Consider the following 53406-nt stretch of genomic DNA (forward strand, 5'->3'; position numbering starts at 1 on the left):
ACCCGCCCGCAGGGCCGGATTCCGGATGCTGGCTTGGGAATCCGACCCCCACGCGGAGCAGTTCTACCTGCACATGGGAGCGGAGCGGGTCGGTGGCAACGAGGTCGCGCCCGGCCGGGTGCTCCCGGTCATGATGATCGAACTCGACTGAACAGCGGCTCGTTCCGGGACAACTCCTCAGGTCCCGTTGAGCCGGGACTTCCGCCTGCCGTAGCCGAAGTACACGCCCAGCCCGACGACGGTCCAGATCCCGAAGGTCACCCAGGTGACCCAGTCCAGCCCGAGGATCAGGTACGCGCACAGCAGCAGCCCGAGCACCGGCGTGAACGGCATGAGCGGGGTCCGGAAGCTGCGGTCGAGGTCCGGCTTGGTGCGGCGCAGGATCAGCACCCCGATGTTGACCAGGCCGAACGCGACGAGGGTTCCGATGCTGGTCGCCTCGGCGAGCTGGTTGAGCGGCACCACGGCGGCCAGCACCGCGACGGCGATCCCGACCAGCAGCGTGTTGCGGGCGGGCACCGCGCGGCGGTTGACCTTCGCCAGCACCGGCGGCATCAGGCCGTCCCGCGACATCGACACCAGGATCCGGGTCTGCCCGTACAGCACGGTCAGCACCACCGACGCGATCGCGATCACCGCGCCCAGCGCCAGCACCACCGACGGCCAGCCCTGTCCCGTGACCACCTGCAGCGCGGTCGCCAGCGAGGCGTCCGAGCCGCCCAGCACCTCCGTGCCCACCGCCCCGACCGCGGCGAAGGCGACCAGCACGTAGACCAGGGTCACGATCGCCAGCGACAGCATGATCGCCCGCGGCAGGTCGCGCTTGGGGTTGCGGGCCTCCTCGCCCGCGGTGGAAGCCGCGTCGAAGCCGATGAACGAGAAGAACACCGCCGACGCGCCCGCCGAGATCCCGGCGATGCCCGCCGGGGCGAACGGGGTCATGTTCTCGGAGTTGAACGCGGTGATCGCGACCGCCACGAAGAACACCAGCACGGCGAGCTTCAGCACGGTCGTGACCGTGGTGACCCGGCCGCTCTCCTTGACGTTCATCAGCAGCACGCTCATCGCCAGCAGCACCACCAGCGCCGCCGGGATGTTGACCACCCCGCCCTCGCCCGGCGGCGCGGCCAGCGCGTCCGGGATGGTGACGCCGACGGTGCCCCGCAGGAACTCGTTGAGGTAACCGCCCCAGCCGACCGCGACCGCGGCCACCGACACCCCGTACTCCAGCAGCAGGCACCACCCGCAGATCCAGGCGACCAGCTCGCCGAGCGTGGCGTAGGCGTAGGAGTAGGCCGAGCCCGACACCGGCACGCTGCCCGCGAGCTCGGCGTAGGACAGCGCCGAGCACAGCGCGGCCAGCCCGGCCAGCACGAACGAGACGATCACCGCCGGTCCGGCCGCCGGGGCGGCCTCGGCGAGGACGACGAAGATGCCGGTGCCGAGGGTCGCACCGACCGACAGCGCCACCAGCGGTACCAGGCCGAGCGTCCGGCGCAGCTGGGTGTGCGCACCGTCGTCGGTGAGTTGCTCAGCGGGTTTGACGCGGAGCAGGCTGCGGGCGAAAGACACGAGCCGGAACGCTATCTCAGCGCTGCCCACGATCGTGTCGCAACCCGGTAACGGCGGTCGCGCACGACCTCGTGATCGACGCCCGTACCCTGTGCCGGGTGCGTCTTGTCATTGCCCGCTGCCAGGTCGATTACGTCGGGCGCCTCACCGCCCACCTGCCGATGGCGCAGCGCCTCCTGCTGGTCAAGTCCGACGGTTCGGTGTCGGTGCACTCCGATGACCGCGCCTACAAGCCGCTGAACTGGATGAGCCCGCCGTGCTGGCTCATCGAGGACCCCGGTGTGTGGACCGTGCAGAACAAGGCCGGCGAGAAGCTGGTGATCTCCATCGACGAGGTCCTGCACGACTCCAAGCACGAGCTCGGGGCCGAGCCCGGTCTGGTCAAGGACGGCGTCGAAGCGCACCTGCAGGAACTGCTGGCCGAGCACGTCACCACCCTCGGCGACGGCTGGTCGCTGGTGCGGCGCGAGTTCCCCACCGCGATCGGGCCGGTGGACCTGATGTGCCGGGACGCCGAAGGCGCCAGCGTGGCCGTGGAGATCAAGCGCCGCGGCGAGATCGACGGGGTCGAGCAGCTGACCCGGTACCTGGAGCTGCTCAACCGCGACCCGCTGCTCGCGCCGGTGACCGGCGTGTTCGCCGCGCAGCAGATCAAGCCGCAGGCCCGCACGCTCGCCGAGGACCGCGGCATCCGCTGCGTCACCCTCGACTACGACAAGCTGCGCGGCATCGAGCCCGACGAGTTCCGCCTGTTCTGACTCAGCCCTGCTGCGACAGGAACTCCCGGACGTGCCGCAGCCAGGTCGCGCGGTCGGACTCGCCCAGGACGTGCGCCGCGCCGGGGAGTTCGACGAGCCGGGCGCCGGGGATGCCCGCGGCGAGGCGGCGCTGGGATTCGGGCAGGACCAGCCGGTCGCCGGTGGCCACCACGACCAGCGCGGGGACGGCGACGCGCGCCAGGTCTTCGCGGACGTCCACCCGGGCGCAGAGGTCGAAGTGGTCCGGAGTTCCCGGCGGCATGGTCGCGAGGGTCTGCTCCACCAGCTCGTCGAGGTCGGCGGCCGAGATCCGGCTCAGCTGCTCGTCGGTCATGCAGGACATGCAGGCGAACCGCGCCGCGGTCCGCCGGTCGCCCGCCGCCGTCAGGCCCGGGATGAGCCGGGATGCCAGCCGCAGCACCGGATCCGCCACCGCGAACCCGGCGGTGAGCACCAGCGCCGTGACCCGTTCCGGATGCCGGGTGGCCGCGCGGACGGCGAGCGTGGTGCCCAGCGACTCGCCGAAGACGGCGAACTTCTCGTGCCCCGCTTCAACGGCGGCGTCCACCAGCCGGTCGGTCAGGTCGTCGAGCTGGAGCGGCCCATCGGCGACCGGAGTCCGGCCGGCGCCGGGGTAGTGCGGGCCGATCGCGGTGTGGTCGCGCGCGAGGTCGTCGAGAACCAGCCCGTAGTTGCCCTCGATCCCGCCACCCGCGCCGTGGGCGAGCAGCAGGCCGGGACCGCTTCCGCGCACCAGGACGTCGAGTCCGGTCCGGGACAGCGCCTTGTCGTCGATCGTGGCGTCCTTGATCATGCGGCCGACCCTAAACTCTGACATGGATGTCAGAGTCAAGTCGCGGGTGGCATGCGGAGTTCACCGCGCACCGGGCTCCGCAGTCGTCCCGTCCATTGTGGACATATCGGCGGCGACGCGGGTGGTCACGGCGCGGAGTAGGTGCCCGGCTTCTTCGCTGAACGTGCTGGCGGCCTGCTTCCCGCAGCCCAGTCTGATCCCCAGTGCGCCGCCTGATCCCCAGCGCGGTCAGTGCCGCTGGAACCCGCGGCACCGCGTGCGCTGCGCCGGGACCTCCGCCGCCGCGCTCGTGTTCCTCAGCGCGTCGGCCGTGCGCGCGGACTGCCTGCCGCGGTCGTCCGCCGCGGCCTCGGCCGGGTCGTGCTGCTCCTCCATGAGTCCGGCGATGATCGCCAGATCGATCCGGGCGTTCACAGTTCCTCCCCCTTGGTAACCGTGAGTGGGCCGGTGGGCCCGGAAAGTGACGGTACCTCCCGATTTGCCTTGCGGGGAGCGGGTTTTCACCTGCTCACCCGCATGGCCGCGTGCTCTCACCCGCACGGCGGGGGTGTTGGCCGCTGTCGGCTTGTGTTGGGTCGGGAGCGCTGCCGGAACAGCTCGGACTGCACCGATCTGCGCTGCGCTTTCGGCTACCCGGCGGAGTGGGCGGGATCGATTTAGTGTCAGGATCCAACGAATTGGTATCGGGCACGTGTGATCCGACCCACCGTGGGGTAGCGTCCGGCTGCCGCATTCGTGGTGATTGTCGTTTGAATTTGTTGGGGCTGGAGGTGGGGTAGCGTGCAGGTGCTGGCCCAGGCGGAGCTGCGGCTCGACGCGAGCGCCGTCGATTACGTGCTGCTCGCGGTCTATTTCGTGTTCGTGCTTGGTATCGGTTACCTGGCGCGGCGCTCGGTGTCGACGAGCCTGGACTTCTTCCTGTCCGGGCGGGCGCTGCCCGCGTGGGTGACGGGTCTGGCGTTCATCGCGGCCAACCTGGGCGCGATCGAGATCATCGGCATGTCGGCCAACGGCGCCGAGTACGGCATGCCGACCATGCACTACTTCTGGATCGGCGCGGTGCCGGCGATGCTGTTTTTGGGCATCGTGATGATGCCGTTCTACTACGGCTCCAAGGTGCGCAGCGTTCCCGAATTCATGCTGCGGCGCTTTGGAAAACCGGCGCACCTGGTCAACGGCATCAGCTTCGCGGTCGCACAGGTGCTGATCGCCGGGGTGAACCTGTACCTGCTGGCCAGCATCGTCAACGTGCTGCTGGGCTGGCCGCTGTGGGTGTCGGTGCTGATCGCGGCGGCGATCGTGCTCTCCTACACCGCGCTCGGCGGGCTGTCGGCGGCCATCTACAACGAGGTGCTGCAGTTCTTCGTCATCGTCGCGGCGCTGCTGCCGTTGACCGTCGTCGGCCTGACCAAGGTCGGCGGCTGGCAGGGCCTGGTCGCCAAGGTCTCGGCCAGCCCCGGCGGCGCCGAGCAGATGACGGCCTGGCCCGGCAACGAGCTGACCGGCTTCGGCAACAGCGTCCTCAGCGTCGTGGGCCTGGTGTTCGGCCTCGGCTTCGTGCTGTCCTTCGGCTACTGGACGACCAACTTCGTCGAGGTGCAGCGCGCGATGGCGTCGAAGTCGATGTCGGCCGCCCAGCGCACCCCGATCATCGGCGCGTTTCCGAAGATGTTCATCCCGTTCCTGGTGATCATCCCCGGCATGATCGCCGCGGTGCTGGTCCCGGACCTGTCCGGGTACAAGGCGACCGGCCAGGGCAACGTGGACTACAACGACGCGATCCTGCTGCTGATGCGGGACCTGCTGCCCAACGGTCTGCTCGGCATCGCGCTGGCGGGTCTGCTGGCGTCGTTCATGGCGGGCATGGCGGCGAACCTCAGCTCGTTCAACACCGTGTTCACCTACGACATCTGGCAGTCCTACATCGTCAAGGACAAGCCGGACCACTACTACCTGAGCATGGGCCGCTGGGTGACCGTCGGCGCGACGCTGGTCGCCGTGGGCACCGCGTTCATCGCCTCCGGCTATGCGAACCTGATGGACTACCTCCAGCAGCTGTTCTCGTTCTTCAACGCCCCGCTGTTCGCCACGTTCATCCTGGGCATGTTCTGGAAGAAGATGACGCCGACCGCGGGCTGGCTCGGCCTGGTGCTGGGCACGCTGGCGGCGGTGACGGTGTTCGGGCTGTCCGAGTCCGGTGTGGTCGACCTGCCCGGCCAGGGCGCGAGCTTCATCGGCGCCGGTGCGGCGTTCGTGGTCGACATCGTGGTCAGCGTCGCGGTCAGCACCGTGACCAGGCCCAAGCCGGAGGCGGAGCTGGCCGGGCTGGTGTACTCGCTGACGCCGAAGGCGGCCCGCACCGCCTCGACCAGCGGTGAGGACGCGGGCTGGTACCGCAAGCCCGGCTTGCTCGCGGGCATCGTGCTGGTGCTGACGGTTCTGCTCAACATCATCTTCGGCTGACAGGAGGTATCCCCATGGCGACCCAGACCCCTCGCCCCGGGCACACCGCGGGTGCCTTCGACATCCGCACGATCATCGGCGCGCTGTTCCTGATCTACGGCCTGGTGCTGGTGGTCACCGGTGCGGTGGCCACCGCACCGGAGGACATCGACAAGGCCGCCGGGCTCAACATCAACCTGTGGAGCGGCGTCGGCATGATCGCATTCGCGGTCCTTTTCGGCCTGTGGGCCAGGATCCGGCCGATCCGGGTCCCCGAGGAATCAGCGGAGAGCTGACCGGCTGAGAGTTGACCTGGGCGGGGCGGGAACCCGACGAAAAGTCAGGTTCCCGCCTGCCCGGCGAGGTTCGCTAGATAGTGTTGCGGCCGTGAACCGGTTCGCCTCGTTGATCGCAGCTTCGCTCGTCGTCCTGTCGGTTGCCGGCTGTGCGGCGGGAACGGAGAAATCCAACTCGCAGCGCCAGACCGTCCCTGTGGCGCAGTACGACCTGAAGAGCACCGCGTTCTTCGACGGCTTCACCCCCGCCAAGCTGCGCGCGGCCGACCCGTGCGCCCTGCTGCACGCGACCGATCTCGCCAAGTACGGCGCGCCCGCGTCCGACACGCCGGGCGAACTCGGCTCGTGCTCGAACTTCATGAAGGACCACGGCGGCAAGCCGTTCAACATCACGCTGTACCTGCAGTCCGAGGCGTTCGACGTCAGCCAGCACCGGATCGGCGGCCTGCCCGCCTCGATCAGCGCCGACGGCAACCCCTGCTTCGTCCAGGTCGCCTACCAGGGCAGCCAGGGGCTGCTCAGCGAGCCGCAGGCGATGCAGCTCCAGCTCGACACGAAGGCGGGCGACCCCTGCTCCCCGGCGGTGCAGATCATGACCGACGTGGTGGAGAAGCTGCGGGCCAACCCGCCGATCGCCAACCGCTCGCCCGCCGAGCTCGCGGGCATCGACCCGTGCACGATGCTCGACCCGGTCGCCGTGCGGGACGCACTCGGCGGCGCCACCGCCGACCCGACGCCGCGCGGTCTGCACGACTGCGGCTGGACCGCGGCCAACGACGTCAACGTCGACGTCAAGTTCTCCAGCATGGAGCCGCGCGCCGAGGGGCTGCCGCCCGCCGACCTCGGCGGCGTGATGGCCTCGGTGATCCCGTCGTCGGGCTTCTGCACCGTGGAGTGGGAGCACCGCCGCAGGCCCGGCTCGATCAACGGCATCGAGACGGTCCAGCTGACCGTGAACAACCCGAACAACGTCCCGATGGATCCGTGCGCGAACGCGGTCAACGCCGCCCGCGGGGTGAAGGCCAAGCTGCCGCGGGGCTGACAACCGAGCTGCCGCGGGGCTGACAACCGAGAAAACCCTCGACAAATTCCCGGACCGGCATCTTCCCGCGGTGGCGCCCCTCCGGCGGTCGCCCTCGCGCCCCGGCATTCCGTAGGGTGCAGGATTACAACGACCAATGAAATGGTGGGAGGACAGCGATGACCCGGACCGCCCGTGGCAGCGTCGAGACGTCGACCGAGGCGGACGTCGATCCGCAGCCCACGTTCGAATCGCTCGATCCCCGCACCGGTGAGGTCGTCGGGCGGCACCCGATCCACGACGCGCACGCGGTCGGCGAGGCCGTCACCGGCGCCCGCAAGGCCCAGCAGTGGTGGGCCGACCTCGGCTACGCGGGCCGCAAGCAGCGGCTGGACGCCTGGCGCAAGCTGCTGCTGCGCAGGCTGGACGAGCTCGCCCAGGTGATGTGCGCCGAGACCGGCAAACCGCTCGACGACGCCAGGCTGGAGCTGGTGCTGGTCATCGACCACCTGCACTGGGCGGCCGGCAACTCGGAGAAGGTGCTGCGCCGCCGCAAGGTCTCCCCGGGCCTGCTGATGATGAACCAGGCCGCCACCGTGGAGTACCTGCCGCTCGGCGTGATCGGCGTGATCGGACCGTGGAACTACCCGGCGTTCACGCCGATGGGATCGATCGCCTACGCGCTGGCCGCGGGCAACGCCGTGGTGTTCAAGCCGAGCGAGCTGACGCCGGGCGTGGGGGAGTGGCTGGCCAGGACCTTCGCCGAGGTGGTGCCGGAGCAGCCGGTGTTCACCGTGGTCACCGGGTTCGGCGAGACCGGTGCCGCGCTGTGCGCGTCGGGCGTGGACAAGGTCGCGTTCACCGGGTCCACCGCGACCGGCAAGCGGGTGATGGCCGCCTGCGCCGAGAACCTGACCCCGGTGCTGGTCGAGTGCGGTGGCAAGGACGCGCTGATCGTCGACTCCGACGCCGACCTGCCCGCCGCGGCCGAGGCCGCGGTGTGGGGAGCGATGTCCAACGCGGGGCAGACCTGCATCGGTGTCGAGCGGGTCTACGTCGTCGACGCGGTCGCGGACCGGTTCCTGGAGCTGGTCACCGAGCGCGCGTCGAAGCTGCGGCCGGGCGGTGAGCCGAAGGCCCACTTCGGGCCGATCACGATGAGCTCGCAGGTCGACGTCATCCGCTCGCACGTGGACGAGGCGCTGGACCGCGGTGCCCGCGCGCTGGTCGGCGGCAGCCACTCGGTGCGGCCCCCGTTCGTCGAGCCGGTGGTGCTCACCGACGTCCCGCCGGACGCCGCCGCGGCCACCGAGGAGACCTTCGGCCCGACGCTGGTCGTGGAGCGCGTGCGCAGCGCGGAGGAGGGCATCGAGCGCGCCAACGACAGCCGCTACGGCCTGGGCGCGACGGTGTTCTCGCGGTCGCGCGGCACCGAGCTCGCGCGGCGGCTGCGGGTCGGGATGGTCGCGGTGAACTCGGTGATCGCCTTCGCCGCGGTACCCGCGCTGCCGTTCGGCGGGGTCGGCGACTCCGGGTTCGGCCGCATCCACGGCGAGGACGGCCTGCGGGAGTTCGCCCGCCCGCAGTCGGTGACCCGCCTGAAGTACCGGATTCCGATCAATCCGATGACCTTCGGCCGGTCCAACCGCACCGTTCGCAGGCTCATCCGCCTGGTGAAGACCTTCCGCGGTCGCTGATCTGCTGCTGAAGCCGTGGGGGACCCCTCCGTTCGTCGGTGGGGTTCCCTTCTTTGTGTTGCTCGGGTCCCGACCATGTGAGGATGCGGAGTGGGGAGGCTTCCGTGCACATTTGATCGGGGACGGCGTCGTTCCCGGCGTCGGCGGTCAAGGAGGACACCGGTGAAGAAGATCATCAACGAGCCCGCGGACGTGGTCGCGGAATCCCTGCGGGGCATGGCCGCGGCCCACCCCGACCTGCTGCGGGTGCGCACCGATCCATCCGTGATCGTCCGGGCGGACGCCCCGGTCCAGGGCCGGGTCGCCGTGATCTCCGGCGGCGGGTCCGGGCACGAGCCGCTGCACGGCGGTTTCGTCGGCCCGGGCATGCTCGCCGCCGCCGTCCCGGGGGCGGTGTTCACCTCGCCCACGCCGGACGCGGTGCAGGCCGCCATCACCGAGACCGCGGGCGGTTCCGGGGCGCTGCTGGTCGTGAAGAACTACACCGGCGACGTGCTGAACTTCGAGACGGCCGCCGAGCTGGCAGGCATCGAGGGGACCGAGGTGCGCACGGTCCTGGTCGACGACGACGTCGCGGTCAAGGACTCCACGCACACCGCGGGCCGGCGCGGCGTCGGCGGCACGGTGCTGGTGGAGAAGATCGTCGGAGCCGCCGCCGAACGCGGCTCGGACCTGGCCACCTGCGAGGAGCTGGGCAAGCGGGTGGTGTCCCGGGTGCGCTCGATGGGGATGGCGCTGACCGCGCCGACCGTGCCGCACGCGGGCGAACCGAGCTTCGACCTCGCCGCCGACGAGATGGAGATCGGCATCGGCATCCACGGCGAACCGGGCCGCGAGCGCCTGCCGCTGGAGTCGGCCGAAGGCATCGTCCGTAGGCTGCTCGACGCCGTCGTGGAGGACCTGCCCTTCACCGAGGGCGACGAGGTGCTGCTGTTCACCAACTCCATGGGTGCCACCCCGCTCATCGAGCTCTACCTCGCGCACGGCATCGCCGAGCGCCTGCTCGCCGAGCGCGGTATCCAGGTCCGGCGGCGGCTGGTCGGCCCCTACACGACGAGCCTGGAGATGCAGGGCATGAGCCTGACCCTGCTCAAACTGGACGACGAGCTGACCGAGCTCTGGGACGCACCGGTGCGCACGGCCGCGCTGCACTGGTGACCGAGGGATGGGTGGACCGATGGGTTGCACTGCACATGACGTGGTCGCGGCGCTCCGCGCGGGTGCCGACGTCGTCGCCGCGCACCGCGACGAGCTGATCCGGCTCGACCGCGAGATCGGCGACGCCGACCACGGCGAGAACATGGACCGCGGGTTCCGCGCCGTGGTCTCCAAGGTGGACACGGCGGCGCCGGAGACACCGGGCGCGGTGCTCAAGCTGGTGGCCACGGTGCTGATCTCGACGGTCGGCGGTGCGTCCGGCCCGCTGTACGGAACGGCGTTCCTGCGCGCGGCCACCGCCGTCGGTGACGCCGACGAGCTCGACGGCCCGGCCGTCGCGGCGGCGCTGAAGGCGGGCATGGAGGGCGTCGCGGCGCGCGGCAAGGCCGTCACGGGTGACAAGACCATGATCGACGCGCTGGCCCCGGCGGTGGAAGCGGCGAAGTCCGCGGCCGACGCCGGCGAAGGCCCCGGCAAGGTGCTGGCCGCCGCGGCGGAGGCCGCGCACGTGGGCGTGCGGGCGACCGAGCCGCTGGTCGCCCGCAAGGGCCGCGCCTCCTACCTCGGGGAGCGCAGCGCGGGGCACATCGATCCCGGCGCGCGGTCGACGGCGCTGCTGCTGTCGGCGTTCGCGGAGGCGGCGAGGGCGAGATGAACGTCGGACTGGTGATCGTGTCGCACAGCGCCAAGCTCGCCGAAGGCGTCGTCGAGCTCGCCGCGCAGATGGCGCCGGAGGTCCGGGTGCTGCCTGCGGGCGGCCTGGCCGAGGGGACCGTCGGCACCGACTTCGAGAAGGTGTCGGCGGCGCTGGCCGAAGCCAACACCGGCGCGGGTGCGGTCCTGCTCTACGACCTGGGCAGCGCCCAGATGGTCGCGGAGCTGGCGGTGGAGTCCCTCGGCGATCCGCGCAGCGCGATCGTCGCGGAGGCGCCGCTGGTCGAGGGCGCCGTCGCCGCGGCGGTAGCCGCGCAGGGCGGCAAGGACCTCAAGGAGGTCGCCGAAGCGGCCGAGGAGGCCGCGCGCGGAGCCGCGCCGGAGGAGGCGGAGCCGACCGAGGCGGAGGAGGTCCGCGAGGAGCTCGTGCTGGCCAACGAAGTTGGGCTGCACGCGCGACCGGCGGCGCTGCTGGCGCGCAGCCTGACGGGGCTGCAGGCCGGCGTCAGCGTCTCGCTGGGCGACCAGCAGGCCGACGCGGCGAGCGTGCTGGGCGTGATGGGCCTGGGAGCCCGCAAGGGCGACCGGATCGTCCTGCGCGCCAGCGGCCCGGACGCCCGGCAGGCCGTCCAGCGCATCCTCGACCTGGCCGACCGCAACTTCGACGAGTGATCCGGCCCGGGCCGCGCCCGTGGCCCCTCGCTCGCGCCCGTGGCCCCACGCTCGCGCAGGCGGTCGCCGTCGGCCGCCTGCGCGAGCTTCCGTCGTTCAACGATCGGTCTGGTTCCAGAGGGGACCCAGCCCGGCCCGCAAGCGATCAACCGGACGCTGCCAACTCCCAGCCCGGCCGGGCTGGGGATGGACTGGCTTCTGTGGTTGGTCGCCCGGCCGTGCAGGGGATCGACCGGCTCCCGCAGTTGATCGACCAGCCGCGCAGGGATCTACCGGCTCCCGCAGTTGATCAACCGGAACCACAGGGGATCGACCGGCTTCCGAGCTGATCGACCCGGTCCCGCAGCGGCCATCCGCCCCGCCCGAGCCCGGAACAGCCCTCACGATGACCTTCGCCCCGCACGATGACCTTCGCCCCGCGCGCTGCGACCCCTTAGGCTGAACCGGTGCCGCATCGCTCCCGCATCCCAGGCATGTTGTTGATCTTGCTAGTGCTCGCCGCGGGATGTGTCGGCCAACCTCCGGCGCCCGGTCCGCAGGGGCCCGCTCCCGGCTCGGTCGCGGCGATGCTCGGCGATCCGCGCACGGTCGACCCCTGCACGCTGACCGACCCCGCGGCGCTGAAGGCAACCCCCGCGGCCACCGTCTCGCTCGACTACTGCCTGCTCCACGTGCAACTGGACGACGGATCGCTGGCGCAGCTGGCGGTCGGCGAACTCGTTCCCGCAGCGCCGGGGCCCGCGGACGCCGCGACCGAAGACGAAGATCCCGTGGTGCCGCGAGGGTCGTTGCGGCTCGTCCAGGAAGCGCCGCTGCCCGGGCACTGCACCCGCCGCATCCGGTTCGACGACGGCACCGCGATGCAGGTCAGCGCCGACCTCCTGACCGGCGACCCGGCCGCCGGGCTGTGCGCGGTGGCCGAGGCGGGCGCGGACACCGCGATCGCCGCGATGGAGCAGCACCGGGTCGGCCACCGCCAGTACCCGCCCAACTCCCTTGCCCTGACCGACCCCTGCGCGGTGCTGGACTCGGCGGTCGTGCACCAGATCCCGGGACTCGAACAGGCGCAGCCGCAGTCGGCTCCCGCCGGACACCAGTGCCAATGGGGAGAGCAGGACGCGCAGGCGCCGAGGGTCTCCTTCACGCACACCGCGGGGAAACCACCCGCCGTGCTGCACGGCGCCGCCGTGGAGGAGGAGATCGCCGGGCGGCGGACCGTGGTCAGCGTCGTCGGCGGCGACCCGAGCGTTCCGCTCTGCTCGGCCGAAACCGGGCACATCCCGTTCGGCGGTCCAGGCGAGGTCGAGGTCGCGATGCTCGTCGTCGCTTTCCCGGGCGCGACCGGCATCGAGGCGTGTGAGTTCGCCCGCGGCCTGGCACGGGAAGCGTGGCCGCGTCTCCCCGCGCACTGATCGAGCCGTTACCGTGTTGGCCATGCCGCGCCGAAACCGCCCGCCCCGCCCCAAGGGGCTGACCAGCGACTTCAGCGCCCGCGCGATGGGCGCTGGCGTCGGCTGGTCGCGGGTGGAGGAAGGCCCGGACGGCGACTGGATGGTCCGAACGGTGCCCGCCGCGCAAGCGACCAAGACCTACCGCTGCCCGGGCTGCGACCACGAGATCCGCCCCGGCATCGGCCACGTCGTGGCCTGGCCCGCCGCCGACCACGGCAGCGTCGAGGACCGCCGCCACTGGCACAACGGCTGCTGGACCGCCCGCACCCGCCGCAGCCCAACCCGCCGCTGGTCCTGACCCACCACCCGCCGCGGCCCGGTTCGAGGCGGCCCGCCCCGGCGCAACGGTCCTGACCCGGCGCGGCCTGATCGGGCGCGGCCCGACTTGGCGCGGCCTGACTGGGTGCGGCCCGGCCCGGCGCGGCCGAACCTGGCGCGGCCCGACCTGGCACGGCCCAATCCGATGTGGCCCGGCCCGGCGCGGCCTGATCCGGCGCGGCCCGACTTGGCGCGGCCCGACTTGGCGCGGCCTGACCTGGCGAGGCCTGACTGGGTGCGGCCCAATCCGGCGCGGCTTGACCGGGCGCGGCCCAATCCGGCGCGGCCGAACCGGGCGCGGCCTGACTGGGCGCGGCCCAACCTCCTGCGCCCGACCTGGCGCGGCCTGACCGGGCGCCGGTCCCGACCAGCGATGGCACCACGGCCGCACCGGTCGTGGCCGACCCGATGCCGGTCCCGATCAACACCGGAGCTCCCGCTCGGCCCGCCCCCAGCACGACCCGGCGCGGCGCAGCCCGTGCTCAGCCCGACCGCCGATGACCAGGACCGGCCACGGCGCAGCGGCGGCCGGAATGCCCGCGTCTGCCGCCAGTTCCGCCCCGCCACCGCCCGCCAGGCCGAGCCCCGCCCCGCCCGCCACAGCCGGAGCCCCGTCCCGCCGCCGTTCGCCCAGTCCCGCTCCGCCGCCGCCCCACCAGTCCGTCCCCGCCACCACTCCACCACCCGCCACCCCACCCCCGTCCCCGCCGCCGGTCCACCCCCCACCCCCCAAAGCCGGAAGGCGACATCACACCGGCCCCGCCACCCGTCCGTGCGAGGATCGGACCGATGAGCACTGCGATCCGCGCGAACACCGTGCTGCCCGCCCGCCGGGAGCCGATCACCCTGCACACCGCCGACGACCTGCGGCTGATCGGCGAGCTCGCGTTGCCCGAGCAGCGGGCGCCGAAGGCGACCCTGGTCTGCCTGCACCCGCTGCCCACGCACGGCGGGATGATGGACTCGCACATCTTCCGCAAGGCCGCGTTCCGGCTGCCCGCGCTGGCCGATCTGGCCGTGTTGCGGTTCAACACCCGCGGCACCGCCAGCGAGGCCGGCCGCAGCGAGGGCAGCTTCGACGGCGGCGACTCCGAGCGCTACGACGTCGCCGCCGCGCTGGAGTACGCCGAGTTCAACGACCTGCCCGACGTCTGGCTGGTCGGCTGGTCCTTCGGAACCGACCTGACCCTCGTGCACGGCCTGGATCCGCTGGTCCGCGGCGCGATCCTGATCTCGCCGCCGCTGCGCTGGAGCACCGAGGACCACCTGCGCGCGTGGGCGGAGTCGGGCAAACCGGTGCACGCGCTGATCCCGGAGTTCGACGACTACCTGCGTCCCGACGAGGCCAGGCGCCGGTTCGCCACCATCCCGCAGGCCGAGGTGACCGGTTTCCCCGACACCAAGCACCTGTGGGTCGGCAAGGCCGAGGAGGCGCTCGACGCGATCGTGCGGGTCGTCGCCCCGGACGTCGCGACGCCGCTGCCGGACACCTGGGACGGGCCGTCCGAGACCCGCCAGGTAACGATCGTCGGGTCCTGACCGACGCGGAGTCCCCGCCTCCGGCACGATGGGCCCGTGCACTTCATCGAATCCGGAGTCGGCCCGCCGCTGGTGCTGCTGCACGCCTTCCCCGTGGACGCCCGGATGTGGAACCGGGCGCGGGCGCTGCTGGAGGAGCACGCGCGGGTGATCACCCCCGACCAGCGCGGCCTGGGCGAGAGCTCGTTGAACGGGAGTTCGGCGCGGAACCTGGCCGAACCGACGCGGCGCCCGGTGGACGCGCCGAGCATGGCCGCAGCCGCCGCCGACGTCATCGCGCTCCTCGACACGCTCGACCTGCCGCGGGTCCTGCTCGGCGGCTGCTCGATGGGCGGCTACGTGGCGATGGCCGTGCTGCGTGCGGCCCCGGAGCGCGTGGCCGGGCTGCTGCTGGCCGACACCAAGGCGATCGCCGATGACAGGAGCAGCGGCGGAACCGGTTGCAGGCGGCCGAACGCGCGGTCCGTGAGGGCACCGACGGCTGGCTCGCCGAGGGCATGCTGCCCAACGTGCTGGGCACGACGACCCGCGCCGACCGTCCCGAGCTGGTCGCCGAGGTCCGGGACATGATCGCCACCCAGCCCCCGGACGGCGTCGCCTGGGCGCAGCGCGCGATGGCCGACCGGCCGGACAGCACCAGTCTGCTGCGCGAGTTCCGAGGTCCGGCGCTGGTGGTCGTGGGCGAGGAGGACACCGTGACCCCGCCGGAAGGCGCCGCGGACCTGCTGCCAGGGACGGACCCGGTGCGGCTGCCCGCGGCCGGTCACCTCGCGCCGATGGAGAACCCGGAAGCCTTCGCCGAGGTCGTCGTGCCCTGGATCAACCGCGTGGGCTGACGCGAAGGGCCCCGCCGGAGCGGGGCCCTCGTCTCAACGGCGCGGGTGCCTGTCCACTTTGGTCCCGCCGCCGTCCGGCACCGGGAGCTGGATCCGGCGGGTCGGCGGATCGTGCGGGTTGTTGCCCTGGATCGCGCCCCGCTTGATCTTCTCCGTCGGCCCGTCGTCGGTGGTCGCCGGCTTCGCCGCTCCCTCCGCCGGCTTCGCCGCCACCGCCGCGGGCTCGCGCTTCGGCTCCTCGGCGGCCGGGGCCGCCTCGGCCTCGCCCTGCTCCGGCCGGTCGGCCGCGACGTTGGCCTCGGCGAGCTCGCGGGCCCGCTCGCGCGCCTCGGCCGCCGCCTCGCGCAGCTTCGCCTCCTCGGTGTCCTCCTCGGCCAGCCGCTCCAGCAGCGGAGTGGTCTGACCGAGCAGGCTCGCGGCGTCGCGCAGCTTCGCCGCGACGGTGTCGCGCAGCTCGGTGAGCGAGTGCACCTGCTGGTCGGCCTTGGTGAGCATGCGCTGCACCTCTTCGGTGGTGTTGCCGAGCCTGCGCTCGGCGTCCGCGCGGGCCTCGGCGACCAGCCGCTTGCTCTCCCGGGTCGCGTCGTCGACGAGCCGGGTCGCCTCGTCCGTGCACTCCTTGACCATGAGCTCGGACTTGTCGGAGGCCTCCCGGACCATCCGCTCGGCGATCTGCTGGGACTTCTGCTCCCGGCGCTCGGCGGCCTCGATGGACTCGCGCTCGCGCTTCTCGGCAGCTTCGATGGACTCGCGCTCGCGCTTCTCCGCCGCCTCGGTGGACTCCCGGGTGAGCTTCTCGGCCGCCGCGGTCGACTCGCGTTCGAGCTTCTCCGCCTTCGCGGTGGCCTCGCTCACCAGCCGCTTGGCCTCGTCGGTGGCCTCGCGGACGCGGCGGTGCGCCTCGTTGGTGCCCTCCCGGAGCCGCCGGTTGGACTCCTCGGTGGCCTCCCGGACCCGCCGCTCGGCGTCGGCCTTGCTGGTGGCCTCCTGCTCGGCGAGGGTGCGCATGGACTCGGTCCGCCGGGCCGCCATGGCGATCTCGAAGTCCTCTTCGACCTGGGTCCGCCGGGCCTCGGACTCCTGGTCGGCGCGCCGCGCGTTCTCCTGCGCCTCGCGGGTGATCCGCTCCGCCTCGGACTTGGCCCTGTCCATCAGCGCGCGGTGTTCGGTCTCCATCTCGCCGCGGCGCTGGTCGACCTCGGCGATCAGCTTCTCGTAGCGGGTGCGCAGCTGGGTGGCTTCGGCCTCGGACCGCGAGCGGGTCTCGGCGGCGTCGTTCTCGGCGCGGGAGCGGATGTCGTTGGCCTCGTCCTGGGCCAGCCGCAGCATCCGCTGCAACCGCTCGCTGAGCCCCTCCAGCGTGGTCGGCGGCTTGGACAGCCGCTCGACCTGGCCGCGCAGGTTCTCGATCTCGGAGCGGGCCGACTCCAGCTGCTTGGACAGATCGTTCGCCTGCGAGACCGCAGCGTCGCGGTCGGCGGTGAGGATCCGGAGATCGGCGTCGATGCGCTCCAGGTGCTCGTCCACCTGCGCGCGGTCGTAGCCGTTCTTGCGAGCGAGGTCGAAGCCTGATCCCAGGGGTAGCAGGTCACGGTCGTCGGCAAGGCCCATGGCACCCAACGCTACCTGGAACTCGGCGGCGTTGTGGGAGGTGTGGGCTTGATGACCGGAATTCGTGGCGCGCCCCGCCTGCCACATCCGAAACAGGCTCGGGACACTCTTGACCGGCTGGCCAACCAAGAAGATGATAAGAAAAGGCCGTCGGGGTCAGTGGAGGTGATCGACGTGGCCAGTAGGTCGGAAGGCGCGACTGCGAAGCCGTGGATGCGCTGGCAGGACTGGGTCGCTGTGGTGCTGGGTGCCTACCTCGTGCTCGCGACGTTGTGGACTGCCACCAACGGCAACGCGATGTCGGCGATGATCGTTCTCGGAGCGCTGCTGGTGATCGCCAGCGTGTGGTCGCTGGCCATGCCGGGTTCGATGACCAGCGAGTACTCCCACATGCTGCTGGGCGTGCTGCTGTTCGTCTCGCCATGGGCCCTCGGCTACACCGAGTTCATGGGTGCCGCGTGGACCTCCTGGGTGGTCGGCGTGCTCGCCGTGATCGCCGGGGCCGCGGCGCTGCCGGAGGCCAACGCGGCGCACCAGCGGGGAGTCGCCGGACAGCACTGACCGTTCGGTGGTGACACCCAGCGCGGCTCGGAACCGGAGCGGATCCGGGCCGCGCTGTATTTTCTGGACCGGTCACCGGTGATCGAAGCCGGGAAGCGGTTCGGAGGCTGGAGGTCGCCCCGATGGAACAGGCGGACGTGGGTGCTCGGCCCGGGGCCGAGGCCGAGGACGGCGTGACCGCGCGGGAGCGGATCCTGGTCGCGGCCGGTGAGCTGTTCGCCGAGCACGGTTTCGACGCCACGCCGACATCGCGGATCGCGGAGCGGGCCGAGGTGCCCAAGGGGCTGATCCACTACTACTTCCGCCGCAAGCAGGACCTGCTGACGGCGCTGGTGGACCGGCTGCCGGACGAGGCGGTCGAGTCCGAGCGGGTCGTGGTGCGCGGGGACGTGGCGGGCAGCCTGCGCAGGCTGGTGCGCGAGCTGGACGCCCGGCTGGAGTCGTCGCTGCTGCTCAGCCACCTGCTGTGGCGGGAGGCCGACACGCACGTGGCGGTGCGCGAGGCGTTGCAGGCGCGGTTCCAGGCCGTGGTGGAGCTGATCCGCCGGGTCATCGAGTCCTCGCTGCCCGCGGGCCGGGGCGGTGACGTCGACGCCGCGGCGATGCTGCTGGCCCGGGTGGTCAACCACCGGCACTCGGTGGCCCGGCACGGCGAGCACGACGACGAGCTGGAGCGCGAGATCGGGTTCATCGCTCGCGCTCTCGAACTGGGGGCCGGGCGGGGGAAGCGGGCCCGGCCCGCCTGATCCCGCGCGCTCAGGACTCGCGCTGCCGGGCGCGGTGCCGGGCGACGTTGACCCGGTTGCCGCACAGCTCCGGCATGCAGTAGCGGCGCCTGCCCGCCTTGCTGGTGTCGACGAACATTCCCTCGCAGACCGGGGAAGCGCAGTGCCGGAACCGGTCGTGGCTCAGCGCGCGGAGCACGCCGAGCAGGCCCACGCCGATCAGCACGCCGAGCTGGTCGGCAAGCGAGGCGCCCGGCGAGGTCGTGACGTACCACTGCCAGTCCCCCTCGCCGTCGCGGTGCAGCACCGGGGTGGCGTTCGCGATCAGCGCGTTGGCTCCGGCGGCGGCCCGGTCCTCGTCGGCTTCCAGCAGATCGCGGACTTTCCCGCGCAGCGCAAGAACTTCGTCGAGGTCGGCCGGCACCGCCTCGGACTCGATGCCGTGTTCGGCGAGGAACCGCGTCAGCGCCGCCGGATCGGTCAGGACCTCGCCCGCGCTGCGCACGACGGGGGAGGTGTTGACGAGGTCGGTCGCCATCCCCGCCCCGCTGACGTAATCGTTGAAAAGTAGTTTCAAGTCTTACCTCCTGCTAAGGTAACCGGAGAAAACGGATTATAAGCCTTAGTGGAGGTCGTTCGAATGCAGTGGGAGCTCCCGCACCGCGTCCGCGTGTCCGGCGGCGAAGTCGCCACCGACGTCCTGGGGTCCGGGCCGCCGGTGGTCCTGGTGCACGGCACACCGGCGTCCTCGTTCCTGTGGCGCGAGGTCGCGCGGGTGCTGGCGCGCACGCACACCGTCCACCTGTGGGACATGCTCGGTTACGGCAGCTCCCGCCCGGATCCCGGCGTCGCGCCGTCGATCGCGCGGCAGGCGCGCACGCTGGCCGAGCTCGTCGAGCACTGGGGACTGGACGCGCCGAGCCTGGTCGGGCACGACATCGGCGGCGGGGTCGTGCTGCGCGCGCACCTCGTCGAGGGGGTTGCGGTCCGCAGCCTGGCGCTGCTCGACGCCGCCGTCCTCGGGCCGTGGAACACGCCGTTCACCGAACACATGCAGCGCCACGAAGACGCCTACCGCACGATGCCGCCGCATGTCTTCGCCGACATCATCGCGGCGCGGATGCGCACGGCCACGCACCGCGGGATGTCCGAAGAGGTCGCCGACGCCTACCTCGCGCCGTGGGCGGGTGCGGACGGGCAGCAGCGGTGGATCGACCAGGTCTCCGCGGTGACCTTCGAGGACACCCGCGAGGTGGTGGCGCGGCTGGACCGGATCACCGCGCCCGCGCTGGTGCTGTGGGGCGAGCACGACGAGTGGCTGGACGGGACCGTCGGTGACCGGCTCGCCGCCGCGATTCCCGGCGCCCGGCGGGAAACCGTTGCCGGGGCGGGGCATTTCATCGCGGAGGACAGCGCGGCGGACGTGGCCGCCGCGCTGTTGCGGATCGTCTGATCAGGACGCCGGTTCGACCAGTTCGACGAGGACGCCGCCGGCGTCCTTGGGGTGGACGAAGTTGATGCGGCTGTTCGCGGTGCCGCGCCGCGGCTCGTCGTAGAGCAGCCGCAAACCCTTGGCGCGCAACGCCTCCGACGCCGCCTCGACGTCGGTGACGCGGTAGGCGAGCTGCTGCAGGCCCGGCCCGCTGCGGTCCAGGAACTTCGCGAGCGACGAGTCCTCTCGCAGCGGTGCGAGCAGCTGGACCTGCGTCGCGCCCGTGGTGTCGCCAGGTGCGCGCAGCATCGCTTCCTGGACGCCTTCCTGCTCGTTGACCTCGCGGTGACCGACCTCCAGGCCGAAGGTCTCCCGCTGGAACTCGATCGCGGCGTCCAGATCGGCCACCGCGATTCCGACGTGGTCGATCGCGACGACCAGCTCGTTCAGCTCCTTCATGAGCGTGAGCCTAACTCGCGTTCGACCCCGGGGAAATCGGGGAAATGCGGCAAATGAATCTCGCCGCACCTTGATCGCATTGCCCCGAACGGTGGAGTTCGATGAGCGTGCCGCACACGAGCATGTCGATAATTCACCGGGAAGGGGTGGTTATGGTCAGCAAGCAACCTGTGCGGTTGGCCCTGGCGGCGATGTTCGGCGCGGTCGCGGTGTTCGGCGCACCGCCGGCGCTGGCCGCGGGCGACGACGGGGTCATCTCCGGGGGCGGTGGGGAGAACCCCGAGGAGATCCGGCTCAAGCGGGAACGGGCCTGGGTCGTCGAGAACGCACCGCTCACCTTCGGCGCCGAGCCCTACCGGGCGGTCAAGGACGCCGCGGCCAAGGCGGTCGGGGAGGCGGGCTGCGAGGTCAGCGCGGACGCCGCCGCGAACCTGGCGCTGTCCACGACCTGGCCCGAGGTGGCCGGTTCCGGTGAGGCGCCGTCGCCGATGACGCTGTCCCGCTACGACGACCAGGCTTCGCTGGCCGACCCCGAGCAGCGGGCCGAGGGGCTGTTCTTCAACCCCGGTGTGGGGATCTGGCAGCTGGACTCGGCGGGGCTGGGCGCGAAGGAGACCGCCGCGACCGCCATCGACTCGGTCACCGCGGCCGGGAAGATGGTGCCGTACATGCTCGGCAAGTACTGCGACGCGGTGAACGGCGGCTCCTCGGCGAGCTCGGCCAGGGCGAGCGCGTGGAAGGACTGGCACGCCTGCGACGACGGCGCGTGCGAGAAGATCTTCGACCGCCTGGAATCTGAAGGCGTCACCGAGGACAGCGGCGTCAACCGCTACGGCGGGGCCGAGATGCGCAAGTGCACCTTCGAAGGTGCCGAGTACGACTGCCTGTTCGTCGACCCGAGCAAGGCGCAGGGCGAGGACGCGTGGACCTCGCCGGACTTCGGCCCCGCGCCGGTGCCCGCGCCGTTCTACGTCTTCACCTACACCAAGAGCGGCACCGACTACGAGGTCCGCTACTGGCTGAAGGACGACTCCGGAGCGAAGGGCGACGTCTCGGCTTCACGGGAACTGGGGGTCAACGCCCGCACGAAGTTGTCGTGGGCGGACGAGAACGGGCTCTGCGACACCACCAAGGGTCGCGGCAACTGCTGAACGGTGCGCGGGCGGCTTCTCGCGAGGTCGCCCGCGCGTCCGCGATCAGTGCCGGGTGAGACCTCGGTAGGGGAGGAACCGCTGGAAGCCGAGGCCGGTCAGTCCGGGTGTCCGCTCGATCATCCGCGGAACCGTGTCGTCCCCGCCGAGCATGCTCTCCACCACGGCTTGGTGCGCGGCTTCGTCCTCGAACTCCGCGTAGTTGACCAGGCTGGTGCCGTCGGTGCTGACGTGGAAGTGGTTCGAGGCCATCCCGCCGACGGCACTGCCTCCGTCCAGTTCGGATTCCTGCCAGGACAGCAGTTCGTCCACGAAGGACCGACCGGTTTCGGCTGTGTCGGTGCGGAAGGAAACCAGCACGATGCAACCCGGCTGGAGCGAGCCGCCCGGGACCACGCTGCGGTAGAGCTGGTAGCTGGTGACGCCGTTGCGCTGGATGCCGGGAACCTCGGCGTCGATGTGCGCGACACGCTCCGGCGGATCGGAATCGCGGGACGCGGCGACCGCGTCCTCGTCCGTCCACTGTGAGTAGTGGAGGACGGTTTTCCCGTCCGTGCCGAGGAACACGCTGTGCCGCAGCAACCCTTGTGGCCACGGGCTGTCCGACCACGCCGCCAGCACCGCATCGGCCGCCGCGCGCTGCCGCCGCGGACCGTCCAGCGTCCAGGTGCTCATCAGCACCACGCCCGAGCCGGGATTCCGGATGTCGGGCAGCGGGTCGGTGAACTCGACCGCCCGCCAGCGCAGCCACTCCCGGTAGGTGCGCGCGGGTCGCCCGGTCACCTGCTGCACCGCGTTGGTGATCGGTTGCGGAGTGTCCACCGCCTCCCGGACGGACTCGCGGAACGCCTTTGCGCTCTCGGCGTCGAAGCCCCTGTCGAGCAGGCGCTCGTGCCACTCGTCGTCGGAGAGCTCGGCCCACCGCAACGGCTTGCCGATCAGCTCACCGATCGACCAGACCTGTTCGACCGGGCTCAGCCGCTCGGGCCCGGTCAGCTCGTAGGCCGTCCCGGCGTGCCCGTCCTCGGTCAGCGCCCGGACGGCGACGGCGGCGATGTCCCGCTCGTCGATCAGCGTGACCTTGTTCCCGCCGAGCGCACCGCGCACGACGCCGCCCGTGCGGACGGCATCGGCCCACTCCAGGGTGTTCGCCGCGAACGACCACGGCCGCAGGAACGTCCACCGCGCGCCGGAGCGCTCGATCGCCACCTCGATGTCGCGATGCGGCCGGGCGATCGGCTCCGACTGCTCGGCAACGCCGTCGCGCACCGCCCCGGACGACAGGAACACGATCCGGTCGACCTGCTTGGCGAGCAGTTCGACCACCTCGTGGGCCGCAGCGGTGTCGTCGAGCCGCGGCCAGACCAGGAAGGCCGCCCGTACGCCGTCCAGATGAGGGCGCAGGGAGTCCGGGTCCGTGTGATCCCCGGAGACGACCTCGACGCCGCCCGGCATCCGCGCTGTCCCCGGATCGCGGGTCACGGCGCGGACCGGCACCCCGGCCCGCACCAGCTCCCGCACGACCTGCCGCCCCACATTGCCCGTCGCGCCGGTGACCAGCACCGGGTTCTGCTCGTTCATGCCGTCACGCTAGGCAGCGGGCCCGGTGCGCGGCATCAGTCACGTGACTGGTCCGCCCCGGGCACGACCTACCCTGAACGGGTGCTCCACGGCCGGGAAGAAGAGACAGCCGCGGTCGAAGAACTCCTCCGCCGCGCCAGGCAGGGCCGCAGCGGTGCGCTGGTCCTTCGCGGCGAAGCCGGAATCGGCAAGTCGGCCGTCCTCGATCACGCGGCGGACCAGGCGACCGGGATGCGGGTGCTGCGCGGAACCGGCATCGAGTCCGAAGCCTCCCTCCCGTTCGCCGGCCTCCACCTCCTGCTCAACGGCCTGACCGACCGCATCGGCGACCTCCCCGAACCGCAGTCGGCAGCGCTGCGCGCAGCGCTCTCGCTCGCGCCCGCCCGCGACGGCGACAGGTTCCTCGTCGGAGCAGCGCTGCTGACGCTGCTCGCGGAACTGGCCGAAGAAACCCCGCTGCTGTGCGTTGTGGACGATGCGCACTGGCTCGACCACGCGTCGAACGAAGCCCTGCTCTTCGCCGCGTGCCGCCTGGAAGCCGAGCCGATCGCCCTCCTGTTCGCCGCCCGCGACCTGCACGCGCCGCCGTTCGCCGCGGACGGCGTGCCCGAACTGCGGTTGTCGCCGCTTGCGGGATCGGCCGCTCACGCGCTGCTCGAAGAGAACGCGCCAGATCTGCCACGGCACGTCCGCGAAGGGATAGTCGAGGCAGCGCAAGGCAATCCGCTCGCGTTGCACGAGTTCCCCGCTGCGCAGCGCGCGGGCAGGCAGCCGCGCGGCGTCGCGCCGCTGCCGCCGCACAGCCGGATCCAGCAGACCTTCGCGGACCTGATCGACGAACTCCCGCCCGCCACGCGCACCCTGCTGCTGATCACGGCGGCGGAAAACACCGGAGAGCCGGACGTCGTGCTCGCCGCCGCGCGGCAGTTCGGCATCGGCTTGGCGGACCTGGAGGCCGCCGAACACCGCCGCGTCGTGCGGCACGTGGACGGCAGGCTGGACTTCCGCCACCCGATGATCAGGTCGGTGGTCTACCAGTCGGCCACGCTGGGCGAGAAGATCGCCGTCCACACCGGACTCGCCGCGGTTTTCGGCCGGCGGCGCAACATCTGCCAGCGCGCGTGGCATCTGGCGGCGGCGAGCACCGGGCCCGACGAGTCGGTGGCGGCTGCGCTGGTCGAAGCGGCGGAGTCGGACCGCTCGCTCGGCGGTCACGCATCGGTCGCCGCCGCCTACGAACGGGCCGGCGAGCTGACCCCGGACCTGGAGGCGCGCGGCACCCGGCTGCTCGCCGCCGCCCGCGCGGCCCGCGAAGCCGGGCAGCCCGAACGCGTGCGCGCTCTCGTGGACGAGGCCGAGCCATGCCTCGAAGACCCCGGTTCGAGGGCCGAATGCCAAGCGCTGCGAGCGGTTTTGGCGGAGGAGGACAACCGGCCGCTGGAAGCGCACCGGATCCTCGTGGACGCGCACGACGACGGCATGCTGTTCCGCGCGGTCGAAACCGCCTGGGCGGCGGGAGATTTCGACGCTGTGGCAAGGACTGCTCAACACACCCAGGACTCCGGTGTGCGACTGCTCGCGCGGGCCGCGGTCGGGCTGAACGGAGCGGAACCCGATGACCTCGCCGACGGTGTGGCGGCACTGCGAGAGCTGATCGGCACGGCAATGCCGAGCGCCACGGTCGCGTGGTGGCGGTTGCTGCTCGGCGATCACCGGGCCGCCCACGACTGGGCCCTGACCGCCGAGCGCGAGGCCCGCACGCGGGGTGCGGTCGGTTCACTGCTCCACGTGCTCGGCGTGCTCACCCGAGCCCAACTCCACCAGGGGCAGCGCTACGACGCCCTGGCCGGTGGCATGGAAGCGCTTCGCATCGCTCGGGACATCGGGCAGGGCCAGGCGATCACGTACGTCTCGACCGTGCTTGCCCATCTCGCCGCGATGGACGGCGACGAGCAGCGCTGCGCCGACCTGGCCACCGAGGCGCGGCGGCCGGGCACCGGGCACAGCTACGTGCGGGCGGCCTGCGCGCTCGGCCTGCTCGACCTCGGTCTCGGCAGGCACGAGGCGGCTTGGGACCGGTTGAGCAGCTTGGTCGACGGCGCGAACCGGATGGACGCGCTGTCGGCGGTTCCGGACCTGGTCGAGGCGGCGGCACGGCTGGGGAGGCGGGTGCGTGCGCCCGTGGAGCGCTACGCGCGGTGGGCCGAGCTCGTCGAGCAGCCGTGGGCGCAGGGGGTCGCGCAGCGCTGCCGCGCTCTGCTGAGCCCGGATGATGTTGCCGAGCAGCGGTTTTCGGCGGCGGTGGAACTCGGGCGGCGGACCGGTGGGCGGCCGTTCGAGCTCGCGCGCAGCGAGTTGCTGTACGGCGAGTGGCTGCGCAGGCGTCGGCGCCGGGCCGACGCGCGACCGTTGCTGCGGTCCGCCGCCGAGGAGTTCGAGCGGCTCGGCGCCACGCCCTGGGCGGAGCGGGCTCGGACCGAGCTGCGCGCGACGGGCGAGACGCTGCGGACGCGGGACCCGGAGCCGGATCCGCTGAGCAGGCTGACACCGCAGGAACTCCAGGTCGTGCGGCTGGCTTCGCGGGGCCTGAGCAACCGCGACATCGGTGCGCAGCTGTTCCTCAGCCCGCGGACCGTCGGCTACCACCTGTACAAGGCGTATCCGAAGCTCGGCGTCGCTTCCCGCCGCGAGCTGGCGGGTCTGCGCACGTGAGCGGCCTGTGTGCGTCATCACAGGCGGCACTGCGTGCCACCCTGGGTATGGTCGCGGCGGCGTCGGAGGCCGCATGATGGTCGTGCGGCGCGCAACGAGGCACGTCGTCGATGCGGATCGGGAGGCAGCGGTGGGGACTTCGGTGATCGTGGCGGGGGCGCGGACCCCGATGGGACGCCTGCTGGGCTCGCTCAAGGACTTCTCCGGCGCCCAGCTCGGCGGCGTCGCGATCAAGGCCGCGCTGGAGCGCGCCGGGGTCGCGCCGGAGCAGGTGCAGTACACGATCATGGGCCAGGTGCTCACCGCGGGCGCGGGCCAGATCCCGGCCCGGCAGGCCGCGGTCGCCGCGGGCATCCCGATGGACGTGCCTGCGCTGACGATCAACAAGGTCTGCCTGTCCGGGCTGGACGCCATCGCGCTGGCCGACCAGCTGATCCGGGCCGGTGAGTTCGAGATCGTGGTGGCCGGTGGCCAGGAGTCGATGACCCAGGCGCCGCACCTGCTCGGCAAGTCCCGCGAGGGCTTCAAGTACGGCGACGTGCAGCTGCTCGACCACATGGCCCACGACGGGCTGTTCTGCGCGTTCGACCAGGTCGCGATGGGTGCCTCCACCGAGAAGTACAACGCCCGCCACGGCCTGACCCGGGAGGAGCAGGACGCGTTCTCCGCCCGCTCCCACCAGCGCGCGGGCGCGGCTGCCGCCGCGGGCGTGTTCGCCGAGGAGATCGCGCCGGTGACGGTGCCGCAGCGCAAGGGCGACCCGGTCGTGGTCGACGCCGACGAGGGCATCCGCGCCGACACCACCGCCGAGGGCCTGGCCAAGCTGCGCCCGGCCTTCGCCCCGGACGGCACGATCACGGCGGGTTCGGCGTCGCAGATCTCCGACGGCGCGGCGGCGGTGGTCGTGATGAGCAAGGCCAAGGCCGAGGAGCTGGGGCTGACCTGGCTGGCCGAGATCGGCGCCCACGGCGTGGTGGCCGGCCCGGACGCGAGCCTGCACGAGCAGCCGTCGAACGCGATCAAGGCGGCCTGCGCCAAGGAGGGCATCGAGCCCGGCGACCTGGACCTGGTCGAGATCAACGAGGCGTTCGCCGCGGTCGGCATCGTCTCGGCGCGCGCCCTGGGCGTCGACGAGGAGAAGGTCAACGTCAACGGCGGGGCGATCGCGCTCGGCCACCCGATCGGCATGTCCGGCGCCCGGCTCGCGCTGCACCTCGCGCTGGAGCTCAAGCGGCGGGGCGGCGGCACCGGCGCCGCCGCGCTCTGCGGCGGCGGCGGGCAGGGGGACGCTCTGGTGGTTCGGGTTTCCTGAGCTGGGGGCCGAAGCGGCTCTGCCGGTTCGGCTGCGGTTTCGTGGGGCTTTCCGGGGCTCTCGCCGACCCCGGACCCCCGGCAGGTCTCCGGGACCGAAGCGGCTCTGCCGGTTCGGAGTCCGGTAGGGCTCGTGGTTCTGGGGTCCTCGTCGACCCCAGACCCCGCCAGGTCTCCGGGATGAGAACCAAACCCCGCCCTCGTAGGTGGGGACGTTGTCGGTGGCTTGGATCAAGCCAGGCTCCGGGGAACCCTGGGAGTTCCCCGGAATCACCCGGACATCCATGATCAACAGGATGACCCGCGGTTACCCTTGGGTGCCATGAAGTGGCTTCCAGGGGGATGGGCGCGGGCCGATCGCGTCGACCCGGAGCGGGGCACGGTTCCCGCCGGGCAGAACCAGCGCGGTACCGCGCGCTACACCGCCGCCGATGACGAGACCGTCCGCGCCCAGCCGCGGCAGCAGGATCGGCCTCCGGCGCCGACGGTGCTCAGCGGCGAGGCGCAGGACGTCGACGTCAGCGCGAGCACCTTCCGCACGCTGCTGATCGGCGGCGGTATCAGCGGGTTGTTCACCGTGCTCTGCGCGGCGACGCTGGTGAACCGCGGAGCGACCGTCGGGATGTGGGTCTGGCAGCTGGTCTTCGGCGTGATCTTCCTGTGGTTCCTCAGCAGTTCCCGCGGGATGCTCAGCAGTCGCGGATTCCTGTTGGACCGCAGCGGTTTCTACGCTCGCACCCGCGGTGAGGTGGTCGGCGTGTCGTGGGACGAGATCGCGGCGGTCGGCGTCGGGTCGCTGCCGTGGATCCAGCACAACCGGCCGATCCCGCCCGACCGCAGGCACGCGCTGGAGTTCTACCCGGCCGACCGCGGTTTCGCCGCGCGGCACCCGGAGTTCGAGCGGTGGCGGGTCGAGGAGCCGCCGTCGATGCCGGGGCTGCCCGCCGAGCGCTACCGCTTCCACCTGCCGCCGTTCAGCAGGCTGCCCCGCTCGCTGGAGCACGGCGTGCAGGCCGTCGCGCCGCGCAAGTGGGTCGGTCACTACAAGCGGGAGCTCCCGCCCGCGTCATGACCAGCCGAGGCTGTCCAGCGGATCTCCCGCGTGCAGCATCGGGTCGTCCACGGCGAACGTGCGGGCCACGCCGCGCCCGGTCGCGGCGGTCTCGAACCGCACCGTGACCCGGCCGAGCCCGGCGCCCTGGACCCAGCCGTGGCCGTGCTCGTCGTGCCGCACGTCGTCGCCCGCCCGCCACTGCCGGGCCACCTGCTCCTCCGGCTCCGGTTCCGGTTGCGGGCCGGGCTCGGCGACCGGTTCGTCGGCGGGGTTGTCGAACAGCGCCTCCTGCTCGGAGGTCGCCAGCCCGGAGAACGAGACCCCCACCAGCCGGATCGGCGTGCCCGGCGGGACCGCCACCGCGGTGAGCCTGCGCGCCGCCGCGGCGAGTGTGGGCAGGTCGCTGGTGGCGCTGGAGAAGGTCTCCGCGCGGCTGATCGTGGTGAAGTCCGAGTCCCGCACCTTCACCGTCACCGTGCGCGCCGCGCGGCCGGAGGACACCAACCTGCGGTGCGCGTTGTCGGCCATCCCGGCGACCTCGGCCTGGAGCCTGCCGGGCTCGGTGATGTCGACGTCGAACGTGGTCTCGGCGCTGACCTGCTTGGCCTCCGCCCGCTCCTCCACGGGGTGGTCGTCGATGCCGCTGGCCAGCCGGTGCAGTTCGCTGCCGTGGGCCTGCCCGAGCAGCGAGACCACGTCGCCGAGGCGCAGGGCGGCGAGCTCGCCGATGGTCTGCACGCCGATGCGGTGCAGCTTCGACTCCGACACCGGGCCGACGCCCCACAGCTTGCGCACCGGCAGCGACCACAGCAGCTCGGTCTCCTGCTCCGGCGGCACGATCAGCGCGCCGTCCGGTTTGGCCAGGCCGGAGGCGATCTTGGCGATCTGCTTGCCCGATCCCGCGCCGATCGACGCGGTCACCCCGGTCTCCCGCGCGACCCGCGCGCGCAGCTGCGCGGCGAAGCGCTCGACCGTCCCGGTCTCGGCCCCCGCGAGCTCGCCGGGCTCCATGAACGCCTCGTCGACCGACAGCTGCTGCACGGCGTCGGAGACCTCCCGCACGATCCCCAGCACCCGCCTGCTGACCTCCCCGTACACCCGGAACCGCGGCGGCAGCACCACCGCCACCGGGCATCGCCGCCGGGCCTCGGACATCGGCATCGCGGAACGGGCGCCGTACTCGCGGGCCTCGTAGCTCGCGCCCGCGACGGTGCCGCGCGGGCCGAGGCCGCCGACCAGCACGGGACGCCCGCGGACCGTGGGACGGGTGAGTTGCTCCACGGACGCGAAGAACGCGTCCATGTCCATGTGCAGCACCCACCGTCGCATGTGCCCATTGAACGATGTTCGCCCGACATCGGGTGCGCATCCCGCCGGACTCGGCGCGCTGGCCGGGGGCGTTCGGGCCGCCGTAGCATGGAAGTCTCGATCGTGTGATGTCCGACCCACGGAGCTGATCTGGCGATGAGCGTTTTCCGCGAGCTGCTGCCCGGGCGCAAGCTCCAGCACGAGGGCGACCAGGGCGCGCCGGGACGCCTGCACGATCCCGGCGGCCCGCTGGACCTGGACAAGGGCGTGGTCTACCTCGCGCCGCCGGAGCACCCGCGCGAGCAGGAGCAGGAAGCGGAGGACCCGGCACCGGAGTCCGACGGCTGAGTCATCACAGCCGGGACTCGGATCGGTCGAATCAGCGCAACCTCCCGAACCTCTCCGTTACTGTTCCCCGGAACAGGTGACGACTGGGGCTAGACAGGCACGCCGAATGCTCACGCAGCGTGCCTGGCAGTCGTGCGCCCGCACCAGCGGTGAGCAGAGGAAGGTAAGCCGTGCAGCCGGACAAGGTGTATGGGAACTCCGGCCTGGACCGGGCCGAGGCGGTGGAGGACGGCACCGCGCTGATCGGCCACATGACCCCGCGGACGCGGGTCGTCGACGGCAGGCCGGTGGGACCGACGCCCGAGCAGATCGGCCAGGACTGGAACCGGATCAGCGGTCGCATCGCCGAGCTGTTCAGCACCGGGGTGCCGGACAACGACCCCCGCACCCAGCAGGCGATCCACGACCACTACCGCTGGATCTGCAACTTCTGGGTGCCGGACCGGGACTCCTACCTGCGGCTGGCCGCGCTCTACGTCAGCCAGCCGAAGTTCCGCCGCCGCATCGAGCGCAAGAAGCCGCGCGGCATGGCCGCCTACATGCGGGACGCGATGACCGCCTACGCCTGGGCCCGCCTGCGCTGATCGGCCGGTGCGCGTCGGTCCCCGCGGTTACCGTCGCCGCACGCGACGACGGGAGGAACCGATGAGCGAGCTGACCAGTGCCCCACCCGCGGGCACCCCGACCTGGATCGACCTGGGCGTCCCGGACCTCGACCGCGCGATCGAGTTCTACGGTGCGCTGTTCGGCTGGGAGTTCGACGTGGGGCCGGAGATGGCGGGCCGCTACACGATGTGCCTGCTGCGCGGGAAGCCGGTCGCGGCGATCGCGCCGAACCCGGAAGCCACCGACGTCTGGTGGAACGTCTACTTCGCGACCGAGGACTGCGACGCGAGCGCGGCCGCGGTCGAGCGGGCGGGCGGATCGGTCCTGGTCGCCCCGATGGACGTGATGGACAAGGGCCGGATGGCGATCGTCACCGACGTCACCGGCGCCCAGTTCGGGCTGTGGCAGGCGGACGCGCACCTCGGCAGCGAGATCGTCAACGAGCCGAACGCCCTGCTCCGCAACGACCTGATCACCGCGGACCCCCGGGCGGCGCGCGACTTCTACACCGCGGTCTTCGGCTACACGCAGGACTCCAACCCGGATCTGCCCGACGTCGACTTCACGTTCCTGCGCAGGCCGGACGGGCACGAGATCGGCGGCATCGTCGGCGATCCCGAGGCCGGGGCCTCCCGCTGGACGACCCTGTTCCAGGTGGACGACGTCGACGCGGTGGCGCGGCGCGCGGCCGACGCGGGCGGGATCGCGGGCGAGCCGTTCGACATGATCTACGGCCGCCTCGCCGACATCACCGATCCGTTCGGGGCTCGGTTCCAGGTGGGCTCGCCGAAGCGCTGACCGGACCGGCCGACTCGGGTCCGGCCGACTCCAGTGAGGCCGGCTCCCGCAGTGTGCGGGCCAGCAGGAACGCCAGCACCGGCAGGGCGATCAGCACCGCCAGCGCCACCTGGAGCGAGGTGGCCTCGGCGATCGCGCCGATCGCCGGAGTGGCGATCCCACCGACGCCGACCGCCAGCCCGAGGGTGACGCCGCCCGCGGTGCCGACCCGGTTCGGCAGGTAGTCCTGGCCGAGCGTGACGTGCAGCGAGAACGGGATGTAGAGCAGGATCGAGCTCGCCGCGACGAACAGGTACGCGGCGGGGCCGGGCACGAACACCACCCCGGCCACGGCGGGAACCGACGCGGCGTAGGCCGTCCGCAGGGTCGGGACCCGGCCCCACCGCGCGACCAGCCTGCCGCCGAGCAGGGTTCCGACCGCACCACCGGCGAAAAGCACGAACAGCGCGGCGGCCCCGGCGACGGCCCCGCCACCGACCTGCTGCTGGATCCACAGCCCGGCGAACGAGCTGAGTCCGATGTAGACGATCGAGCGGATGAGCACGATCGCGGTGAGCCGCAGGAACATCGGCCAGTCGTCCCGGCCCCGGCCGGTGGTCCCGCGGGTGCCCGCCCCGGCCCTGGCGGCCGAGCGGAGCACGCTGCCGCTGATGACCGCGCCGGCCAGCGCGGGCACGACCAGCCACGGCGTGGCCGCCAGCCCGCCTGTCGACAGCAGCGGGGCGACGATGAGCGGGGCGAGCGCGAAACCGGCGTTGCCGCCGACGGAGAACCAGCTCATCGCGACGTGGTCGCCGCCGGAGACGGTGCGCATCAGCCGGGCGGCCTCGGGGTGGTAGGCGGCGACGCCGAGACCCGACAGCGCGATCGCGAGCCAGGTCAGCGGGTAGGAGCCGGCGGGGCCGGCCAGCGCCACGCCGAGCCCGGCGGCGGTGGTGGCGACCGGGATCAGCCAGGTCATCCGGTAGCGGTCGGCGAGCACGCCGAACAGCGGCTGCACCACCGACGACAGGAGGGTGGCGGCGAGCACCACGCCGGACACGGCGACGTAGCCGTACTGCCGTTCGAGGACGAGGAAGGGGACCAGGGCGGGGACGGCTCCCTGGTAGACGTCGACGCAGGAGTGGCCGAGCGTCAACCGCACGTTGCTCTTCTGCACATCGGAATCCTTGAGCAGGGAAGAGCTGTCCGGCTTCCGATAAACTGCCAACTCGTGTCGAAAGTCCGCCACTCCCCGAAGGCGCCGACCGCGCTGCGGTACCTGCCGCCGGGCACCGAGGTGGACGCGCACCGCCACGACGACCACCAGATCGTCTACGCGGGCAGGGGAGTCCTGTCGGTCACGACGGATGCGGGGAGCTGGATCGCCCCGGCCACCCGAGCGGTGTGGGTTCCGGCGGGGACCGTGCACCAGCACCGCGCCTACGGTGAAACCGACCTGCACACCGTCGGCCTGCCCACGACGGACAACCCGCTCGGCCTGAGCACACCGGCGGTCCTCGCGGTCGGACCGCTGCTGCGCGAGCTGATCCTGGCTTACACCAAGGAAAGGATGCCCGGCGCGGAGCGCCTCCGGATGCGCGCGGTACTGCTGGACCAGCTCCGCCACGCGCCGCAGCAGCCGATCCGCCTGCCCGCCGCGCGCGATCCCCGCCTGGCGGCGGCGTGCGCGCTGCTCGACGAAGACCCGGCCGACCAGCGCCCGCTGGCGGCGCTCGGAGCGGAGGTAGGTGCCAGCTCCCGGACGCTGAGCCGCCTGTTCCGCGCGGAGATGGGCATGACGTTCCCGCAGTGGCGAACCCAGCTGCGCCTGCACCACGCCCTGCGGCTGCTCGCGGAGGGGACGCCCGTGACCGCCGTGGCGCACCGGAGCGGGTGGGCGTCCGCGAGCGCTTTCATCGACACCTTCCGGCGGGCTTTCGGGCACACCCCGGGCCGGTCTCGGTGACGCGGATGGTGGTGCAGGTTCGGTGGTTCCCGTGCCAGTCTTCGAGCTGATCACTCGTGCTGGGAAGGGATACCGTGGGAGATCCGACTGGGGGAACGCACAACAGCGCGTCGTCGGCGGAAAACGTCGTCCAGGCGCAGAACGTGCATGGGGACGTGCACATCCACGGCCGGGGCCGCCACGTGGTGCCGCGTCAATTGCCTGCGACGGTGCGCCATTTCATCAATCGCACGGTCGAGCAGGACGCGCTGACCACGTTGCTCAAGGGTGCCGGCGACGACCACACGGTCCTGGTGTCGACCGTCGACGGCCTTGCTGGAGTGGGCAAATCGACGTTGGTGGTCCAGTGGGCCCACCAGATGCGCGAGCGGTTCGCCGACGGCGAGTTGTACGTCAACCTGCGGGGTTTCGACCCGGCCGCCGAGCCGATGACTCCGGCGGAAGCGCTGGCCGGATTCCTCACGGCGTTGGGGGTGGCGCCCGAGGCACTGCCGGTTTCCGAGGACGCCCGCGCCGCGCAGTTCCGCACGTTGCTGCACGGGCGCCGGATGTTGCTTGTGCTGGACAACGCGCGCGACACCGAGCAGGTGCTGCCGTTGTTGCCGGGGTCGGCCGGGTGCCTGGTCGTCGTGACGAGCCGCCAGCGGCTGGACGGGCTCATCGCGCACCACGGGGCGCAGCGGGTCGCGCTCGCCACGCTCACCCGCGATGAGGGGCGTCAGCTGCTGGCGAGCTACGTCGGCGCGGACCGCCTGGCCTCCGAGCCGGAGGCGGTCGCGGCGCTGCTGGACCACTGCGCAGGACTGCCGCTGGCGCTGACGCTGGTCGCTGTTCAGGCAGCGGCTGAGCCGGACGTGCCGCTGGACGACCTCGCGACGGATCTCCGCGACGAGCGCGACCGGCTCGATGCGCTGGACGCGGGTGGGCGGACGGGCATACGGGCGGTGTTTTCCTGGTCATACCGCACACTTTCCGCGGAGGCCGCGCGGTTGTTCCGGCTGCTCGGGTTGCCGAACTCGCCGGACATCAGTGCCGGCGCGGCTGCGGCGCTGGCGGGGGTGGACCGGCGGCGGATCCGGCGAGTGCTGGCGGAGCTGTCGCGGGCGCACCTGGTGACGCGGCGGGCCGGGGATCGGTACGTCTTTCACGATCTGCTGCGGGCTTATGCGCGCGAGCGCGCTCAGGCGGATGATGACGAGGCCGAGCGGGTCGCGGCGGTTGAGCGGCTTTTGGATCACTATCTGTATGCGACTTATGCGGCGAACCGACAGTTGGCGCCAGGTCGGGATCTGCCTGACCTGGAGTACGTGGATCGGCAGCTGTCGAAGGAATTTGCCAGCTACGAGAAGGCTTTGGCTTGGTGGGACGCTGAATACGCGAGCGTGCTGGCTATCATCCGGCAGGCGGTGGCGCTCCGGATGTCCCGCGGGCCATGGCTCGCGCACGCCGCGTCCTATCCATTGAAACTGCGAGGTCTGATCGACGAGCTGAAGGCCAGCAGTACCGATGCGATCAGAGGCGCGCAGGAAAGCGGAGACCGCCCCGCGCAGGCGCGGCTGCTTGCAGACCTCGCTACGGCGCACCGGTTCCTCGGAGAATGGGATGCGGCTGTCCGATGTTGGCAAGCTTCCGCCGAACTGTTCGCGGACTTGGGCGAACACCGTTGGGTGGCCCTCAACCACACTGCGGTCGGAGAGGTTCTCGTTACGGTGGGGCGCTATGCAGAGGCGGCGGACTCGGCCCGGCGCTCACTACGAATGCAGGACGGAGCCCCTGCGATCCAAGCCTTGGACCACGGGTTTGCGGACACGGTTCTTGGACTCGCCTTGGCCCACCTGGGCGATTTCACCGCAGCATTCGCTCATCTGCACCGATCCATCGAGAACAGTTCCGATCAGTTCTTGATGGGCTACACCTTGACCAACTTGGGCTCTGCCTACCTCCTTTCCGGGGATACCGAAAACGCGGTGAACGCATACCACCGCGCGGTCGAGCACCGCCGGAACTTGGGTCACGCCTTGGGCGAAGCCACCTCCCTCACCAAACTCGGCGAAGCCCTCCAAGCCAGCGGCGACGCCGAGGCGGCCAGGGAAACCTGGCAGTCGGCCCTCGCCATCTTCGAGCGCCTCGGCCATCCCGACGCCGAAGTCGTCCGCGCGCACCTCAACGCCCTGGACGCGGGAGATCCGGACTGATGCGCAAAGCCCCAGAAGCGATAGCCGAAGTCGTCCACGAAGCGGTCGTGCTGATGCGCACGATGGCCTTCCGCCGCGAAGCCCTGTGCGACGTGGACTTCCCGGGAACGGACTACCAAGAGCAGATCCGCCTGCTGGCCGACCTGTGCGACACGTTGGTGCCCGGCCTGAAACCGGGCACCAACGCCGCCGCTGCACTTCAGTACACCTGGGACACCCGCACCGACGCGCAGCGCCGGTGGATCCGCGCCGCGCTCGCCAAGCGCGGGGTGACGCTCGAGGACCTCAACCCACCAGCTTCTCCGGTGTGATCGGCAGCGACCGCACCCGCGTCCCGGTGGCGTGGAAAACGGCGTTGGCGATCGCCGGGGCGATGCCGATCGCGCAGATCTCGCCGAGGCCCTTCGCGCCGACGGGGTGCGCGTCCGGCTCGTCCTCCCCGACGAACAGCGCCCGCACGTCGCCGACGTCCGCGTGCACCGGCACGTGGTAGTCGGTCAGGGCGGGCGTGATCAGCCTGCCGGAGACCGGGTCGGGCACCAGCCGCTCGGTCAGCGCTCCGCCCGTCGCGAAGATCATCCCGCCGCGGGCCTGGTTGGTCGCGGTCCTGATGTTCAGGACCCGGCCGCAGTCGAACGCGCCGACGTGCCTGGTCACCCGCACCCGGCACAGCTCGCGGTCGATGCGCACCTCCACGAAGTGCGCACAGAACGTCGCCAGGGCGAACGGGCTCTCCTCGGGCGGCGAGTAGCGCCCCTCCTCCGACAGCGCCCCGATGCCGTGCCGCCCGAGCAGTTCGGCGTAGGTGTCGCCACGCCCCGGCTCGTCCCGCGCGAACAGTCGGCCGTCGGCCACGTCCACCGCGTCCTCGGCGACTCCGTGCAGCGGTGAGCGCGGGTCGTTGACCGCCAGCCGGATCGCCGACGCGCGCACCTGGAGCGCGCCGAGGTGCACCGCGCTCCCCGTGCTGCCGGAGGTCATGGAGCCGAAGGTCGGGGCGCCCTGCGGAAGGTCGGTGTCGCCCGCCTCGATGGTCACCCGGTCCGTCCGGACCCCCAGCCCGGACGCCGCGACCTGCACCATCGTGGTGAGCGATCCACCACCGATCTCCTGTGTGGAGGTGCGCACCGCGGCCGTGCCGTCCGAAGCGAGCGAGATGCGCGCTGCCGCCGGTGCGGAGTGCTCGGCCCGGATGCCGGACGCCATCCCGTAGCCGATCAGGTCGTCGCCGTCGGTCATCGATCGCGGCTCCGGATTCCTCCGGTCCCAGCCGAACTCCCGCGCGCCGACCTCGTAGCAGCGCAGCAAACGCTTGCCGCTGAACGGTTTTCCGGTGTGCGGGTGCCGCTCCGAGTGGTTCCTGCGGCGCAGTTCCACCGGATCGATTCCGAGTTCGTGCGCCAGCTCGTCCATGGCGCACTCCACGGCGAACTGACCGGGCGTGTCGCCGGGCGTGCGCATCGCCCCCGAGGTCCCGATGCTGACCTTCGCGACCCGGGCCCGCGCGTGCAGGTTCGGCACCGCGTACAGCGCGGGCGTGGACTGGATGGCCGGTTCGTTCCGGTCGTCGGTGTGCGAGGTGGGGTTGGTCGTGTCGTGCGTGATCGCGGTCAGCCTGCCGTCCCGCTCCGCGCCGAGCCGGACCCGCTGGACCATCGCCGGCATGTGGCCGGTGCCGGTGAACACCTGCTTGCGGGTGATGGTCAGCCGCACCGGCCTGCGCACGACCTGCGCCGCCAGCGGCGCGAGCAGGGTGTGGCCCCACATGAACGACTTGTTCCCGAAACCGCCGCCGACCAGCGACGAGATCATCCGGATCGACTCGACCGGAATCCCGAACGCGGCGGCGACGGCGGGCCGGTGCGCGTGCACCGCCTGGCTGGAGTCGTGCAGGACCAGCCGCCCGCCCTCCCAGGAAGCCAGCGTCGACGACGGTTCCATCGGCGCGTGCGAGAGGTTGGACGTGCGGTACTCCTGGTCCACCCGGACCGGTGCGGCCGACAGCGCCGCCTCGGCGTCGCCGCGCCGGTACTCGACCGGGAAGCGCGCGGGGTAGGGCCCGGTCGGCACGTACGCGTTCGGCAGCGCCGCGTCGAGGGTCGGCACCGGCCGCCGCCACTCGTAGTCGACGCGCACCAGCGACGCCGCGTGCTCGGCCTGGTGCAGCGTGTCGGCGACGACCAGCGCGAGGCACTGGCCGCCGTAGTGGATCTGGTCGTCGGCCAGCGGCAGCCTGCTTTCCGCGTAGTACGGGATGCTCGGCTTCCCCTTCCACTGTGGACGATTGAGGTGGGTCAGCACCGCCAGCACGCCGGGAGCCCGCTCGGCCTGAGCGGTGTCGATCCCGCGAACCCGCCCTGCGGAGATGGCGCTGGGAACCATCACCGCGTGCGCGCTGCCGTCCGCGCGGACGTCCGCGGTGTAGACCGCGCGCCCGGTGACCTTCTCGATCGCTTCCACCCGGGTGATCCCGGCGCCCTGCGTCACGATTCCCCCAACTCGTTCAGGGCGCGCCGGACCACCCGCCGCACCAGCTGGACCTTGTAGTGGTTGTCCGGCCGCGGCGCTGCGCCGAGCACCGCGGCTTCCGCCGCCGCGTCGATCCCGGCGGAGTCCAGGCGCCTGCCGGTCAGCGCCTGCTCCGCGTGCGTGGCGCGCCACGGCTTCGGCGCGACCCCGCCCAGCGCGATCCTCGCCGTCCGCACGACACCGTCCCGCTGGTCGACCGCCACCGCGGCGGACACCAGCGCGAACGCGAAGGAGGCGCGGTCGCGGAACTTCAGGTAGTGCGACCGGCGGGCGAACGGGACGGCCGGGAGTTCGACCGCGACGACGAGTTCGCCGGGCCGCAGCGCGCTGTCCCGGTGCGGGGTGTCGCCGGGCAGGCGGTGGAACTCGTCGATCGGGATCCGCCGGTCGCCGTCCGGCCCCGCGACCAGCACGACGGCGTCCAGCGCCTGGAGAGCGACCGCGAGGTCGGAGGGGTGCACCGCGACGCACGAGCCGGACGTGCCGAAGATCGCCTGCTTGCTGCTGTCCCCGTCGATGGACGCGCACCCGCTGCCCGGATTCCGCCTGTTGCAGGGGAATTCCGGGAGCCGGTAGTAGGTGCAGCGGGTCTGCTGGAGCAGGTTTCCGCCGAACGAAGCCATGTTGCGGATCTGCGGCGAGGCACCCGACCGCAGCGCCTCGACGAGCACCGGGTACTCGGCGCGCAGCCGCGGGTCGTCCGCCGAGTTCGGGTGCAGCGCGCCGATGCGCACCCCGCCGCCGGGCAGCCAGTCGACGCGGTCGAGCCCGAGGCCGCTGACGTCGACCAGCCGGGAGGGTGTGCGCACTCCGTCGCGCATCAGCGTGATCAGGTCGGTGCCGCCCGCGATGACCTGCGCGTCCGGGTCGCGCAGCGCCCGCACGGCGGCGGGGATGCTCTCGGGCCGGTCCAGGTGGAAGGTCCGCATCTCACACCTGCCCGCGGGCGTCGCGGATGGCGGCGGTGATGTTCGGGTAGGCCGCGCAGCGGCACAGGTTGCCGCTCATCAGCTCGGGGATCTCGGCGTCCGGCACGGCGGGGTTCTCCGCGAGCAGCCCCACCGCCGAGACGATCTGGCCGGAAGTGCAGAAGCCGCACTGGAAACCGTCGTGCTCGACGAACGCGCGCTGCACCGGGTGCAGCTGGTCACCGTCGGCGAGCCCTTCGATGGTGGTGATCTCGCGGCCCTCGTAGCGGGTCGCGATGGTCAGGCAGGACAGCGACCTGCGGCCGTCGACGAGGACCGTGCAGGCCCCGCAGGCGCCCTGGTTGCAGCCCTTCTTGGTGCCGGTCAGGCCGATCCGCTCGCGCAGCACGTCGAGCAGGCTCGCCCGGGTGTCGACGTCGGTGGTGCGGGCGACGCCGTTGATCGTCAAGGTGATCTTGCTCGTCTCGGGCGGGGGAGCCGGTGGGGCGGCGCTCGCGCTCCCCAGCGCGGACGCGCCCGCCAGCCCCGCACCCGCCGACAGGCCACCGGCGAGGAACGCCCGGCGGCTCGGGAGGTGCGATGAGGTGTGCTTTCTCGGGGTCAATGCTCGCCTCCTTGACAGAGTTCTGTCAAAGGCCAGTATTCGATAGAGGAGTAAAATCCTGGTATGGAAATGCCCCCGGAGGAACGTCTCGGCTTCCACCTCAAGCGCGTCGAGCAGGAGCTGATCGCGCTGAAGACCGCGGCGATCAAACCGAGCGGGCTGACCGTTCCGCAGTACTCGGCCCTGGTCGCGCTGGCCGCGCACCCGGGTGCGACCGCCGCCGCGCTCGCCCGGTTCGGCAAGGTCACACCGCAGACGATGGCGACCACGCTCGCCAACCTGGAGTCCAAGGGCCTGGTCACGCGCAAGCCGGACCCGTACCACCTGAACTCGACGCAGGTGGAGATCACGCCGGAGGGTCGGCGGGCGCTCAAGATCGCCGACCGCGCGGCGGTGACGATCGAGCGGACGCTCGGCGACGCCTTCAGCGCCGAGGAGCGCGACGCGCTGCGCGACCTGCTGGCGCGCTGCTCGGCGTCGCTCCAGGCGCAGGCGCGGGAGGTCGACGGCGCGGAGGCGGCGCTGAAGCCTTTCCGGCTGGGCTAGGGGTTGCCGGAAGCGGCGCGGCCGCTTAGCCCACGCACGCAACTGGCACCGCCGCGGGTTCTCAGGTGTTCGCTGGCGAGGACAGCTTTTTCCGTCGTATGGACATACGTCGGAAAAAGTTACCGCAGCCAGCGGGCACCTGAGGTTCCGCCACCGGCACCGCTGTGCAAGACGACCCGACGTTCAGAAAAGCTCAGCACTCGGACCTGTAGAAGTAGTGCTGCTGAGCGTCCATCGACTCCCGCGTGATCGCGATGGTGCCGGTCTTGGTCTCGCGCTGCACCGGCTCGCCCTTGATGGCCGCGATGGCGTTCTTCACGCCCTCCCGGCCGATGCCTGCCGGGTCCTGGGCGATCAGCGCCTGCACGCGCCCGTTGCGCAGGTCTTCGACCTGCTTCGGGCTGGCGTCGAAGCCCACCAGCTGAACCTGGCCGGAGCGGCCGGCGTTGTCCAGCGCGGTGCCCGCGCCCTCGCCGGTGTTGAGGTTCGTGCCGAAGACGCCCACCAGGTCCGGGTTCGCCGCGAGGGTGGCCGAGACGATCTGGGCCGCCGTGGCGGGCTCGTTCTCGGTGTACTGGGTCGGCAGCAGCCGCAGGTTCGGGTGCTTGGCGATCTCCTCCTCGAAGCCCTGCGCGCGCTCGTCGGTGGTGGAGGTGCCCGCCTTGGTGTTCAGCGCCAGCACCGAGCCCGGCCGGTCGCCGACCAGCTTCGACAGCGTCTCGGCCGCCAGCTTGCCGCCCGCGTAGTTCGACGACGACAGCGAGGCCGAGGCGATCGAGCGGTCCTCCAGCGCCGTGTCGACCTCGACGACCTTCACCCCGTTGTTCTTGGCCTGCTGCAACGGCGCGGCCAGGGCCTTGTCGTCGGCCGGCGCGATGATCACCGCGCCGGGCTTGGTGCCGATGATGCCGGTGAGCATCTGGGACTGCTCGGCCTGCTCGAACTTCTCCGGCGCCTGGGCGTTGAGCTGGTAGCCCGCCGCCGCGGCCTCCGCCTTGGCCGCGCACTCCAGCGACACGTAGAACGGCTCACCGCGCATCCCGGTCAGCAGAGCCAGGTTCTTGTTGTTCGGGTCGGTGCCGCCGCCACCGGTGTCGCCGATCTGACCCGAACCGCAGCCTGCCAGCAGCAGCGCGGCCGCGACCGCCAGGACCTGCTTCTTCATCACTACCTCCACACGCCGTTGTGCCGAAAGTCGTCAGCCGCTGATCACCGGCTGTTGCGCGCCCGCCGCCGTCGCTGGTCCATCCAGACCGCGGCGACCAGGACCGCACCGACCGCGATGGGCTGCCAGAACGGCCGGACCCCGGCCATCACGAACCCGGTGTCGAGCACGGCCGGGATGAACACGCCGATCACGCTGCCCAGGACCGTGCCGATGCCGCCGAACAGGCTGGTGCCGCCGAGCACCACCGCGGCGATCGCGTTCAGGTTGTCGTTGCTGTGCCCGCTGATCGTGGTGGTGCCGAAGTAGGCCAGGGACATGAACCCGGCCAGTCCCGCCAGCACCCCGGTCAGCGCGTAGACCGCGACCAGGTGCCGGGTGACCCGGATCCCCGACCGCCGGGCCGCCTCGGCGTTGGAGCCGATCGCGTAGGTGTGGCGGCCGAACGCCGTGGTGTGCAGCAGCCACCCGGCCAGCAGCGTGATCACCACCGCGAGGATCACCAGGTTCGGCACCACGCCGAAGGAGGTGCCGGTGCCCAGCGTCGTGCGCAGGACGGCGGGCACGGTCCGCACGTCGATGCCGTTGGTGAGCAGCTGCGCCGCGCCCAGCGCCGCCCCGAACGAACCGAGCGTCACGATCAGCGCCGGAACCCTGGCCACGGCGACCAGGATCCCGTTGAGCAGCCCCCACGCCGCGCCGCCGAGCAGCGACACGACGAGACCGGCCGCGATCACGCCCCAGCCCGCGTGCGTGGAGTCGCCACCGCTGAGCGCCTCCATCGTCTGCGCCGAGACCACCCCGGCGAAGACCAGCACCGAGCCGACCGACAGGTCGATCCCGGACGTGATGATCACGAACGTCATCCCGACCGCCAGCATCAGCAGCGGCGCGGCCTGCACCAGCAGGGTCTGGACGTTGAACAGGGTGGGGAAGGCGTCCGGCCGGATGGCGCTGAACAGCACGCACAGCGCGACCAGCACCAGCCCGGTCCAGAGCGTGTTGGAGCCCGCCAGCCGCGCCCCGACGCCCTTGGGTTCGTTCTCCACAGTGGACTGGATCTCGGTCGGGGTGGCCATCAGCTCGCGTCCTCCTGCGACAGGGCACCGGTCATGGCGCCGACGAGGTCTTCCAGCGTGGCCTCGGCGGCGCGCAACCGGGCCACCCGGCGCCCCAGCCGCAGCACCTCCACCCGGTCGGCCACCGACAGGACCTCCGGCATGTTGTGGCTGATCAGCACCACCGCGATCCCGGAGTCGCGGACCCGGCGGATGACGTCGAGCACCCGCTCCCGCTGCACCACGCCAAGCGCCGCGGTCGGCTCGTCCATGAACACCAGCCTGTCCGCCCACGCCACCGAACGGGCCACCGCGACGCTCTGCCGCTGGCCGCCGGACAGCGACCCGATCGGCACGTCGAGGTCCTGGAGCGTGACGCCGAACTTCTCGAACTGCTCGGCTGCCCGGGTGCGCATCGCGGCCTTGTCCAGCATCCCCAGCTTCCCGAGCACTCCCCTGCGGCGGATCTCCCTGCCCAGGAACAGGTTCGCGGCTGGATCGAGGTCCGGGGCGACCGCGAGGTCCTGGTAGGCGGTCTCGATGCCGTGCGCGCGGGCCGCGCCCGGGGAGTCGAGCACGACCGGCTTGCCGGACACCTCGATGCTGCCCGAATCCGGCTGCTCCACACCGGACAGGCACTTGACCAATGTGGACTTCCCGGCGCCGTTGTCACCGATCAGCGCGACGACCTCGCCGGGATACGCGGTGAAGGACGCGCCGCGCAGCGCCTCCACGCCTCCGTAGCGCTTGACGAGGTCTCGGGCCTCCAGCAGTGCTTCGGTCATCAGACCTCCTGGCGGTCAGGGCTTCTCCGGCGGGCGCGGGTCAGGGCTTCTTGGGCGGGCGGCAGTGCACGACCGTCAGATCACCGTCGAGCGCCGGCGCTCCGGCCGAGTGCGGCACCACGACCGTCTGGCCCCGGCGCAGACCGAGGGATTCTCCTTGCGCGGTCAGCCTTCCCGAACCGTCGAGCACGACCAATACTCCGAACGACGGCTCCAGCTCGACCGAGCCGTGCAGGCGGTCGGCCAGGAAGAACTCGGCGGCTTCCTCGGCGAGCAGCGGAACCCGCGGGCCGCTCTGCTCGGCGGTGTGCTTGACCAGCGACGCCAGCGCGCTGTCGCCGAAACCGCTGCGGTTCACCGTGCGCAGCGCGGTTTCCCGGTCCATCCCGAGGAACGCGCTCTCCGCGTCGGCGAGGAATCCCTGCCACTCCAGCGTGACCGAGAAGTCCGTCGGCTGCTGCAACTCGACGATGAACACCCCGGCGCCGATCGCGTGCGGGGTTCCGGCCGGGACGTGCACGGTGTCACCGGCCCGGACCGGGATCTCGTTCAGCGACCCCAACAGCGCCGAGGAGTCCTGGGTCCGCACCCAGTGCGCCACGGCCTCCGGCGCGACATCTTCCCGGAAACCCAGGTACACCACGGGATTCGCCCCGCTGGTGCCGACCACGATCCACGCCTCGGTCTTGCCGAACCGGGAACCCAGGTGCTGCTGGGCGAAGGCGTCCGAGGGGTGGCAGTGCACCGGAAGCCGCTGCCCGGCGTCGAGCAGCTTGACCAGAAGTGCCGTGCTGTCACCGAAATCCGCGACGTGCTCGGCGCCCAGCCACTCCTGCGGAGCGGCCCGCACGGCGTCGCGCAGCAGGCTGCCGTCGGGCAGCCGGGACAGCCCGGCCTCCTGCTGGCCGAAGCGGGTGGTCGTGGACGCGACCCAGTCCTCCGGGCCCCAGTCCCGGTCGTCGCTGTCCCGGTCGTCGCCGACACCGCGCAGCTCGGCGATCGCCGAGCCGCCCCGGTAGAACTGCCGGGGCTGGTTCGCCGGGAGCACCACCGGCCGGGGAACGCTGGAAATCAAGGGGACACCTCTCCGGAGCCGCGCGGCAGCAGCCGCGTGGGCAGGACGTGGCGGCGCGGCGGTGCGGGGTCACCGTCGAGCCGCGCGAACAACAACTCGGCCGCCGACCGCCCCAGTTCCCTGGTGTCGTGCGTGATCACCGTGATCGGCGGGTCGAGGAGATCGGCGAGTTCGAAGTCGTCGAAGCCCACCAGCGCGGGCCGGTGCGCGCGGCCGGACAGGGCGCGCAGCGCCTCGACGGTGATCCGGTTGTTGCCGGTGACCAGCGCGGTCGCGCGGGGCAGCATCCGGTCCAGGGTCGCGGCGACGGACTCGGTGGTGTGCGGGCCCATCTGCACGAGGCCGGGTTCGAACGGCACGCCCGCCTGCGCGCAGCCCTCGCGGAACCCGCGCAGGCGCTCGGCGGCGGTGTGGATGTCGGGGGCGTCGCCGAGGAAGGCGATGGCGCGGTGGCCGTGTTCGGCGAGGTGGCGCACCGCGTGCGCGGTGCCGCCCGCGTTGTCCACGAGCACGGTGTCGGCGGAGACGTTGCCGCCGGGGCGGTCCATGAAGACCACCGGTGTGCCGGAGTTGATCTCGTGCGCGATGTAGCCGTGCTGGTGGCCTGCGGGGACGACGAGCAGTCCGTCGACCCGGCGGGAGCAGAACTCCAGCACCAGCTCCCGCTCGCGGGCCGGGTCCTCGTCGGACGAGCCGGTGAGCACCTGCTTGCCGTTGGCGCGGGCGACCTCCTCGGCGGCCCTGGTCAGCACCGAGTAGAACGGGTTGGCCAGGTCCTCCAGGACCATGCCGATGGTTCCGGTCTCGGTGCCCCGGCGCAGGTTCCGGGCGCCGAGGTTGCGCCGGAAGCCGAGCTGGTCGATGGCGGCGAGCACGCGCTCGGCGGTCGCCGGGTGCACGCCGCTCTCGTCGTTGACCACGCGGGAGACGGTCTTGATGCTCACCCCGGCCAGCCGGGCCACGTCGTTCATGGTGGCGCGGCGGGCGCTCCCGGACTCGGACAACGTTGTCATAGTGCGCGGAATTCCATCCCACGCGGTCAGCGGGTGTCAACCCCGGTCCGGGTCGATGCCGCCGGTGGCGGGCATAGGTGCTGCTGAACGGCGTACGCCGGTTGTCATCGACCGGACAGGAACCTTGACCCGCGGCCGGTCCTCGCGCAGACTCGTCCGGCTCGGCCTGACAAGGTTGTCGTCAGGTCTCCTCGATGCGCTTGATCGCCCAGAGCGCCCATTCGCGGGTCGCCTCGTAGCTGCGCCAGCCGAACTCGGAGGCGATCCGGCCGAACGGCAGCTTCCCGCCGGGTTCGGCGTGCCGGTCGATCTCCTCGCTGATCGCCCGGAGCTGCTTGGCCTCCCGCTCGCACTCCTCGGCCTTGGCGCGCAGCAGCTCCAGCGCGTCCTCCTTCTCCAGCGAGGACAGCAGGAACAGCCGCAGGACCCCCTCGTTGCGGGCGTGCTGCTCCTGCGGTGGGTTGGTGAGCCAGTGGCGGAGCTGGTCGCGGCCTTCGGCGGTGATCGCGTAGGTGCGGCTGCCGCGCGCTCCCTCGGCGACGACTTCGATCAGGCCCTCGGCCGCGAGCCGGTTGAGCTCCGGATAGATCTGGGTGTGCCTGGCGTACCAGGCGTAATGCCCGAATTCCTGCTCGAACCGCTTGGTCAGCTCGTAGCCGCTCGCCGCCTCGTAGGCGAGGTGGCCGAGCAGCGCGTACCGCAACGACATGGCCGCGAGCCTACTTGTCGCTCTGACATGTCCTGAATCGACATGTAACTGTTTGACATGTCCCTGTTGTCGATGTCAGTCTCATGATCGACGAGAGGGGACAGCGATGACCGCATACCTGGAAGGCCACCTGGCGCCAGTGCCCGACGAGATCGAGAGCTTCGACCTGCCGGTGACCGGCGCGTTGCCGCCGGAACTGACCGGCCGCTACCTGCGCAACGGCCCCAACCCGCGGCCGGGCGCCGACCCGGGGCACTGGTTCGGCGGCGACGGCATGCTGCACGGGATCCGGCTCCGCGGCGGGCGCGCCGAGTGGTACCGGAACCGCTGGGTGCGGACCGGGCAGCTGGCGGGGGAGCGCAGGTTCCGCCCCGACGGGACGCTCGACATGTCGGTCCACTCCGCCAACACGCACATCGTCGGGCACGCCGACCGGCTGCTCGCGCTGTGCGAGGCCGGCCTGCCCTACGAGGTCACCGGAGAACTGGACACGCTCGGCCCGCACGACTTCGGCGGGAAGCTGCTGACCCCGATGACCGCGCACCCCAAGCAGGACCCGGTCAGCGGCAAGCTTTACTTCTTCGGCTACTCGTTCCAGCCGCCGTTCCTGACCTACCACCGGCTCTCGGCCGCGGGTGAGCTGGAGCGCAGCGTGGAGGTCGACCTGCCCGCGCCGATCATGATGCACGACTTCGCGATCACCGAGCGGCACGTGGTCTGGCTCGACCTGCCGCTGACCTTCGACCTCGGCCTGGTCGGCAGCGGCATACCGTTCCGCTGGAACGACGAGCACCCGACCCGCCTCGGCGTGATGGACCGCGACGGCGGCACCCGGGTCCAGTGGTTCGAGATCGACCCCTGCTTCGTGTTCCACGTCGGCAACGCGCACGAGGACGCGGCGGGCCGGATCGTGCTCGACGCGGTCCGCTACAGCCGCACGGCGTTCCGGTCGGTGTGGAGCGGCATGAGCGGTTCCGCCGCGGAGTCCGGGGATTCCGGGGGGTCGCTGCACCGCTGGACGCTGGACCCGGCGACCGGTGTCGCGCGGGAGCAGGCCCTGGACGACCTCGCGGTGGAGTTCCCCACGATCAACGAGGATCGCGTCGGCCTGGGCCACCGGTACGTCTACGCCGCGGGCGGAAGCGGCTCGGTGGTCAAGTACGACACCCGCTCCGGTTCGCCTGCGGTGCACGACCTGGCTCCGCACCAGGTCGCGGGAGAAGCGGTCTTCGTGCCTTCCGGTGGCGGCGAGGACGAGGGCTGGCTGCTGTCGGTGGTCACCGACACCGCCGCGGACTCGTCGGAACTGCTGGTGCTCGACGCGACTTCGGTCGAGCCGGTCGCGTCCGTGGCGCTGCCGCGCCGCGTTCCGTCCGGCTTCCACGGCTCGTGGATCGGGGACACCGAGTGAGGAAAGTGCTCTCGCTGTGCTGGGACAGGAGGACCGCACCCGCCACCGCAGTGCTGAAGGAGTCCTTGGCCAGCAGGAACCTCGCGTCGCGGCTGACCCGGCAACAGCACCAGGCCGCCTTCCCGCCGCAGCGAGCATGAACGTCCGTACGGCTCCAGTCGCCGCTCGCTGGAGACGAACCAGAGCACGGCATGCAGGCCGATCGTCGACGCGAGCAGCGACGTCCACTCGCTGAACCCAAGCGTGTGGAGCAGGTAGTAGGCGCCGACCCGGCGGTGCTGCTCGGCGAGGGGCTGCTGCGGCTGGTGCTGGTCTACGCGCTCCCGGTGGACGTCATGGCCGGGATCTCACCGGTGATGCGGACCGGTGTCTTCGCCGCGCTGATCGGGTGGACGGTCTGGTACTCCCGCCGCGGGAAGCGGCGGATGGGGTCCACATCGGACGTGGTCGCCGCCTGAGCCCGGTCAATCCGGCCGTTGCCGCCTGCTGCTGCGGCTGATCGGCGCATCGGTCCGGTCGGAACGGGACAGGATCCCCGCACCGGAGTTGACCTGGGGGTCGGCTCCGGCAACGGTGGGTCGTCCGGTTCGCGACCCGACGGGAGAAAGCGATGCAGCTGCCCAGGAGGACCGTGCTGATGATGGCGGGCGCGCTGGGCGCCGCGGGAGCGGTGGCTGGCACGCCGGCGGGTTCCGCCCCGGTGCGCCGGGACTGGAAGGCGGTCGCCGAGGAGGTCAGGGGCGAGTTCCTGTGGGCGTGGCGGAACTACGTCGAGCACGCGCTGGGCGCCGACCACATCAAGCCGATCTCGGGCGGGCGCGAGGACTTCTTCGTGCCCGGCCACTCCGTCGGGCTCAGCGCGGTGGAAGCGGTGGACACGCTGTGGCTGATGGGTGCGGACGACGAGGCCGGGCAGGCGGTGGAGTGGATCAAGAACAACCTGGACTTCGGCATCGACGCGCCGTTCCAGGTGTTCGAGACCAACATCCGCATGGTCGGCGGGCTCGCCGCCGCCCACCACTGCACCGGTGACCCGCGGCTGCTGGAGCTCGCGGTCGACATCGCGGACCGGCTGCTGCCCGCGTTCACCGCCTCGCCGACCGGACTGCCGTACCGCTACGTCAACCTCGCGACCGGCGCGGTGAGCGGCCCGGAGACCAACATCGTCGAGGTCGGCACCTACGTCGCCGAGTTCGGCGTGCTGTCGGAGTGGACCGGCGACCGCCGCTACTTCGACGTGGCCAAGCAGGCGATGCGGGTGGTGTTCGACAAGCGCACGGAACTCGGCCTGCTGCCGCACGACATCCACGCCGAGACCGGCGAGTGGCGCAACCGGACCGCCACCGTCGGCCCGCCGGGGGACTCGTACTACGAGTACCTGTGGGACGGCTTCGTGCTCTTCGGCGACGAGGAACTGCGGCACTGGTACGAAGTCCTGACCGGAGCGATCCTGGACCACCAGGCCGAAGTCCATGATGGACTGCTGTGGTTCCCGCAGGTGGACGCCTTCACCGGCGAGGTCGCGGACAGGAGCCAGAGCGTGCTGGCGTCCTTCTACGCCGGACTGCTCGGCGAATCCGGTCGCGTCGAACAAGGACGGCGCTACCACGACGCCTGGAACGCGGCGCAGGACCGCTTCGGTGTCCTTCCGACCTCATTGGACTACACGTCGATGTCGGCACCGGACCCGAGCAACGCGCTGCGCCCGGAATTCGCCGACTCCGCGCTGATGCTTTGGCTCGCCACCGGCGACGAGATCTTCCGCGAACGCGCGCACACCCACTTCCGCAACATGGTTTCGGCGTCCAAAGCGGACTACGGCTTCGCGAGCCTGACCGACGTGACCGCGAAACCGCCCGTGCAGGAGGACACCTGTCCGGGATACTGGTGGTCGGAGCAGATGAAGTACTACTGGCTGCTGTTCTCGGACACACCGCGCTTCGACTACCGGCGGAACTACCTGTCCACAGAGGCCAACGTGCTGCGCGGGGCGATCCGGTGATCCCGGGCGCTTTCCGCCCTCGGGCGCGCCCTCTAGGCTGACCGGCATGGCTGAGCACGTGCAGGTCGTGACGACCACCGATTCCGAGCAGGCCGCCGCGGACCTGGCCCGCGGGATCGTCGAGGCCCGCCTCGGCGCCTGCGTGCAGGTGGTGCCGATCCGCAGCTTCTACATCTGGGAGGGCACGGCCCAGGACGACCCGGAGTGGCAGCTCCAGATCAAGACCTCGGCGGCCAGGCTGGAGGCGCTGGTCGAGCACATCCGGGCCGCGCACACCTACGACGTCCCGGAGATCATCGCGACCCCGATCACCGCGGGGAATCCGGACTACCTGGCCTGGGTCGACGAGGAGACCCGGCACCCGGTGTGAGCCGCGGCACCCGGCACACTGCGAGGGGGAAGTCCTCGGAGAAGGTGGGTGCAGCGTGCCGACTACGCATGCCGGGTGGTTCCGGGTCGTGGCGATCGCCGAAGCGATCTCGTGGGCGGGCCTGCTGCTGGCGATGGCCGCCAAGTACGGCCTGGGCCAGCCGCTGGGCGTGACCGTCATGGGCTGGATCCACGGCCTGGTCTTCACCGCCTACGTGGTGACCTGCCTGGTGGTCTTCAGCCCGCTGCGGTGGCGGTTCCGGGTGCTGGTGCTCGCGCTCGTGTCGTCGGTGCCGCCGCTGGCCTCGGTGTGGTTCGAGTGGTGGGCGCGCCGCCGTGGCCTGCTGGATCTCCGCGAGGCCGACGAGCCCACGTTCTGGGCGAAGGTCGGCTACGCGCTCAAGACGCTGAACTGACTCAGAAGTCGCCGGCCGCGTGCCGGACCCTGCCCAGCAGCTCGGTCAGCTGCTGGGTCTGGCGCTCGGTGACCCCGCGCAGCCCGAAGTCGATCTCGGTCACCGACTCGGTCGCCCGCTTCATCAGGTCCCGGCCTTCGTCGGTGATCTCCACCAGCGTGGTCCGGCGGTCGGTCGGGTGCGGCACCCGCCGCACCAGCTCGTCCTGCTCCAGCCGGTCGACGATGTTGGTGACGCTGGTCGGGTGCAGCTGGAGCCGGTCGCCCATCACCCGCATCGGCAGGCTGCCCCGCCTGGAGAAGGTCAGCAGCACCAGCGCCTCGTAGCGGGCGAAGGTCAGGTTGTGCGGGCGCAGCGCGGTGTCCACCGCCGACTGCAGGATCTGCTGGACTCGCATCACGCTGGTCACCGCGGCCATGGTGGTGGACGGCCCGATCCGCTCGGACCAGATCTCCGCGGCGCGGCCGATGGGGTCGAAGGGCAGCGGACTACGAGTGCTCATGTTTCGACGCTAGCAGCGCGGACCCACCTTGTTGGTGACAGTGGGCTCTCGGAGGATGGAACCGTCGGTGATCCAGGTGGGATTTCAGCGGAGGAGGAACGACGTGCTGGTGGCGTTCAGCGTGGCCCCGGGGAACTCGGCCGAGGGCGTGAGCGAAGCGGTGGCGGCGGCGGTCAGGGTGGTCCGGGAGTCCGGGCTGCCGCACGAGACGACCGCGATGTTCACCACGATCGAAGGCGAGTGGGACGAGGTGATGGACGTGGTCAAGCGGGCCACGGAAGCGGTCTCCGCGCGCTCGCCCCGGACCAGCCTGGTCCTGAAGGCCGACATCCGGCCGGGATACACCAACCAGCTGCGCGAGAAGGTCGAGCGGGTGGACGAGCACCTCTCCGAGCAGCCGTGAAAAAGGGGGCGGCACCGGTCGCCCGGTGCCGCCCCTCGCGCTCGCGGTGCTCAGCTCCCCTGCTTCGGGTGGTCCACGAGCGGAGCGTTGACGCATTCGGTGTGGCTCCCCGACAGGATCTTGACCGGGATGCCGATCAGGGCGCCGACGTCGTTGCCGCAGGCCTGGATCGGCAGCACGCTCAGGTTGTTGTCGTCCAGCAGGTTGACGCCTTCGTTGTCTGCGGAGTCGGCGAAGGCGGTGGAGCCCAGGGCGATCACGCCGAGGGCAGCGGCACCGGCGACACCGGCGACGCGGGTAGCAATACGCACTGTTTCGTACCTCTCGTCGAACTTCGGGCTTGGGATCCCGCGCTGGAGACCCCCGCACGGCCCGCGAGGAGATGACGATCCCTCGCGAACTCGGTCCCTGTTTCGGCGATGGGTTCCGCCGGGCCTGAGGGCTGATCGGCTCATGCCGTCCATTCGGGTGACGGTGTTCATCTCATCGTCTTGATCTTCGGTTTGCGGGCGTGTCGCGGCGTGCCGACCGTCCCGGAATTCGGGCGCCCTGCCGTCGTGCGGTGCGCGAGCCGTGTCAGGATGGAGGTGTGACGAGGCCCGATCCACGCCAGAACGCAGCAATGTCCGCCGCGATGGCGGGCGCAGTCGACCTGTCGGCGCTGAAGAGCAGGGCGGACGCCGCCGGCCGCGCCGCGTCCCAGCCCGCCCCCGCCAACGGTGACGGCGGGACCGCCGGGCAGCAGAACCCCGCGGTCATCGACGTGACCGAGGCGACCTTCCAGGCCGAGGTCGTCGAACGCTCCCTGCAGGTCCCGGTGGTGGTCGACCTGTGGGCCACCTGGTGCGGTCCGTGCAAGCAGCTGTCCCCGGTGCTGGAGAAGCTGGCCGCCGAGGCGGGCGGCGCCTGGGTGCTGGCCAAGATCGACGTGGACGCCAACCCCAGGATCGCGCAGCTGTTCCAGGTGCAGTCGGTTCCCACGGTGATCGCGATCGCGGGCGGCCAGCCGGTCGAGGCGTTCGCGGGCGCCCAGCCCGAGCCGCAGATCCGGCAGTGGATCGGCGCGCTGCTGGACGCGCTGCGCGACCAGCTGCCCGGCATCCGGGCCGCCGAGCAGGGCGCCGCTGCCGCCGAGGAACCGGCCGAGGAGCCGGAGGACCCCAGGTTCACCGCGGCCGAGGACGCCCTCGAACGTGGTGACTTCGCCGCCGCCGAGGCCGCCTACCAGCAGATCCTCGACGCCGAGCCGAACAACGAGCTGGCCAAGGCCGCGCTGGTGCAGGTGCGCTTCAGCGCCCGCGCCGAGAACGCCGACCCGTCGGCGATCGAGCGCGGCGACGCCGCGCCGGAGGACGTGGACGCCCAGCTCGCGGCGGCTGACGCCGAGCTCGCGGTGCAGCGGGTCGAGGAGGCGTTCGACCGGCTGGTGCGCACGGTGAAGAACACCGGCGGCGACGAGCGCAACCGGGTCCGAGAGCACCTGGTCGAGATGTTCGACCTGTTCCCGGACGGCGACGAGCGGGTCACCGCCGCCCGCCGCAAGCTGGCCAGCGCCCTGTTCTGATCCCGACGTCCAAGGGCCCCTTCCTCGCGCGAGGAAGGGGCCCTTTCCGGTTCGTGCGCGAGGCCGGTCAGCCACCGTACCTGGCGCTGCACGGGGCGGTTCCCTCCTGGAACCCGACCCGGAACGCGTCGACCCGGGCGAAGCCGGCGGGCACCTGCTGGCCGCCGAGGTTCGCCGCGATCAGGCTGTCCTCGCCGAGCAGCGCCGAGACGCCCTCGTCGACGTCGCCGGGTGCGATCCGCACCTTGCCGACCGGGTTGCGCTGGCCGATCGGGTCCTCCACCAGCAGCCCGGTCCACGACCCGACCAGGCAGGCCGTGCGCAGGCCCGCGGCCTCGTCGTCGAGGGACATCCCGGCCGCCTTCTGGATCGACATCACGTACCGGGACGCGACCTGGGCGTAGGCGGCGAAGTCGCCGTAGGCGGGATCGGGGTTGGCGGGGTCGGGCTGCTTGCCGATCTTCTGCAACGCCGCCATGTCCACCGACACCGTGTTGGTGTCCGGGCAGTAGGAGGCAGGGGAGGTCGGCTTGGTCCCCGGGCAGGACGCGGGCTCGGTGGTGACGGTCGGCGGCTCGGCTCCGGTGTCGTGGAAGACGTCCTGGAGGCTCTGCTCCACCGCGGCGACGGTCTCGGCGGTCACCGGCAGGTCCTGCTCCTGGCCTTCCTTCCAGAACTTGAAGGCCGTGGTGCGCTGCTTGACGTCGGCGGCGTCCATCTTCGCGCAGCGCTTGGGCCCCTCGCCGAACCCGTACTGGAACGCGGTGACCCGGTCGAACGCGCTGCCGTGCGCGCCTTCCTTGGCGAAGTCGGTGCCGACGCCGTCGCGGATGTTGTTGAGCACGCCCATCACGCTGTTGAGGCCGTTGCCGGTGGAGACCTGGAAGTACTCGGAGTTCTTCTCCGCGACGTGGCGCATGTACGCGCCCGCGAAGCAGTCGGCCTGCTGCTCAAGAACGATGGTCGCGTCGTTGCCCGACACGGTGCCCGCGCGGTGCTGCACCGCGTGCCCCATCTCGTGCGCGATCACCGCGACCGCCGACATCGGCCCGAACGTGGAGTTCAGCTCCGGCAGCAGCTCGCCGCGGTCCCAGGCGATGGAGTCCTCTGTGGGGCAGTAGAAGGCGTTGACCAGGCCCTGCGTGCTCTCGCCGCAGACCTGCACGCCGGGCCCGCGCGAGTCGTAGGACATCAGCCGCTTGACCGGTTCGAACTTCCTGCCGCCGAAGGTCTCCGGGAACGCCTTCTCCCAGTAGGCGTCGACGTCGGCGACGGCGGCCTGGGCGAGCCGGTCCATC

General features: G+C 71.6%; 54 protein-coding genes and 1 pseudogene. 33 read left to right on the plus strand and 22 right to left on the minus strand.

The genetic code is table 11. From position 1 onward, the window contains the following. Positions 1-177: 177 nt before the first annotated feature. Positions 178-1572, minus strand: coding sequence for an amino acid permease (locus ABD691_RS04880; RefSeq protein ID WP_344678181.1), 1395 nt, complete (start codon positions 1570-1572; stop codon positions 178-180). Positions 1573-1670: 98 nt separating this feature from the next. Here ABD691_RS04880 and nucS point away from each other — a divergent pair, with 98 nt between their 5' ends. Continuing rightward, entirely contained in the window at positions 1671-2330 is a 660-nt protein-coding gene (nucS, locus tag ABD691_RS04885; RefSeq protein ID WP_344678182.1) for an endonuclease NucS, read from the plus strand. A gap of 1 nt (position 2331) precedes the next feature. Here nucS and ABD691_RS04890 read toward each other — a convergent pair whose 3' ends face one another. Then, positions 2332-3144, minus strand: coding sequence for an alpha/beta fold hydrolase (locus ABD691_RS04890; protein ID WP_344678184.1), 813 nt, complete (start codon positions 3142-3144; stop codon positions 2332-2334). A gap of 228 nt (positions 3145-3372) precedes the next feature. After that, positions 3373-3558 carry a hypothetical protein gene (locus ABD691_RS04895; protein WP_344678185.1) on the minus strand — a complete coding sequence of 62 codons (186 nt, stop codon included), beginning with the start codon at positions 3556-3558 and terminating at the stop codon, positions 3373-3375. A gap of 366 nt (positions 3559-3924) precedes the next feature. On the opposite strand from ABD691_RS04895, the gene ABD691_RS04900 reads away from it, so the two are divergent. From ABD691_RS04900 to ABD691_RS04940, 9 genes are all read left to right on the plus strand, one after another. After that, positions 3925-5607: a sodium:solute symporter family protein gene (locus ABD691_RS04900; RefSeq protein WP_344678186.1), complete on the plus strand. Its 1683-nt coding sequence runs from the start codon at positions 3925-3927 to the stop codon at positions 5605-5607. A 14-nt stretch (positions 5608-5621) separates the two neighbouring features. Continuing rightward, positions 5622-5882 (plus strand): hypothetical protein, encoded by a 261-nt coding sequence (locus ABD691_RS04905; RefSeq protein WP_344678187.1) that lies wholly within the window; start codon positions 5622-5624, stop codon positions 5880-5882. A 196-nt stretch (positions 5883-6078) separates the two neighbouring features. Beyond that, positions 6079-6924: a hypothetical protein gene (locus ABD691_RS04910; protein WP_344678188.1), complete on the plus strand. Its 846-nt coding sequence runs from the start codon at positions 6079-6081 to the stop codon at positions 6922-6924. 158 nt (positions 6925-7082) lie between these two features. Then, positions 7083-8600 carry an aldehyde dehydrogenase family protein gene (locus ABD691_RS04915; RefSeq protein WP_344678189.1) on the plus strand — a complete coding sequence of 506 codons (1518 nt, stop codon included), beginning with the start codon at positions 7083-7085 and terminating at the stop codon, positions 8598-8600. A gap of 162 nt (positions 8601-8762) precedes the next feature. Next, positions 8763-9758, plus strand: coding sequence for a dihydroxyacetone kinase subunit DhaK (gene dhaK / locus ABD691_RS04920; RefSeq protein ID WP_344678190.1), 996 nt, complete (start codon positions 8763-8765; stop codon positions 9756-9758). Positions 9759-9777: 19 nt separating this feature from the next. Continuing rightward, a complete protein-coding gene (gene dhaL, locus ABD691_RS04925) occupies positions 9778-10413 on the plus strand; it encodes a dihydroxyacetone kinase subunit DhaL (protein ID WP_344678191.1) in 636 nt (211 codons plus the stop codon). Next, positions 10410-11084, plus strand: a complete 675-nt coding sequence (gene dhaM / locus ABD691_RS04930; RefSeq protein WP_344678192.1) for a dihydroxyacetone kinase phosphoryl donor subunit DhaM — start codon at positions 10410-10412, stop codon at positions 11082-11084. The genes dhaL and dhaM overlap by 4 nt, the downstream gene beginning before the upstream one ends. A gap of 473 nt (positions 11085-11557) precedes the next feature. Then, positions 11558-12496 carry a DUF3558 domain-containing protein gene (locus ABD691_RS04935; protein WP_344678193.1) on the plus strand — a complete coding sequence of 313 codons (939 nt, stop codon included), beginning with the start codon at positions 11558-11560 and terminating at the stop codon, positions 12494-12496. Between the two features lie 22 nt (positions 12497-12518). Beyond that, positions 12519-12833, plus strand: a complete 315-nt coding sequence (locus ABD691_RS04940; protein ID WP_344678194.1) for a hypothetical protein — start codon at positions 12519-12521, stop codon at positions 12831-12833. Between the two features lie 441 nt (positions 12834-13274). On the opposite strand, the gene ABD691_RS04945 is transcribed toward ABD691_RS04940, so the two are convergent. After that, positions 13275-13526 (minus strand): hypothetical protein, encoded by a 252-nt coding sequence (locus tag ABD691_RS04945; protein WP_344678195.1) that lies wholly within the window; start codon positions 13524-13526, stop codon positions 13275-13277. A 116-nt stretch (positions 13527-13642) separates the two neighbouring features. On the opposite strand from ABD691_RS04945, the gene ABD691_RS04950 reads away from it, so the two are divergent. Together ABD691_RS04950 and ABD691_RS04955 are read left to right on the plus strand one after the other, a co-directional pair. After that, on the plus strand, positions 13643-14392 hold the full coding sequence (locus ABD691_RS04950) for an alpha/beta hydrolase (protein ID WP_344678196.1): 750 nt from the start codon (positions 13643-13645) through the stop codon (positions 14390-14392). 105 nt (positions 14393-14497) lie between these two features. Further along, positions 14498-15138 (plus strand): annotated as a pseudogene (locus tag ABD691_RS04955) (alpha/beta fold hydrolase); the annotation flags it as partial. 123 nt (positions 15139-15261) lie between these two features. On the opposite strand, the gene ABD691_RS04960 reads toward ABD691_RS04955, so the two are convergent. Further along, positions 15262-16839: a coiled-coil domain-containing protein gene (locus ABD691_RS04960; protein WP_344678197.1), complete on the minus strand. Its 1578-nt coding sequence runs from the start codon at positions 16837-16839 to the stop codon at positions 15262-15264. Between the two features lie 213 nt (positions 16840-17052). On the opposite strand from ABD691_RS04960, the gene ABD691_RS04965 reads away from it, so the two are divergent. Together ABD691_RS04965 and ABD691_RS04970 are read left to right on the plus strand one after the other, a co-directional pair. Continuing rightward, positions 17053-17400, plus strand: a complete 348-nt coding sequence (locus tag ABD691_RS04965) for an SPW repeat domain-containing protein (RefSeq protein WP_344678452.1) — start codon at positions 17053-17055, stop codon at positions 17398-17400. A gap of 122 nt (positions 17401-17522) precedes the next feature. Further along, positions 17523-18146: a TetR/AcrR family transcriptional regulator gene (locus tag ABD691_RS04970; protein ID WP_344678198.1), complete on the plus strand. Its 624-nt coding sequence runs from the start codon at positions 17523-17525 to the stop codon at positions 18144-18146. 10 nt (positions 18147-18156) lie between these two features. Here the strand turns inward: ABD691_RS04970 and ABD691_RS04975 are convergent, their stop codons facing one another. After that, positions 18157-18702: a CGNR zinc finger domain-containing protein gene (locus tag ABD691_RS04975; RefSeq protein ID WP_344678200.1), complete on the minus strand. Its 546-nt coding sequence runs from the start codon at positions 18700-18702 to the stop codon at positions 18157-18159. A 63-nt stretch (positions 18703-18765) separates the two neighbouring features. Here ABD691_RS04975 and ABD691_RS04980 point away from each other — a divergent pair, with 63 nt between their 5' ends. Beyond that, positions 18766-19578, plus strand: a complete 813-nt coding sequence (locus ABD691_RS04980) for an alpha/beta fold hydrolase (RefSeq protein WP_344678201.1) — start codon at positions 18766-18768, stop codon at positions 19576-19578. On the opposite strand, the gene mce is transcribed toward ABD691_RS04980, so the two are convergent. Next, positions 19579-20016, minus strand: a complete 438-nt coding sequence (mce, locus tag ABD691_RS04985) for a methylmalonyl-CoA epimerase (RefSeq protein WP_344678202.1) — start codon at positions 20014-20016, stop codon at positions 19579-19581. Between the two features lie 152 nt (positions 20017-20168). Here mce and ABD691_RS04990 point away from each other — a divergent pair, with 152 nt between their 5' ends. Continuing rightward, positions 20169-21167 carry a hypothetical protein gene (locus ABD691_RS04990; RefSeq protein WP_344678203.1) on the plus strand — a complete coding sequence of 333 codons (999 nt, stop codon included), beginning with the start codon at positions 20169-20171 and terminating at the stop codon, positions 21165-21167. Between the two features lie 45 nt (positions 21168-21212). Here the strand turns inward: ABD691_RS04990 and ABD691_RS04995 are convergent, their stop codons facing one another. Then, positions 21213-22748, minus strand: a complete 1536-nt coding sequence (locus ABD691_RS04995) for an SDR family oxidoreductase (protein ID WP_344678204.1) — start codon at positions 22746-22748, stop codon at positions 21213-21215. A gap of 81 nt (positions 22749-22829) precedes the next feature. On the opposite strand from ABD691_RS04995, the gene ABD691_RS05000 reads away from it, so the two are divergent. From ABD691_RS05000 to ABD691_RS05010, 3 genes are all read left to right on the plus strand, one after another. Next, on the plus strand, positions 22830-25460 hold the full coding sequence (locus ABD691_RS05000) for a helix-turn-helix transcriptional regulator (RefSeq protein ID WP_344678205.1): 2631 nt from the start codon (positions 22830-22832) through the stop codon (positions 25458-25460). A gap of 130 nt (positions 25461-25590) precedes the next feature. Continuing rightward, a complete protein-coding gene (locus ABD691_RS05005) occupies positions 25591-26772 on the plus strand; it encodes an acetyl-CoA C-acetyltransferase (protein WP_344678206.1) in 1182 nt (393 codons plus the stop codon). Between the two features lie 321 nt (positions 26773-27093). Further along, complete coding sequence (locus tag ABD691_RS05010; protein WP_344678207.1) at positions 27094-27843, plus strand: hypothetical protein; 750 nt, start codon at positions 27094-27096, stop codon at positions 27841-27843. On the opposite strand, the gene ABD691_RS05015 is transcribed toward ABD691_RS05010, so the two are convergent. Continuing rightward, positions 27838-29154 (minus strand): DNA polymerase IV, encoded by a 1317-nt coding sequence (locus ABD691_RS05015; RefSeq protein WP_344678208.1) that lies wholly within the window; start codon positions 29152-29154, stop codon positions 27838-27840. The two genes, ABD691_RS05010 and ABD691_RS05015, sit on opposite strands and share 6 nt — an antisense overlap. A gap of 135 nt (positions 29155-29289) precedes the next feature. On the opposite strand from ABD691_RS05015, the gene ABD691_RS05020 reads away from it, so the two are divergent. From ABD691_RS05020 to ABD691_RS05030, 3 genes are all read left to right on the plus strand, one after another. After that, a complete protein-coding gene (locus ABD691_RS05020) occupies positions 29290-29481 on the plus strand; it encodes a hypothetical protein (protein ID WP_344678209.1) in 192 nt (63 codons plus the stop codon). Positions 29482-29651: 170 nt separating this feature from the next. Next, a complete protein-coding gene (locus ABD691_RS05025) occupies positions 29652-30065 on the plus strand; it encodes a TipAS antibiotic-recognition domain-containing protein (protein ID WP_344678211.1) in 414 nt (137 codons plus the stop codon). A 61-nt stretch (positions 30066-30126) separates the two neighbouring features. Next, a complete protein-coding gene (locus tag ABD691_RS05030; RefSeq protein ID WP_344678212.1) occupies positions 30127-30885 on the plus strand; it encodes a VOC family protein in 759 nt (252 codons plus the stop codon). Here the strand turns inward: ABD691_RS05030 and ABD691_RS05035 are convergent. Beyond that, the gene (locus ABD691_RS05035) at positions 30836-32044 is read right to left on the minus strand and encodes an MFS transporter (RefSeq protein ID WP_344678213.1); all 1209 of its coding nucleotides are present in this window, start codon (positions 32042-32044) and stop codon (positions 30836-30838) included. The genes ABD691_RS05030 and ABD691_RS05035 overlap by 50 nt on opposite strands. A 54-nt stretch (positions 32045-32098) precedes the next feature. Here ABD691_RS05035 and ABD691_RS05040 point away from each other — a divergent pair, with 54 nt between their 5' ends. The 3 genes from ABD691_RS05040 (at position 32099) to ABD691_RS05050 (ending at position 35339) form a co-directional block, all read left to right on the plus strand. After that, positions 32099-32833 carry a helix-turn-helix domain-containing protein gene (locus tag ABD691_RS05040; protein WP_344678214.1) on the plus strand — a complete coding sequence of 245 codons (735 nt, stop codon included), beginning with the start codon at positions 32099-32101 and terminating at the stop codon, positions 32831-32833. Between the two features lie 74 nt (positions 32834-32907). After that, a complete protein-coding gene (locus tag ABD691_RS05045) occupies positions 32908-35028 on the plus strand; it encodes an ATP-binding protein (RefSeq protein WP_344678215.1) in 2121 nt (706 codons plus the stop codon). Next, positions 35028-35339, plus strand: coding sequence for a hypothetical protein (locus tag ABD691_RS05050; RefSeq protein ID WP_344678216.1), 312 nt, complete (start codon positions 35028-35030; stop codon positions 35337-35339). Before ABD691_RS05045 ends, ABD691_RS05050 begins: the two co-directional genes overlap by 1 nt. Here the strand turns inward: ABD691_RS05050 and ABD691_RS05055 are convergent. From ABD691_RS05055 to ABD691_RS05065, 3 genes are read right to left on the minus strand one after another with little or no spacing between them, the layout of a single operon-like run. Next, positions 35314-37515 carry a xanthine dehydrogenase family protein molybdopterin-binding subunit gene (locus ABD691_RS05055; RefSeq protein WP_344678217.1) on the minus strand — a complete coding sequence of 734 codons (2202 nt, stop codon included), beginning with the start codon at positions 37513-37515 and terminating at the stop codon, positions 35314-35316. The genes ABD691_RS05050 and ABD691_RS05055 overlap by 26 nt on opposite strands. After that, positions 37512-38486, minus strand: coding sequence for an FAD binding domain-containing protein (locus tag ABD691_RS05060; protein WP_344678218.1), 975 nt, complete (start codon positions 38484-38486; stop codon positions 37512-37514). Before ABD691_RS05060 ends, ABD691_RS05055 begins: the two co-directional genes overlap by 4 nt. A 1-nt stretch (position 38487) precedes the next feature. After that, the gene (locus ABD691_RS05065; RefSeq protein ID WP_344678219.1) at positions 38488-39090 is read right to left on the minus strand and encodes a (2Fe-2S)-binding protein; all 603 of its coding nucleotides are present in this window, start codon (positions 39088-39090) and stop codon (positions 38488-38490) included. 63 nt (positions 39091-39153) lie between these two features. On the opposite strand from ABD691_RS05065, the gene ABD691_RS05070 reads away from it, so the two are divergent. Next, positions 39154-39636 (plus strand): MarR family winged helix-turn-helix transcriptional regulator, encoded by a 483-nt coding sequence (locus ABD691_RS05070; RefSeq protein ID WP_344678220.1) that lies wholly within the window; start codon positions 39154-39156, stop codon positions 39634-39636. 193 nt (positions 39637-39829) lie between these two features. Here the strand turns inward: ABD691_RS05070 and ABD691_RS05075 are convergent, their stop codons facing one another. The 6 genes from ABD691_RS05075 to ABD691_RS05100 form a co-directional block, all read right to left on the minus strand. Further along, the gene (locus tag ABD691_RS05075; RefSeq protein WP_344678221.1) at positions 39830-40801 is read right to left on the minus strand and encodes an ABC transporter substrate-binding protein; all 972 of its coding nucleotides are present in this window, start codon (positions 40799-40801) and stop codon (positions 39830-39832) included. A gap of 44 nt (positions 40802-40845) precedes the next feature. Continuing rightward, entirely contained in the window at positions 40846-41880 is a 1035-nt protein-coding gene (locus ABD691_RS05080; RefSeq protein ID WP_344678222.1) for an ABC transporter permease, read from the minus strand. Beyond that, a complete protein-coding gene (locus ABD691_RS05085) occupies positions 41880-42644 on the minus strand; it encodes an ATP-binding cassette domain-containing protein (protein ID WP_344678223.1) in 765 nt (254 codons plus the stop codon). Before ABD691_RS05085 ends, ABD691_RS05080 begins: the two co-directional genes overlap by 1 nt. Before the next feature lie 40 nt (positions 42645-42684). Continuing rightward, the gene (locus tag ABD691_RS05090) at positions 42685-43716 is read right to left on the minus strand and encodes a class I mannose-6-phosphate isomerase (RefSeq protein ID WP_425564989.1); all 1032 of its coding nucleotides are present in this window, start codon (positions 43714-43716) and stop codon (positions 42685-42687) included. Then, positions 43716-44690 carry a LacI family DNA-binding transcriptional regulator gene (locus tag ABD691_RS05095; protein ID WP_344678453.1) on the minus strand — a complete coding sequence of 325 codons (975 nt, stop codon included), beginning with the start codon at positions 44688-44690 and terminating at the stop codon, positions 43716-43718. Before ABD691_RS05095 ends, ABD691_RS05090 begins: the two co-directional genes overlap by 1 nt. A gap of 223 nt (positions 44691-44913) precedes the next feature. Next, on the minus strand, positions 44914-45441 hold the full coding sequence (locus ABD691_RS05100; RefSeq protein ID WP_344678225.1) for a PadR family transcriptional regulator: 528 nt from the start codon (positions 45439-45441) through the stop codon (positions 44914-44916). Positions 45442-45547: 106 nt separating this feature from the next. Between ABD691_RS05100 and ABD691_RS05105 the strand changes: the two genes are divergently transcribed. From ABD691_RS05105 to ABD691_RS05125, 5 genes are all read left to right on the plus strand, one after another. Then, positions 45548-46852: a carotenoid oxygenase family protein gene (locus ABD691_RS05105; protein ID WP_344678226.1), complete on the plus strand. Its 1305-nt coding sequence runs from the start codon at positions 45548-45550 to the stop codon at positions 46850-46852. 245 nt (positions 46853-47097) lie between these two features. Beyond that, entirely contained in the window at positions 47098-47310 is a 213-nt protein-coding gene (locus tag ABD691_RS05110; protein ID WP_344678227.1) for a DUF3159 domain-containing protein, read from the plus strand. A 152-nt stretch (positions 47311-47462) separates the two neighbouring features. Beyond that, on the plus strand, positions 47463-48854 hold the full coding sequence (locus tag ABD691_RS05115) for a glycoside hydrolase family 47 protein (protein WP_344678228.1): 1392 nt from the start codon (positions 47463-47465) through the stop codon (positions 48852-48854). 46 nt (positions 48855-48900) lie between these two features. Then, on the plus strand, positions 48901-49224 hold the full coding sequence (cutA, locus tag ABD691_RS05120) for a divalent-cation tolerance protein CutA (protein WP_344678229.1): 324 nt from the start codon (positions 48901-48903) through the stop codon (positions 49222-49224). A 55-nt stretch (positions 49225-49279) separates the two neighbouring features. Continuing rightward, the gene (locus ABD691_RS05125; protein WP_344678231.1) at positions 49280-49639 is read left to right on the plus strand and encodes a DUF3817 domain-containing protein; all 360 of its coding nucleotides are present in this window, start codon (positions 49280-49282) and stop codon (positions 49637-49639) included. A 1-nt stretch (position 49640) separates the two neighbouring features. Here ABD691_RS05125 and ABD691_RS05130 read toward each other — a convergent pair whose 3' ends face one another. Beyond that, positions 49641-50141, minus strand: coding sequence for a MarR family winged helix-turn-helix transcriptional regulator (locus ABD691_RS05130; protein WP_344678232.1), 501 nt, complete (start codon positions 50139-50141; stop codon positions 49641-49643). A gap of 103 nt (positions 50142-50244) precedes the next feature. Here ABD691_RS05130 and ABD691_RS05135 point away from each other — a divergent pair, with 103 nt between their 5' ends. Next, positions 50245-50544: an MTH1187 family thiamine-binding protein gene (locus ABD691_RS05135; protein WP_344678234.1), complete on the plus strand. Its 300-nt coding sequence runs from the start codon at positions 50245-50247 to the stop codon at positions 50542-50544. Between the two features lie 50 nt (positions 50545-50594). On the opposite strand, the gene ABD691_RS05140 is transcribed toward ABD691_RS05135, so the two are convergent. After that, positions 50595-50855: a hypothetical protein gene (locus ABD691_RS05140; RefSeq protein WP_344678235.1), complete on the minus strand. Its 261-nt coding sequence runs from the start codon at positions 50853-50855 to the stop codon at positions 50595-50597. A gap of 323 nt (positions 50856-51178) precedes the next feature. Between ABD691_RS05140 and ABD691_RS05145 the strand changes: the two genes are divergently transcribed. Beyond that, complete coding sequence (locus ABD691_RS05145; RefSeq protein ID WP_344678236.1) at positions 51179-52108, plus strand: tetratricopeptide repeat protein; 930 nt, start codon at positions 51179-51181, stop codon at positions 52106-52108. 67 nt (positions 52109-52175) lie between these two features. On the opposite strand, the gene ABD691_RS05150 is transcribed toward ABD691_RS05145, so the two are convergent. Continuing rightward, positions 52176-53406 (minus strand): neutral zinc metallopeptidase (locus ABD691_RS05150; RefSeq protein ID WP_344678237.1); only part of this gene is annotated, 1231 nt, incomplete at its 5' end.

Source organism: Saccharopolyspora taberi (assembly GCF_039534165.1).
In the GTDB taxonomy this organism is placed as follows: Bacteria; Actinomycetota; Actinomycetes; order Mycobacteriales; family Pseudonocardiaceae; genus Saccharopolyspora_D; species Saccharopolyspora_D taberi.

Coding starts and splice junctions, on each gene's coding strand:
- ABD691_RS04890 (WP_344678184.1), bottom strand. CDS start 3,144: ATGATCAAGGACGCCACGATCGACGACAAGGCGCTGTCCCGGACCGGA.
- ABD691_RS04905 (WP_344678187.1), top strand. CDS start 5,622: ATGGCGACCCAGACCCCTCGCCCCGGGCACACCGCGGGTGCCTTCGAC.
- ABD691_RS04915 (WP_344678189.1), top strand. CDS start 7,083: ATGACCCGGACCGCCCGTGGCAGCGTCGAGACGTCGACCGAGGCGGAC.
- dhaL (WP_344678191.1), top strand. CDS start 9,778: ATGGGTTGCACTGCACATGACGTGGTCGCGGCGCTCCGCGCGGGTGCC.
- dhaM (WP_344678192.1), top strand. CDS start 10,410: ATGAACGTCGGACTGGTGATCGTGTCGCACAGCGCCAAGCTCGCCGAA.
- ABD691_RS04935 (WP_344678193.1), top strand. CDS start 11,558: ATGTTGTTGATCTTGCTAGTGCTCGCCGCGGGATGTGTCGGCCAACCT.
- ABD691_RS04940 (WP_344678194.1), top strand. CDS start 12,519: ATGCCGCGCCGAAACCGCCCGCCCCGCCCCAAGGGGCTGACCAGCGAC.
- ABD691_RS04950 (WP_344678196.1), top strand. CDS start 13,643: ATGAGCACTGCGATCCGCGCGAACACCGTGCTGCCCGCCCGCCGGGAG.
- ABD691_RS04960 (WP_344678197.1), bottom strand. CDS start 16,839: ATGGGCCTTGCCGACGACCGTGACCTGCTACCCCTGGGATCAGGCTTC.
- ABD691_RS04965 (WP_344678452.1), top strand. CDS start 17,053: ATGCGCTGGCAGGACTGGGTCGCTGTGGTGCTGGGTGCCTACCTCGTG.
- ABD691_RS04970 (WP_344678198.1), top strand. CDS start 17,523: ATGGAACAGGCGGACGTGGGTGCTCGGCCCGGGGCCGAGGCCGAGGAC.
- ABD691_RS04980 (WP_344678201.1), top strand. CDS start 18,766: ATGCAGTGGGAGCTCCCGCACCGCGTCCGCGTGTCCGGCGGCGAAGTC.
- mce (WP_344678202.1), bottom strand. CDS start 20,016: ATGAAGGAGCTGAACGAGCTGGTCGTCGCGATCGACCACGTCGGAATC.
- ABD691_RS04990 (WP_344678203.1), top strand. CDS start 20,169: ATGGTCAGCAAGCAACCTGTGCGGTTGGCCCTGGCGGCGATGTTCGGC.
- ABD691_RS04995 (WP_344678204.1), bottom strand. CDS start 22,748: ATGAACGAGCAGAACCCGGTGCTGGTCACCGGCGCGACGGGCAATGTG.
- ABD691_RS05010 (WP_344678207.1), top strand. CDS start 27,094: ATGAAGTGGCTTCCAGGGGGATGGGCGCGGGCCGATCGCGTCGACCCG.
- ABD691_RS05015 (WP_344678208.1), bottom strand. CDS start 29,154: ATGCGACGGTGGGTGCTGCACATGGACATGGACGCGTTCTTCGCGTCC.
- ABD691_RS05020 (WP_344678209.1), top strand. CDS start 29,290: ATGAGCGTTTTCCGCGAGCTGCTGCCCGGGCGCAAGCTCCAGCACGAG.
- ABD691_RS05030 (WP_344678212.1), top strand. CDS start 30,127: ATGAGCGAGCTGACCAGTGCCCCACCCGCGGGCACCCCGACCTGGATC.
- ABD691_RS05050 (WP_344678216.1), top strand. CDS start 35,028: ATGCGCAAAGCCCCAGAAGCGATAGCCGAAGTCGTCCACGAAGCGGTC.
- ABD691_RS05060 (WP_344678218.1), bottom strand. CDS start 38,486: ATGCGGACCTTCCACCTGGACCGGCCCGAGAGCATCCCCGCCGCCGTG.
- ABD691_RS05070 (WP_344678220.1), top strand. CDS start 39,154: ATGGAAATGCCCCCGGAGGAACGTCTCGGCTTCCACCTCAAGCGCGTC.
- ABD691_RS05075 (WP_344678221.1), bottom strand. CDS start 40,801: ATGAAGAAGCAGGTCCTGGCGGTCGCGGCCGCGCTGCTGCTGGCAGGC.
- ABD691_RS05080 (WP_344678222.1), bottom strand. CDS start 41,880: ATGGCCACCCCGACCGAGATCCAGTCCACTGTGGAGAACGAACCCAAG.
- ABD691_RS05085 (WP_344678223.1), bottom strand. CDS start 42,644: ATGACCGAAGCACTGCTGGAGGCCCGAGACCTCGTCAAGCGCTACGGA.
- ABD691_RS05095 (WP_344678453.1), bottom strand. CDS start 44,690: ATGAACGACGTGGCCCGGCTGGCCGGGGTGAGCATCAAGACCGTCTCC.
- ABD691_RS05100 (WP_344678225.1), bottom strand. CDS start 45,441: ATGTCGTTGCGGTACGCGCTGCTCGGCCACCTCGCCTACGAGGCGGCG.
- ABD691_RS05105 (WP_344678226.1), top strand. CDS start 45,548: ATGACCGCATACCTGGAAGGCCACCTGGCGCCAGTGCCCGACGAGATC.
- ABD691_RS05115 (WP_344678228.1), top strand. CDS start 47,463: ATGCAGCTGCCCAGGAGGACCGTGCTGATGATGGCGGGCGCGCTGGGC.
- cutA (WP_344678229.1), top strand. CDS start 48,901: ATGGCTGAGCACGTGCAGGTCGTGACGACCACCGATTCCGAGCAGGCC.
- ABD691_RS05130 (WP_344678232.1), bottom strand. CDS start 50,141: ATGAGCACTCGTAGTCCGCTGCCCTTCGACCCCATCGGCCGCGCCGCG.
- ABD691_RS05145 (WP_344678236.1), top strand. CDS start 51,179: ATGGCGGGCGCAGTCGACCTGTCGGCGCTGAAGAGCAGGGCGGACGCC.